52 protein-coding genes, 1 tRNA gene and 1 pseudogene (1 of these 54 only partly in view) are annotated in these 56622 nt (G+C 66.0%); 27 read left to right on the top strand and 27 right to left on the bottom strand.

The genetic code is table 11. The features are described from left to right. From QQL87_RS20560 to QQL87_RS20545, 4 genes are all read left to right on the top strand, one after another. Nucleotides 1-447, top strand: the 3' portion of a protein-coding gene (locus QQL87_RS20560) for a hypothetical protein (RefSeq protein ID WP_284418231.1). Its footprint begins 183 nt before the window's first position; only the last 447 of its 630 coding nucleotides appear in the window; its start codon lies off the left edge, out of view; it ends in the stop codon at nt 445-447. Nucleotides 448-502: 55 nt separating this feature from the next. After that, nucleotides 503-1483, top strand: coding sequence for an NAD(P)H-dependent flavin oxidoreductase (locus tag QQL87_RS20555; protein WP_284418230.1), 981 nt, complete (start codon nt 503-505; stop codon nt 1481-1483). 87 nt (nt 1484-1570) lie between these two features. Further along, nucleotides 1571-1837 (top strand): hypothetical protein, encoded by a 267-nt coding sequence (locus QQL87_RS20550; RefSeq protein WP_284418229.1) that lies wholly within the window; start codon nt 1571-1573, stop codon nt 1835-1837. Nucleotides 1838-2018: 181 nt separating this feature from the next. Continuing rightward, entirely contained in the window at nt 2019-2657 is a 639-nt protein-coding gene (locus QQL87_RS20545) for a hypothetical protein (RefSeq protein ID WP_284418409.1), read from the top strand. A gap of 77 nt (nt 2658-2734) precedes the next feature. Here the strand turns inward: QQL87_RS20545 and QQL87_RS20540 are convergent, their stop codons facing one another. Both QQL87_RS20540 and QQL87_RS20535 read right to left on the bottom strand, forming a co-directional pair. Continuing rightward, complete coding sequence (locus QQL87_RS20540; protein ID WP_284418228.1) at nt 2735-3214, bottom strand: hypothetical protein; 480 nt, start codon at nt 3212-3214, stop codon at nt 2735-2737. Between the two features lie 116 nt (nt 3215-3330). Beyond that, on the bottom strand, nt 3331-4182 hold the full coding sequence (locus QQL87_RS20535; RefSeq protein ID WP_284418227.1) for an SDR family oxidoreductase: 852 nt from the start codon (nt 4180-4182) through the stop codon (nt 3331-3333). A 199-nt stretch (nt 4183-4381) separates the two neighbouring features. On the opposite strand from QQL87_RS20535, the gene QQL87_RS20530 reads away from it, so the two are divergent. The 6 genes from QQL87_RS20530 to QQL87_RS20505 all read left to right on the top strand — a co-directional run bounded on the left by QQL87_RS20530 (nt 4382) and on the right by QQL87_RS20505 (nt 11038). After that, nucleotides 4382-6418, top strand: coding sequence for an NAD(+) synthase (locus QQL87_RS20530; protein WP_284418226.1), 2037 nt, complete (start codon nt 4382-4384; stop codon nt 6416-6418). A gap of 235 nt (nt 6419-6653) precedes the next feature. After that, complete coding sequence (locus tag QQL87_RS20525; protein ID WP_284418225.1) at nt 6654-7343, top strand: substrate-binding domain-containing protein; 690 nt, start codon at nt 6654-6656, stop codon at nt 7341-7343. 567 nt (nt 7344-7910) lie between these two features. After that, a complete protein-coding gene (locus QQL87_RS20520) occupies nt 7911-8093 on the top strand; it encodes a hypothetical protein (RefSeq protein ID WP_284418224.1) in 183 nt (60 codons plus the stop codon). Between the two features lie 39 nt (nt 8094-8132). Further along, a complete protein-coding gene (locus QQL87_RS20515) occupies nt 8133-9896 on the top strand; it encodes a hypothetical protein (RefSeq protein ID WP_284418223.1) in 1764 nt (587 codons plus the stop codon). Between the two features lie 83 nt (nt 9897-9979). Then, nucleotides 9980-10435: an NlpC/P60 family protein gene (locus tag QQL87_RS20510; RefSeq protein ID WP_284418222.1), complete on the top strand. Its 456-nt coding sequence runs from the start codon at nt 9980-9982 to the stop codon at nt 10433-10435. A gap of 51 nt (nt 10436-10486) precedes the next feature. After that, nucleotides 10487-11038: a hypothetical protein gene (locus tag QQL87_RS20505; RefSeq protein ID WP_284418220.1), complete on the top strand. Its 552-nt coding sequence runs from the start codon at nt 10487-10489 to the stop codon at nt 11036-11038. Nucleotides 11039-11144: 106 nt separating this feature from the next. Here QQL87_RS20505 and QQL87_RS20500 read toward each other — a convergent pair whose 3' ends face one another. From QQL87_RS20500 to QQL87_RS20485, 4 genes are all read right to left on the bottom strand, one after another. Continuing rightward, nucleotides 11145-11882, bottom strand: a complete 738-nt coding sequence (locus tag QQL87_RS20500; RefSeq protein ID WP_284418219.1) for a hypothetical protein — start codon at nt 11880-11882, stop codon at nt 11145-11147. Nucleotides 11883-12195: 313 nt separating this feature from the next. Continuing rightward, complete coding sequence (locus QQL87_RS20495) at nt 12196-14475, bottom strand: S8/S53 family peptidase (RefSeq protein WP_284418218.1); 2280 nt, start codon at nt 14473-14475, stop codon at nt 12196-12198. Continuing rightward, the gene (locus QQL87_RS20490; RefSeq protein WP_284418217.1) at nt 14418-15554 is read right to left on the bottom strand and encodes a phosphatase PAP2 family protein; all 1137 of its coding nucleotides are present in this window, start codon (nt 15552-15554) and stop codon (nt 14418-14420) included. Before QQL87_RS20490 ends, QQL87_RS20495 begins: the two co-directional genes overlap by 58 nt. Before the next feature lie 18 nt (nt 15555-15572). Then, a complete protein-coding gene (locus tag QQL87_RS20485) occupies nt 15573-17174 on the bottom strand; it encodes a tetratricopeptide repeat protein (protein WP_284424120.1) in 1602 nt (533 codons plus the stop codon). 214 nt (nt 17175-17388) lie between these two features. Here QQL87_RS20485 and QQL87_RS20480 point away from each other — a divergent pair, with 214 nt between their 5' ends. After that, nucleotides 17389-17568 (top strand): hypothetical protein, encoded by a 180-nt coding sequence (locus QQL87_RS20480; protein WP_284418215.1) that lies wholly within the window; start codon nt 17389-17391, stop codon nt 17566-17568. Nucleotides 17569-17694: 126 nt separating this feature from the next. Here QQL87_RS20480 and QQL87_RS20475 read toward each other — a convergent pair whose 3' ends face one another. Beyond that, the gene (locus QQL87_RS20475; RefSeq protein ID WP_284418213.1) at nt 17695-18078 is read right to left on the bottom strand and encodes a hypothetical protein; all 384 of its coding nucleotides are present in this window, start codon (nt 18076-18078) and stop codon (nt 17695-17697) included. 312 nt (nt 18079-18390) lie between these two features. Here QQL87_RS20475 and QQL87_RS20470 point away from each other — a divergent pair, with 312 nt between their 5' ends. The 4 genes from QQL87_RS20470 (at nt 18391) to QQL87_RS20455 (ending at nt 22097) form a co-directional block, all read left to right on the top strand. Then, entirely contained in the window at nt 18391-19323 is a 933-nt protein-coding gene (locus QQL87_RS20470; RefSeq protein WP_284418212.1) for a hypothetical protein, read from the top strand. Between the two features lie 147 nt (nt 19324-19470). After that, a complete protein-coding gene (locus tag QQL87_RS20465; RefSeq protein ID WP_284418211.1) occupies nt 19471-20406 on the top strand; it encodes a lipase family protein in 936 nt (311 codons plus the stop codon). Nucleotides 20407-20531: 125 nt separating this feature from the next. After that, on the top strand, nt 20532-21758 hold the full coding sequence (locus tag QQL87_RS20460; protein ID WP_284418210.1) for an MFS transporter: 1227 nt from the start codon (nt 20532-20534) through the stop codon (nt 21756-21758). Nucleotides 21759-21875: 117 nt separating this feature from the next. Next, entirely contained in the window at nt 21876-22097 is a 222-nt protein-coding gene (locus QQL87_RS20455; protein WP_284418209.1) for a hypothetical protein, read from the top strand. A 207-nt stretch (nt 22098-22304) separates the two neighbouring features. On the opposite strand, the gene QQL87_RS20450 is transcribed toward QQL87_RS20455, so the two are convergent. Next, the gene (locus QQL87_RS20450; RefSeq protein WP_284418208.1) at nt 22305-22547 is read right to left on the bottom strand and encodes a hypothetical protein; all 243 of its coding nucleotides are present in this window, start codon (nt 22545-22547) and stop codon (nt 22305-22307) included. Between the two features lie 120 nt (nt 22548-22667). On the opposite strand from QQL87_RS20450, the gene QQL87_RS20445 reads away from it, so the two are divergent. Together QQL87_RS20445 and QQL87_RS20440 are read left to right on the top strand one after the other, a co-directional pair. Then, nucleotides 22668-23738 carry a HamA C-terminal domain-containing protein gene (locus tag QQL87_RS20445; protein ID WP_284418207.1) on the top strand — a complete coding sequence of 357 codons (1071 nt, stop codon included), beginning with the start codon at nt 22668-22670 and terminating at the stop codon, nt 23736-23738. A gap of 50 nt (nt 23739-23788) precedes the next feature. Continuing rightward, complete coding sequence (locus QQL87_RS20440) at nt 23789-26269, top strand: DEAD/DEAH box helicase (RefSeq protein WP_284424119.1); 2481 nt, start codon at nt 23789-23791, stop codon at nt 26267-26269. Between the two features lie 900 nt (nt 26270-27169). On the opposite strand, the gene QQL87_RS20435 is transcribed toward QQL87_RS20440, so the two are convergent. Then, nucleotides 27170-27254: transfer RNA gene (locus tag QQL87_RS20435), tRNA-Leu, on the bottom strand. Between the two features lie 177 nt (nt 27255-27431). Between QQL87_RS20435 and QQL87_RS20430 the strand changes: the two genes are divergently transcribed. After that, nucleotides 27432-27971: a disulfide bond formation protein B gene (locus tag QQL87_RS20430; protein WP_284418205.1), complete on the top strand. Its 540-nt coding sequence runs from the start codon at nt 27432-27434 to the stop codon at nt 27969-27971. Here the strand turns inward: QQL87_RS20430 and QQL87_RS20425 are convergent. Beyond that, the gene (locus tag QQL87_RS20425; protein ID WP_284418203.1) at nt 27968-29053 is read right to left on the bottom strand and encodes an AbrB family transcriptional regulator; all 1086 of its coding nucleotides are present in this window, start codon (nt 29051-29053) and stop codon (nt 27968-27970) included. The two genes, QQL87_RS20430 and QQL87_RS20425, sit on opposite strands and share 4 nt — an antisense overlap. 95 nt (nt 29054-29148) lie before the next feature. After that, complete coding sequence (locus QQL87_RS20420) at nt 29149-29445, bottom strand: hypothetical protein (RefSeq protein WP_284418202.1); 297 nt, start codon at nt 29443-29445, stop codon at nt 29149-29151. A 189-nt stretch (nt 29446-29634) separates the two neighbouring features. On the opposite strand from QQL87_RS20420, the gene QQL87_RS20415 reads away from it, so the two are divergent. The 3 genes from QQL87_RS20415 to QQL87_RS20405 all read left to right on the top strand — a co-directional run bounded on the left by QQL87_RS20415 (nt 29635) and on the right by QQL87_RS20405 (nt 31720). Further along, nucleotides 29635-30132, top strand: coding sequence for a hypothetical protein (locus tag QQL87_RS20415; RefSeq protein WP_284418201.1), 498 nt, complete (start codon nt 29635-29637; stop codon nt 30130-30132). A 134-nt stretch (nt 30133-30266) separates the two neighbouring features. Then, complete coding sequence (locus QQL87_RS20410; protein WP_284418200.1) at nt 30267-31052, top strand: sulfite exporter TauE/SafE family protein; 786 nt, start codon at nt 30267-30269, stop codon at nt 31050-31052. Nucleotides 31053-31057: 5 nt separating this feature from the next. After that, entirely contained in the window at nt 31058-31720 is a 663-nt protein-coding gene (locus QQL87_RS20405) for a DsbA family protein (RefSeq protein WP_284418199.1), read from the top strand. 64 nt (nt 31721-31784) lie between these two features. Here the strand turns inward: QQL87_RS20405 and QQL87_RS20400 are convergent, their stop codons facing one another. The 5 genes from QQL87_RS20400 to QQL87_RS20380 form a co-directional block, all read right to left on the bottom strand. Further along, complete coding sequence (locus QQL87_RS20400; protein WP_284418198.1) at nt 31785-31991, bottom strand: hypothetical protein; 207 nt, start codon at nt 31989-31991, stop codon at nt 31785-31787. Between the two features lie 90 nt (nt 31992-32081). Next, nucleotides 32082-32900: a COG3904 family protein gene (locus tag QQL87_RS20395; protein ID WP_284418197.1), complete on the bottom strand. Its 819-nt coding sequence runs from the start codon at nt 32898-32900 to the stop codon at nt 32082-32084. A 4-nt stretch (nt 32901-32904) separates the two neighbouring features. Next, a complete protein-coding gene (locus tag QQL87_RS20390; RefSeq protein WP_284418196.1) occupies nt 32905-34242 on the bottom strand; it encodes a hypothetical protein in 1338 nt (445 codons plus the stop codon). A 147-nt stretch (nt 34243-34389) separates the two neighbouring features. Then, a complete protein-coding gene (locus QQL87_RS20385) occupies nt 34390-35454 on the bottom strand; it encodes an alpha/beta hydrolase (RefSeq protein WP_284418194.1) in 1065 nt (354 codons plus the stop codon). 24 nt (nt 35455-35478) lie between these two features. Further along, nucleotides 35479-35832 (bottom strand): hypothetical protein, encoded by a 354-nt coding sequence (locus tag QQL87_RS20380; protein ID WP_284418193.1) that lies wholly within the window; start codon nt 35830-35832, stop codon nt 35479-35481. Between QQL87_RS20380 and QQL87_RS20375 the strand changes: the two genes are divergently transcribed. Beyond that, nucleotides 35801-37738 (top strand): Tle-like phospholipase domain-containing protein, encoded by a 1938-nt coding sequence (locus tag QQL87_RS20375; protein ID WP_284418192.1) that lies wholly within the window; start codon nt 35801-35803, stop codon nt 37736-37738. The two genes, QQL87_RS20380 and QQL87_RS20375, sit on opposite strands and share 32 nt — an antisense overlap. Before the next feature lie 19 nt (nt 37739-37757). On the opposite strand, the gene QQL87_RS20370 is transcribed toward QQL87_RS20375, so the two are convergent. The 7 genes and pseudogenes from QQL87_RS20370 to QQL87_RS20340 all read right to left on the bottom strand — a co-directional run bounded on the left by QQL87_RS20370 (nt 37758) and on the right by QQL87_RS20340 (nt 44851). After that, nucleotides 37758-38732, bottom strand: coding sequence for a S1C family serine protease (locus QQL87_RS20370; RefSeq protein ID WP_284418191.1), 975 nt, complete (start codon nt 38730-38732; stop codon nt 37758-37760). Nucleotides 38733-38896: 164 nt separating this feature from the next. Next, complete coding sequence (locus tag QQL87_RS20365; RefSeq protein WP_284418190.1) at nt 38897-39106, bottom strand: hypothetical protein; 210 nt, start codon at nt 39104-39106, stop codon at nt 38897-38899. A gap of 79 nt (nt 39107-39185) precedes the next feature. Then, nucleotides 39186-40289, bottom strand: coding sequence for a hypothetical protein (locus tag QQL87_RS20360; protein ID WP_284418189.1), 1104 nt, complete (start codon nt 40287-40289; stop codon nt 39186-39188). Continuing rightward, nucleotides 40286-40726 carry a DUF4383 domain-containing protein gene (locus QQL87_RS20355; protein WP_284418188.1) on the bottom strand — a complete coding sequence of 147 codons (441 nt, stop codon included), beginning with the start codon at nt 40724-40726 and terminating at the stop codon, nt 40286-40288. The genes QQL87_RS20360 and QQL87_RS20355 overlap by 4 nt, the downstream gene beginning before the upstream one ends. Beyond that, on the bottom strand, nt 40723-42168 hold the full coding sequence (locus tag QQL87_RS20350) for an FAD-binding oxidoreductase (protein WP_284418186.1): 1446 nt from the start codon (nt 42166-42168) through the stop codon (nt 40723-40725). Before QQL87_RS20350 ends, QQL87_RS20355 begins: the two co-directional genes overlap by 4 nt. A 70-nt stretch (nt 42169-42238) precedes the next feature. Continuing rightward, a pseudogene (locus tag QQL87_RS20345) lies at nt 42239-43756 on the bottom strand (AMP-binding protein). A 69-nt stretch (nt 43757-43825) separates the two neighbouring features. Next, entirely contained in the window at nt 43826-44851 is a 1026-nt protein-coding gene (locus QQL87_RS20340; protein ID WP_284418184.1) for a helix-turn-helix domain-containing protein, read from the bottom strand. Between the two features lie 188 nt (nt 44852-45039). Here QQL87_RS20340 and QQL87_RS20335 point away from each other — a divergent pair, with 188 nt between their 5' ends. Beyond that, complete coding sequence (locus QQL87_RS20335; protein WP_284418182.1) at nt 45040-47055, top strand: primary-amine oxidase; 2016 nt, start codon at nt 45040-45042, stop codon at nt 47053-47055. Between the two features lie 169 nt (nt 47056-47224). Here the strand turns inward: QQL87_RS20335 and QQL87_RS20330 are convergent, their stop codons facing one another. After that, nucleotides 47225-47395, bottom strand: a complete 171-nt coding sequence (locus QQL87_RS20330) for a Flp family type IVb pilin (protein WP_284418181.1) — start codon at nt 47393-47395, stop codon at nt 47225-47227. 161 nt (nt 47396-47556) lie between these two features. Then, nucleotides 47557-49122, bottom strand: a complete 1566-nt coding sequence (locus QQL87_RS20325; protein WP_284418408.1) for a winged helix-turn-helix domain-containing protein — start codon at nt 49120-49122, stop codon at nt 47557-47559. A gap of 139 nt (nt 49123-49261) precedes the next feature. Here QQL87_RS20325 and QQL87_RS20320 point away from each other — a divergent pair, with 139 nt between their 5' ends. Continuing rightward, nucleotides 49262-50311, top strand: coding sequence for an alpha/beta fold hydrolase (locus tag QQL87_RS20320; RefSeq protein WP_284418180.1), 1050 nt, complete (start codon nt 49262-49264; stop codon nt 50309-50311). A 28-nt stretch (nt 50312-50339) separates the two neighbouring features. Here QQL87_RS20320 and QQL87_RS20315 read toward each other — a convergent pair whose 3' ends face one another. Further along, entirely contained in the window at nt 50340-50897 is a 558-nt protein-coding gene (locus QQL87_RS20315) for a GNAT family N-acetyltransferase (protein WP_284418179.1), read from the bottom strand. A gap of 423 nt (nt 50898-51320) precedes the next feature. On the opposite strand from QQL87_RS20315, the gene QQL87_RS20310 reads away from it, so the two are divergent. Continuing rightward, on the top strand, nt 51321-52712 hold the full coding sequence (locus QQL87_RS20310; protein ID WP_284418178.1) for a hypothetical protein: 1392 nt from the start codon (nt 51321-51323) through the stop codon (nt 52710-52712). A gap of 168 nt (nt 52713-52880) precedes the next feature. Beyond that, complete coding sequence (locus tag QQL87_RS20305) at nt 52881-54428, top strand: hypothetical protein (RefSeq protein WP_284418177.1); 1548 nt, start codon at nt 52881-52883, stop codon at nt 54426-54428. Nucleotides 54429-54437: 9 nt separating this feature from the next. On the opposite strand, the gene QQL87_RS20300 is transcribed toward QQL87_RS20305, so the two are convergent. Further along, nucleotides 54438-55697 carry an Hsp70 family protein gene (locus QQL87_RS20300; protein WP_284418176.1) on the bottom strand — a complete coding sequence of 420 codons (1260 nt, stop codon included), beginning with the start codon at nt 55695-55697 and terminating at the stop codon, nt 54438-54440. 75 nt (nt 55698-55772) lie between these two features. Between QQL87_RS20300 and QQL87_RS20295 the strand changes: the two genes are divergently transcribed. Then, on the top strand, nt 55773-56441 hold the full coding sequence (locus QQL87_RS20295) for a WG repeat-containing protein (protein ID WP_284418175.1): 669 nt from the start codon (nt 55773-55775) through the stop codon (nt 56439-56441). The last annotated feature ends 181 nt before the right edge of the window (nt 56442-56622 follow it).

Raw genomic sequence — 56622 nt, 5'->3', positions numbered from 1 at the left:
CTGGCCGCCACTCAGGCGGCTGCGACGGCGCCGATCAAGGTGACGCCGGCGACGACAGATACGGTGGCGCCACCGCCGTCGGCCGGCAACGCCTCGCCGCAGGCCGCGGCAGCGCCCGCGACGACGGCGCCTCCCGCTTCATCCGACACTCAGGCCGGGGTGCCCGACAATGCGCAGGCAAAGGCGCAGCAGGGCACGACTCAGGAGAAGGCCCAAGAGAAGGCTCAGGAGGTCGATCTCAAGACGCGCGAGACCGAGCGAAAGCGTGTCGTCGAACAGCGCCGCGCCGAGCGGCATCGGCAGGTTGCGGAGCGCCGCCGGCAGCGCCGCGAGCAGGATCTGCGGGCCGTCGAGCAGGCGGTGCGCGAGGATTCGACGCCGCGGGCCTATGCGGCGCAGCCGGTCGACATGGCCACGCCGCGCTTCAGCTTCTTCGGCGACAATTGATCGCCCGCGCCGCTGTCGGTATCCCTGATCCAAACAAGCGATCAGGGAGAGACACGTGGCGCAACTGAACAGCCTCACCGGCCTGCGGGCGCGGCTGCGACTGCCGCTGATCGCGGCGCCGATGTTTCTGGTGTCGGGGATCGAGCTGGTGAGCGCCGCCTGCGCAAGCGGCGTGATCGGAGCCTTTCCCACGGTGAACTGCCGAACGCCCGACGAGCTCGACGCCTGGCTGCGCGAGATCGCCGAACGCCGCGCCCGCGCGTCAGATGCCGGCGGCGTGGCCGCCGCGCCGGTCTGCCCCAACCTGATCGTGCACCGCTCCAACGCCCGCCTCCAGGACGATCTCGCGGTGCTGCTGCGCCACCGGCCGGAGCTCGTCATTACCTCGGTCGGTTCGCCCGAGGCGGTGGTCGCACCGCTGCATGATTCGGGGGCGCTGGTGTTCGCCGACGTCGCCTCGATCCGCCATGCCGAGCGCGCCGCCGAGGCTGGCGCCGATGGTCTCATTCTGCTCACGGCCGGTGCCGGTGGGCAGACCGGCTGGCTCAACCCGTTCGCTTTCGTCCGCGCAGTCAGACGTTTCTTCGCCGGGCCCATCGTGCTCGCCGGCGGCATCAGCGATGGCGTGAGCTTGCGCGCCGCGGAAGTGCTGGGCTGCGATCTCGCCTACATGGGCACCAGGTTCATCGCCACGCAGGAGAGCATGGCCGATCCGCGCTACAAGGCGATGCTGGTGACAAGCTCCGCCGATGACATCCTGCTGACCTCAGCCTTCACCGGCCTGCCGACCAGCATGCTCAGGCCGTCGATCGTGGCGGCGGAGCTCGACCCGGAGGCGCTGACGGCGCGTGGGGCGATCGAGATCGGCAAGGATATCGATGTCGGGGCGCGCGAGGCGCGGCCGACGCGGTGGCGCGACATCTGGAGCGCGGGTCATGCGACGTCGGGGGTGACGGACATTCCGTCGGTGGCAGACCTGATCGCGCGAACGGCAGACGAGTACGACCACGCCAGCGATCCGCGAGGGGCTTCCTGACGATGCGGCAGGCGGTGTGTGTCCTTAAGGCACCATTAACCATCCCGTCCCACAATCCGCCGGGTTTGAACGTGGCGGAATGGCGCGATGAGCATCGAGTTGGGGCAGGGCAAGGAACGGGCGACGCTCGAGGAGATCCGCATCCGGGTCGGGCATGCCCTGCAGCGTCATCCGCTGTGTCGCAACGTCCAGTTCGACATCATGAGCGTGCCGCGCACCGCCCGCGGCGGCAACTGGACCATCAGCCTGCGTTCGGTGGAACCGGCCGCCCTTTGGGAGGCGTCCGACATCATCGCCGACATCCAGGCGGCCTACGACCTGCAGATCCCCGCGGAGCTGTCTTCCGCGGCATGAAAAAATATCCGCCATCTTCACAGGGCAGAATGGTGGCTCACGTGTTTCTGTGGCATCGTAAAGCCTTAATTAACTCCCACTTTTCGGCAAAGTGCGGTGTTTCCGCCGGGATACGGAGATTTGCGTGACGAAGTCGATCGCTTTTGTCGCTTTGCTGGGTGTTCTGGTCGCCGTAAGCGCCGTGACCAGCGTCCTGATGCGGGACAGCGTTCCGTCGGCGGGTGCGATGATGCCGGCAGTGGTGGCGAAGAGCCCGGTGTCGAACCGTGAAGCCAAGGGTGACCGCCTCGCCATGGTCACACTTGCGGCCGCCGAGGTGCAGCAGCCGAGCGGGCCGACCAAGGGGGCTCTGCGCCAGGCCTATGCCTATGCGCCGTCCGAGCCGGAGCTGGCCAAGGAGGCCAGCCGGAATTCGGCCGCGGCGATCGTGGCGTCCGAGCCGATCCTGCCGAAGTCCAAGATCCTGGCCCGGAGCGAGCCGCCGGCGGCACCATTGAAGCCCGAGGTGCAGAAGGCCTATTCGCTGCTGTCGGATACCCAGATCGCGGGCATCAAGGAGCGGCTGCGGCTGTCGGCGAACCAGGAATATTATTGGCCGGCGGTGGAGAGCGCGCTGCGCGCCGTCGCCCGCAAGATCCACACCGCCCGCCAGGCGGCCGCCAAGCCGGGCGCGGTGACGATCGATCCGGAGTCCGACGAGGTGCAGCAGCTCAAATCGGCGGCCATGCCGCTGTTGTGGCAGCTGCGCGACGACCAGAAGGATGAGGTGCGGCGGCTCGCGCGCACCATCGGCCTCGACAAAGTGGCGGCCGCGATCTGATTGCGGCGACCTCAGCTGGTCCTCAAATGAAAAGGCCGCGCGATGCGCGGCCTTCGTGGTTTCTGGGTGGTGCTTTTTTACCGGGCCGGCGGATTGGCCTCCGGATGGCCGCCGCTCTCGGGGCCGGCGCCGGCCGGTGACGACGCAGGCGCGGTGCGGAGGTCGGGACCGGGGCGTGCCGGTTGCGTCATGGTCGGCGCCTCCGGCGGGGTGATCGCCGCTCCGGCGCCGACGGTGGTGCCGCGATCGGTGTTGCTCGGCGCGGTCGTGGCCGGCGTCGGCTTGCTGCCGCCGGCGAAGCGCGTCGCACCGCCGCTCTGATAGCCGGCGACCAGCAGGCCGCCGACGATCAGGCCGAGCACGACCAGGCCGCCGAGCTCGGGCAGCGCGCCGGACGGCGCCATGCCGCGGCCGCGGCCGTCGCCTTGGAGCGCGACCGCCGCGATCTCGCGGTTGTGCCGCGAGCGCAGGAAGGCCAGGAAGGCGCCGGACGCGATCACGATCGCGGCGGCAAGCGTGAAGAACATGAGCCAGCTGATGGGTTGATCACCTTGCATGTCGAACATCCTTGTGTGAGCGGTGCGCGACGTCGGCTCACGTCAGGCCCGCATGACAGTTTCTGTTCGTGGCAATCGCCGGTAGCAGGAAAGGTTTCTGTCGCGTGCTGAAAATCTCAGCGCCCTTCGCCCGCCGCCCACAGCGCGTCCAGCCCGGCGCGATAGGTGGGGTAGGCGAAGACGAGGCCGAGCTCCTGCTTGGCGCGGATGTTCCGGATGCGCCGGTTGCTGGCGTAGAAGCTCTTGGCCATCGGCGACAGCTCCGCGCTGTCGAACGGCAGCTCTGGCGGCGGCGGGACGCCCATCAGGCTGGCGGCGTAGGCGATGACGTCCTGTGGCGGCGCGGGCTCGTCGTCGACGATGTTCCAGGCGCCGCCTCGGTCGCGCCGGATCGCGCCCAGGATGGCGGCGGCGGCGTCGTCGACATGGATGCGGTTGAACACCTGGCCCGGCTTGACGATGCGGCGCGCCCGCCCCGCCCGCAGCTCGACCAGGGCATTGCGGCCGGGACCGTAGATGCCGCCGAGCCGGAGCACCGTCAGCCGGTCGCCGATCCGTCCGCGCCAGTCGTCCTCGACGCGGACCCGCGCCTGGACGCGGTCGTGCTCCGGCGCCAGCGGCGTGTCCTCGTCGATCCAGGCGCCCTGATGGTCGCCATAGACGCCGACCGTCGAGAGATAGACCACGCGCCGCGCACGGCCCATCGTGATCGCCTCACCGAAGGCCGTCAGCGACGGATCCTCGCCGCTCCCGGGCGGGACCGAGATCAGCACGACATCCGCCGCGGCGGCCTTGGCCAGCGTATCGGCCGCGGCGGACGTGCCGTCGAACACGGCGACGTCGGCCGGCGCCAGCCGCGCGCGCTTGTCGGCGCTGCGCACCGTGCCGGTGATGCGCGCGAAGGCGCGACCATGCAGGTCGACGAAGCGCTGGGCGGTGTAGCCGAGGCCGATGACGAAGAGGTTCATGCGTGTAATGGACGGGTCGTGCGCGGGGTTAGGAATCCGAGTTACCCGGCCTTGCCTCGCCGATGCAAATCAAATGATCCCCGGCCGGCAATCTGCCGGCCGAGCGCTGCTGAATTGGTGATCCTGACCCGCCGCCCTTGGTCTGGCTCCCGTCATCCTCCATATCGTATGATCGAGCGACAGGAGATGGACTGCCACGATGACCTTCCATTCGATCTACCGGCACGGTTTTGCCCGCGTCGCAGCCTGCGTCACGGCCTCCAGCGTCGCCAATCCCACCGTCAACGCGGCGGCGATCCTGGCGGCGGCGCGCGCCTGCCACGACCAGGGCGCGGCGGTCGCGGTGTTTCCGGAGCTGTGCCTGTCCGGCTATGCCATCGAGGACCTCGTCAAGCAGGATCCGCTGCTCGATGCCGTCCAGCGCGGGCTGCTGACCTTGGTCGAAGCATCGCACGATCTGATGCCGGTGCTGGTCGTCGGCGCGCCGCTGCGCTTCTCCCATCGCATCTACAATTGCGCCGTCGTGATCCATCGCGGCGAGGTGCTCGGCGTGGTGCCGAAGATCTATCTTCCGACCTATCGCGAGTTTTACGAAGGCCGCCACTTCGCCTCCGGCGCCGGCATTCGCGGCGAGATGATCGAGGTCGCGGAGACCATGGCGCCGTTCGGCACGGACCTGTTGTTCGCCGCCGCCGACGTCGCCGGCCTCGTCATTGGCGTCGAGGTCTGCGAGGACATGTGGGTCCCGGTCACGCCGGCCTCCCAGCTCGCGCTGGCCGGCGCCACCGTGCTCGCCAATCTCTCGGGAAGTCCGATCACGGTCGGCCGCGCGGAGTCTCGCTCGCTGCTCTGTCGTTCGACCTCGGCGCGCTGCCTTGCCGCCTATATCTACGCGGCCGCCGGTGTCGGCGAATCCACCACCGATCTCGCCTGGGACGGCCAGACCTCGATCTTCGAGAACGGCGTGCTGCTCGCCGAGAGCGAGCGCTTCCGCCAGACCGGCCAGACGATCTTCGCCGACATCGATCTGGATCTGTTGCGCCAGGAGCGGGCGCTGATGGGCACGTTCGACGACAATGCGCGCGCGCAGGCCTCCGGCGTGCACTGGCGCCGCATCGGCTTCGAGCTGCAGCCGACCGCCGACGACATCGGCTTCATGCGCAATGTCGAGCGTTTTCCGTTCGTGCCGAGCGATGCCACGCGGCTCGATCATGACTGCTACGAGGCCTACAATATCCAGGTCGCCGGCCTGACGCAGCGGCTGCGCGCCACCGGGACCAAGCGCATCGTGATCGGCGTTTCCGGCGGCCTTGATTCCACGCATGCGCTGATCGTCGCGGCCAAGGCCATGGACCTGCTCGGCCTGCCCAGAACCAACATCCTGGCCTATACGATGCCGGGCTTCGCGACGGGTGCACAGAGCAAGTCCTATGCGCATGCGCTGATGAAGGCGCTCGAGGTCAGCGCCGCCGAGCTCGACATCCGCCCTGCCGCCACGCAGATGCTGAAGGACATCGGCCATCCGTTCGGGCGCGGCGAAGCGATTTACGACATCACCTTCGAGAACGTGCAGGCGGGGCTGCGCACCGACTATCTGTTCCGGCTCGCCAACGACCGCGGCGGGATCGTGCTCGGCACCGGTGATCTCTCCGAGCTCGCGCTGGGCTGGTGCACCTATGGCGTCGGCGATCAGATGTCGCACTACAACGTCAATTCAGGCGTGCCGAAGACGCTGATCCAGCATCTCATCCGCTGGGTCATCGCCTCGCATCAGTTCTCGGCCGACGTCGACCGCACGCTTGAGGCGGTGCTGTCAGCCGAGATCTCGCCGGAGCTGGTGCCGGTGAAGGAGGGCGAGACGCCGCAGAGCACGGAAGCCGCAATCGGCCCTTACGAGCTGCAGGACTTCAATCTGTTCTACACGCTGCGCTACGGCATGCGTCCGTCGAAGATCGCCTTCATGGCGCATCACGCCTGGAAGGATGCGGGCGAGGGCGCCTGGCCGCCGCACTTCCCGGCCGACAAGCGGCATGCCTACGCGCTCGCCGACATACGCAAGTGGCTGGAGGTGTTCCTCAAGCGCTTCTTCGCCTTCAGCCAGTTCAAGCGCTCGGCGATGCCGAACGGGCCGAAGGTCGTGGCCGGCGGCGCATTGTCGCCGCGCGGCGACTGGCGCGCGCCCTCGGACGGCAACGCCGCGGCATGGCTGGAGGACCTGGAAAGCGTGCCGAAGTGAGAGCTGCTCGCGGGACTGAGTTGTTGCGGCATGTTCACGGTGGACCGCGTTGCAACACGGGCAGTGCGCTCCCTCTCCCCGTGAAGAACAGGGAAAGGGAGAGGCAGCGCAGCGGCGCTCGCCGCGAGGCCGTCGCATCCCGCCATCTTGCTCCGCCGTCCCGCTTGCAATATCCGGAGAGGCGCCGCGGCTTGTCTCGCGCGGAGCTGCAATCGTCCTTCAAACGGAGCCCATCATGAGCGTGACCGCCGCAGGCATTTCCTCGATGGCGACGAGGCAGATCCTCGCCCAGCTGGCTGCCGCCTATGAGGAGGCGACCGGAGAGGTGATCACGATCGAATCCGTCGGCGGCGTCGATGCGGCCAAGCGCATCCGTGCCGGCGAGGCGTTCGACTTCGCCGTGCTCGCCTCCGACGCGCTGCAGAAGCTCGAGGCCGACGGCCATCTCGTGCCCGGCAGCATCATCGAGATCGCGGAATCGCCGATGGCGATGGCGGTGCGCACCGGCAGCGCAAAGCCTGATCCGCTCGACGAGGCCGCCGTGCGCAAGACGATGGAGAGCGCCAAGGCAATCGGCATCTCCACGGGCCCGAGCGGCACGCATGTGCAGACGCTGGCGCGCGACTGGGGTCTGGAGAGCGAGGGCGCCTCGCGCCTGGTCCAGGCCCGGCCCGGCATTCCCGTCGCAAAACTGCTCGCCGACGGCGAGGTCGAGGTCGGATTTCAGCAGCTCAGCGAGATGCTGGGCGCGCCCGGCATCGATATCGTGGGTCTGCTGCCGCCGTCGCTGCAGCCCGGCACGGTGTTCGCCGCCGCCCTGTGCAAGGCCGCCGCGCATCCCGACGCGGCGCAGGCCTTCATCGCCTACCTCGTCTCCGAGGAGACCGCCGACACCAAGCGCCAGCACGGCATGACGCCGGTGTGAGGCCGCGCCACCGCAGATGATTTGATGCGTTATCCGCACCCACGGCTCCAAATCCGCCGCGCGAGGGCGGATCTCGTGGCGAGGTAGAGACAGGTTCATCGATGCGTCGCTGGCCGTCTCCTCGGTCATCGCCTTGTTGATGGCGGCTGGATCGCACAAGGTCAGCAACGCGACAGCGTTGCGGAACCGGTCGGCCTTCACGGCGCATCTGCCGGAGAACTCTCGCCAGCGGCTCGAACACGTGGCCGGATAATGCCGCCACGTCCCCATGACATAGCCGGACAGCTATCGAGGGTTTCGGCGAACCAGGCCGGCCCTGCGGCTCATCTCCTGGTTTGTTGACCGAGTTCCGCAAGCCCGGACCGGATGGGAGCGCGTCACGAGAGGCGCCCCGCTGGCGAGCCTCGGCGAAAAATGCGCCGGCATCACCGACGGCTGTTTCCGGCCTCACACTTATCTCACGCGACAACGCCAGGACGGCGAACGAAGATCGTCGCAGGCTAACCCTGCCAAGTAGCCTGACAAGGACGGAAGGAACATCGACAACCAAAAGACACGGAGCTTTTCATGAACACGATCATCATCCCCGCGGTGGCTCTGACGGCATTGGCCGTGGTCACGACCAACAATGTGGCCGCGCCTGTGGCGCATCACAACGAGGCTCTCGCCGCGCACGGCACGGCATCTTCCGGCCCAAAACCGATCGTCCTCGCGCAAACTGGTTGCAGCAGCCGGAGCGGCTGCAGGTGAACCCGCGATAATCCAACGTCTATCAGGAAGGAGAAAGCCATGACCGATCTGTTGGAATGGCTCGCTGCCTTGATGAAGGTCGGCGGAGCCTATGATGCCAGCTTCATGCAGTTCATGATCGCGCTGGTCGTGGGAGGGCTGGTCGTGTTTCTGTTCGCGATGAATGAGTTCGGCGCCACGCCGATCGAAGGCCTGAACATTCCGATCGCGAAGTTTCCGACCAGAATTCTCGCGACGCGCGATGAGTATGCGCGAGCGATGATCGTCTACATCACGGCGATGATGGTGACGCTGGTGGCGCTCTCGGTTCTCGGCCCGGCCGCGCTCAAGATCGGCGGGGTGTCGCTGCCGCCTGCGCTGACCCCTGCGGCGCCGCTCGTCATCGCGCTCATTCTGGTGGGCGCGATCCGGCGGGTGAGCTATCTGCAGCAGATCGAGCGCAATCTCCGGCAGTTCGCGCGCGAGCGTGCCTACATCCCGGCCGCGACGCTCGCAATCGCCGACAAGATGGCTGCCGCGGAGTTCGACTTCACCGCCTACCGGAGCGACGAAATGTTGTCGCTTCCTGCGATGACGGGTGTGAGCCGCGAGGATTTCGTCCGGCCGCGTGGATCGATGGAATATAGCTGGGCGCGGTTGTGTGTCCTCAGCTACGAGCTCGACGCAGGTCCGGCGGCCGCAATCGTCGGCGGGCTTGGCGGACCTGTGCTCCAGCTGCTGGAGAACAAGCGGCAGATCCTTGCCGACGATGTCGTCGAATACCGCGCGCGGCGCCGCGGGCGCAGCGAAGCCGGCACCGGCAAGCAGCTGCATGCCCGTATCCGCGAGATGCTGCGCGCGTATCACATCCTGCTCGCAGGCGCCTTGCGCCGCGAGCTCGCGCCGGGCGCCGATGTGACGGCTGAACTCGTTCGCCTCGGCTTTCTGTGCGCAGGCTCGCGAGAGACGGTGTCCGAACGCGGCAACCTCATCATTGGCGGCCTTGGCGTGATGGCCGCGTGCCTGCTCCTGCTGGTGATGGCGGCAGCCGCATTGAGCGGGCTGTGGAATGCATCGCGCTACTTTCCGGCGTCGGTGCTCGATGCGTTCCTCTGGTGCATCTCGGCCGTGTCCGGCCACGGCATCGCGATTCTCCTGGCCGACCGGATGCGGGCACGGATGATTGCAAGAGGCCGCTGGTACCGGTCGTTCGCGGGCGCCGTGATTTCGCCGCTGGCAAATCTCATCCGGGTCGGGGTCGTCTGCGGGATCGGCGGCTATGTAGTGTTCGTGTTGTGGGGCGCAGTGTATCAGGAGGTCGTGACCCCGGCGTTGTTCAAAGGCATGGCCGCGTACGCGATGATGCCGGCGACCACCGGCGCGTTCTACGCGTTCTCACTCGACAACATCGAGCTTCGCTGCCGGCCGCCGCGCTGGCTCGAAATCACCCTGCAGGCCCTCGTCACCGCGTTCTTCGGAATCGTCGCCTGCAGCGCCTGGTTCACGGTCACCGGGGACAATCCTCGCAACGGCTACGATCTCGTCATCCTGGTCATGCTGTTCGGGGCGGCGATCGGCGGCTCGCTCGGCTGGTACATCCCGGCCAGCGTGCCGGAGGAGGCGTATGATCCGGTGGGCGAAGTGCGTGCGGCGCGCGTCCGCAAGCTCGAGGACATCGCCGGTGCCAAATTCGGCGATCCCAATACGGCGCGGCAATGGCTCGACAAGACATCTGCGCAACTCGGTGATCGCACGCCGCGGGCGGCCGCCCGGGATGGCGTTGACGGCTACGAGGACGCCGTCGGCCTGCTGGCCGGGTCGTAGCTTCCGGCTTCGTACCGGATGGGTCGAGACACTGAAAGCACCGATCATAGTTCCACAAGCACATTGTCGGAAAGGAGCTGCAGATGACGACCGCAGATGACATGGTGAAGCTCGCGATGCGGCACGTGGGAGAGCGCTACATCCTCGGCGCGGACGTCCCGCTCGACAGGGCCGGCTACACGGGGCCATGGGACTGTGCCGAGTTTGCGTCCTGGCTCGCCTATCAAATGACGGGCAAGCTGATCGGCTGCGTCAAGAACGACGTCGCCGTCGCGAGAGCCGATCCGTATTCGGACGCCTGGGCGCGCGACGGCGAGAGATCCGGCCAGATCGTCCTGCAAAACGATGCCGGGCATAGCCGCGGTGCCGTGCTGGTGCGCCGTCCTCGGAACGACAGACCGGGGCACGTCGCGATCTCGCGCGGTGACGGTACGACCATCGAGGCGATGGATCACGTCCACGGCGTGGCGGTCGGAAACGTGGCTGGGCGCAGATGGGACATCTGCTTCAGGATCCCCGGGATTACCTACGCCGGCTGAAACTCCAGGTGCCGCGAGATCAGATCAACGCATTGCTTGGAAGGGACGGACATGCTCACGTCACAGCAACAGGTGCACAATGCGTACCCCGAATTGCCGGAGCTGCCGTTCGCGCGCACGACGGTCGCGATGGACGAGGTGGTTCGTTACATCGGCCGTGCGGCTGTCGATCTGCAGGTCAAGCGCGCGGCCTGGGTCATCTTCAACAACGAGAGTGGCTCGGGCCGCAAGGGCATCAACAACAACTATACGGGGCTTCAGGCGGACGGCGGCCGGCAGCTGCCGGAGTGGACACAATTCTTCGCGGGCACCTGTGTTCATGCGGAGAACATGACCGGAAAGCTGCGCCGGTTCATCTGTTTCAAGAGCTGGACGTCCTGCGTCGACCTCGTCTGCGAAAAGGTACGCGCGCGCGGACTCCATGTCGGCGGCTATGCGCATCCCTATGCGAAGATGCTGGTGAGCACGGCGGACGAATGGCCTCTGGCCTATCGTCGGGAATGGGTGACGGGCGACAGCCATGCCTCGATCTCGGCAGCCGAAAAGGCGAGCCTGTTGTCGCAATACGCGACGGCCGTTCACCACTTTCCCGGCAATAGCTGACCGGTGCAGGATACGTCGTGCGGGGCGTGCCGGATGAGGCAGCCGCATGAACGAGCTTGAGCCGCTTGGACGCGGCGGAGGCCCGCCATCCATGTCATCCTGCGTGTCAACGTGCTCCGGCAGGAAGTCTCCAGATCCGCAAAGGACCCGTGATCTCGAACCCCGCCGATATCGCGGCCGTCAGATCGTCACCGTGCTCGTAGCCGACCAGAGGCAAGCCAGGAAAAAGTTCCCCGGCCATCGCGATCAGCGTTTGCCAGACCCGATCCATTTGCGAACCAAACAGATTTGAAAGGCCGACGACACCGGCACCTCGATTGAGGATACCGCCACCGGCACTGCCATCCTCATCCCTGATGAGAACAAACACGATGCCGTCGTCCGCAAGCAGGCGAGGCATGAACACGCGCGGCAGCGGTTTCGCGGGCGCCTTGCCGTCCTCGCCTGTCCAGCAACGTTCCCAGGCGCTCAATCCAGCGTCGTCGCTCACAACCGTGCCCGGTCTATGATGCGTGGCGTCCGGCCGGGGGCCACTCATCGCGATCCATTTGGCATCGAACAATGGCTCGAAGCCAATCAGGTCCAGACGCAGGCAATGGAAGCTGTCTTTGACAAACCACTCTCGCTGCCGATCAGAATTGATCAGATCAGCGATCGCCTTGAGCTGCGCCGGCGCGGCTTCGGCGCCCACCGTCGTCACTACGTCCGGATAGAAGCGTGGCGTTCCCAGCCGGGTCAACCAGAGCCCGTCGTCAAATCCGCCAGGACGGCCATGCGCCCTGCACACGGCATCGCACCACATGGCATTGTTGGACGCTGCCAGCGTCGTGATGCCGTTCTTCATTCGCGCCCCGGTCTGAATTGCTGACGGCCCAGGCGAGCTGGTGTCAGCCGCATTCCTGTCTGGCGACGATTGCTGTGTCAGCCCCGCGATCGGCGAGACGATGGCTGACCCCAGCCCACCGACAAACGTCCGTCGAAGCATCGTTTCACGCCCTCGACTGCCTGCCGGGAGCATATTGCGCTCGAGCTCGCAGGGAAATAGTTGGCGCGCCCGGCGGCCAAACGACGACGTGGATGGCCGGAACAATCCTGGCCATGACGGTGTGAGCAAACATCGAGCCAGAACTCGGATCCGCCTCGGGTCGGCTACCGCGTCAGGGAATGGCTTGCGGCTCAGGCTGCCAATGCGGCCGAACGAGCAGGTCTCCGAGCCGCTCGCGGAGGTTCGGGTCGGGGGACGGAGATGTGCTCCAGAGCAGCGGGAGGTAGTTTCGGGGCTCGGCACCCTGGACGTCCGTGTCGCTGGCCGTCACGAAGGTTGTTGCCAGCTGCCGCGCGACGAACGGGGCGGCCACGCTGGTGCCTTGGAGGACTGAGCGTGAACCGCTGCGGACCCCGGCGGCCACAGTGCCGGGGAGCGGCAGCGCGCGATCGGACAGCGACGCGCAATCGATCCGGGCCTCGGGCAGTTCGCCGTTGTTCAGGCCGGCGCAGCTATAGCGGGCGGGACGAATCTCCTGGAGCGTTGAGCCGAGCCCGGCGCCAAGCCTGAAGCCCGCAACCGTGATCGAGACGCCGATGGTCGCCAATCCGTTCAGGCTGCCGAAACGCTGGACGAAGGCCTCCGGCGTGTCCTCTTCGCGCCATGAGCCGTCATCGTTGAAGCGCACGTCGCTCGGGTCGTCGAAATAGCTCTGCCGTGCGCCGGACCGGAGGTTGTCTGGGTCCGTGTCGCGCTGGATCCAGCAATGGATCGCCTGCGGCAGCGGCTTTGCGGTCGCGTCGCGCATGATCACGATCGTCCACACACCAGGTGTGATGCCAAGATGGTCATCGTCCCAAGGCTCCGACGGCGCTGTCGCGATCAGCACGCGCCATCGGTTCTGGCCATGGCAGTCGACGCTGATCTGCCCGACCGGACGATTGTCGTCGAAGACGATCGCGGCACGATCCCTCGCGTTGGGCCGCTTGGCTCGTTTGGACGCGCGTTCGACGACCGCGAGGTGGCCCCGGGGCTTGCCGAGCGGATCGCGCATCTCGACCGTATAGCCGGCCGGATCGAAGCCTTCGGGAAACCACAGCTCCACGAAATTGGGCGTGCGGTCGGCCGGTTGCAGTCGCCAGGGGAGCTGCGTCTCGTTGCCGGTCAGCTTCTGTTCGGGAATACGCGCGTGCATGCGGTCGAGAAAGGAATTGCCGGCAGGGATCACCAGGGCGGTCGGGCCCCTCAGTGCGCGGCGCTGCTCGACGAGCTGCCGGATCGCCGCTTCCACGTCGACCTGTCCATCATGGGCTCCGCCGAAATAGCCATAGCTGAAGTTCACCACGAGGCGCGGCGGATCGATCTCATAACCCTGGGCGATGCGATCGGCCCGGTCGAAGATGTAGTGGAACGCGGACAACAGATACATGTCCTTGCCGACTCCCGACGTATCCATCGTGAGCAGGTTCGGAAGCTGCACCGCGATGATGCGGATCTCCTCCGCAGGAGTCTCGTCGCGCTCTCTGGCATATCCCGACGCGAGATCCATCACGTGAGCACCATGCGTCGAGTGGCGCGCAAGCATGCTGGCCAGACCCTCGGTGTCTTCGATCGCCCCGGCCGCGTGATACAGGGCGTCCTCGTCGTCGCCGTGGCTCGCGATCAGATCCTCGATGTCGCCCCGGGTGTATTCCCGCCCGAACAGAACACTGTGACGCCGGTCGGCCTTCGCAGATTGCAGCCAGCAGAACTCGACCCGCGTGCTCCTTCCGTCGCTGCTGCGGAAATTCCGGTGCGCGAATGGCAGTCCGTCGTCGATGACGGCCAGAATCGTAATCCGCCGTTTCCTCGCAACGCCGGTGAGGCGCTCTTCCGCTGTCTCGCGTTGCCGGATGCGGCCAAGCAGCTGCGGATCATGGTGCCAACGTGGCTCCGTCGGCTCGATCTCCCGCATCGCGGCTTGCTGCACCGGCAGCCCGACGCGAAATCGCGATGCCCGCTTGTCGATCGCCTCGATGCCGCAGCGGTGCCCGATCTGGGTGAGGCCACGGAGCAGGCGGTTGTGCAGCTTGGACGGACTGTCCTGCACGTTCAGGTCTCGCTCCGGCTTTCCGATGACGAACGGAATGAAGCGCGGCACGAAGCTTGCTGTCGTTGACGATCTTGGTTGCCACAGCGTCGGCAGCCAGATTTTCCTGGTGGTTTTGCCCGCGACCTGCTGCCGCGTCGGTTTGTCGGATCTCCTCAGCTCGGCGAGCGCGGTCAGGTATTTGGCTGGGCATCTTTGCTCGGGAAGCGCGTAGCGCCGGCCCGTTCCGAAATTCCAGAACTCATAGACTCCGAGTCCCGGCTGAACCGGGTTGACGATGTTGCGGTGACGGCGGGCCGGCTGATTCATGACGATGACCCGTTGTGCAGGTCGAACTCGTCGTCGGCCTTCCGCCACAGCCAAGTGAAGACCTCGCTCGGACCCGGTGCAAACTGGCCGGACTTGGTCACGCCGAAATCCTTGTTGGCCTCCTTTTCGAACTCCTTGTGGTAGAAGTCGCGCTGGCCCTGGGCCGAGTACTCGTACCTGTCGACGTTCTTCGCGACGTTGCACTTGGCCAGAATGATCTGTCCGACCGCGCGGCCGAGGATCGCTCCGGCCCAGGTGTCGATCGGATAATGCACGCCGGCGACCGTGCGGTTGACGGCGATGCGCTCGGCGAGCTTGCCGAGCAGAGCTTTGCGCTGCTCGAAATCGGCGTAGTGCTTGTGGTGCCTGTCCACCAGGCTGCGCAGGACCTGCGCCACCGCATAGGCTTCCGTCGCATGAGCGCTCGGAAAGCTGCCATGCGCCGGCGTCGGGATCATCGGCATGACCTGGGCGCCGATGCGTCCCGGACGGCGGCAGGCCATGTGATGCTTGACGACCATGGCGACATGCGAGGCGAGCACCTGCGTGATTCCGATGAGCTCGAACGTGTAGCGATTGACCGTCTGCAGGCCGAGGACCATGGCGAAATAGGGGGTCGGAAAGCCGAGCTGGGTCATGATCTCGGGCGCCCTGTCCGTGCGCTGATCGAGATAGGCACGCATGAACGGCAGTTGCTCGGCGAACGTCTTCATCGTCGGACGGTGCAAGGTGACGAACTCCCGGCCCTTGCCCGCGCCATACCTCACCACCACCTGCTGAGGTTTCCCGCTGACCTCCCAATCCAGTTCCTTGAGAAATTCTGTAAGGTACACCGACGACCGGACCCAGTCGGCCCACAGCGCCATGTTGTCCGGCTTGGAGAAGCCGAGGGGATGGATCGTGGCCGGCGGCGCGATGGGGGTGGCGACATGCGTGATCGACTGCTCGGCGATCTGCAGGCCCTGCACCAGGACCGGGTCGTAGACCGGATCGGCGCCTGCGCCGAGGAAAGCGCCGAGGCCGGTGAAATTCAGGCCGCCGGTGCCGCCCGTCCCGCCGGTCCCGCCGGTCCCTCCGGTCCCACCCGTGCCGCCGGTCCCGCCAGTGCCGCCGTTGCCGCTCAAGATCGACATCCTGCTCCCCCCGACATCTCAAGGAATTCCAGCTGCGCTCAGGGCGTCGGCCGCCTGCTTGCCGAAATTGAAGTCGGCGGCTGGATGATTTCGGCGATAGTCCGAGACCGTGAAGCCCGGCTGGCGCACCAGCAGCTCGGCGGCAGCACGTCTGGACTCCTCAAGGCGCCCCAGATTGTGCAACGCGACGATCTTGGTGCGCAGCGTCGAGATGTGCCGGTCGTTGCGGGCCAGCGACCGCTCGGCCAGCTCCAATGCACGCGCGTAGTCGCCGAGCGCGAGATGGGCGGTCGCATTCAGCGTATCGAAGAAATAGGCGAACGGATCGAGCGGCGACAGCCTGCAGGCTCTCCGGGTCGCCTCGACAGCGGACACGCCCTCATCGCGGAAGGCGTGCAGTGTCCCTCTCAGCAGCCATGACAGCGCGGAATTGGGATTGTTCCTGAGCGCCAGGCTGTAGCGTTCGTCAGCGATGTCGAGCCGGCGGAGCAGGTTGTTGTGAGCAAAGCCGTCGATCGTGAGGCAGAACGCGTTATCCGGGCTAATGTCGAGGGCGCGGGCCGTGCAGTCGACGGCGGTCTGCGTATCCTTCGCGGCATCGGTGCTCCAGCCGTTGAAGACGCTCAGAATGTGCCATTTTCCGCGCCAGGCATGCGCTTCGGCGGCATGCGGCGCGCGGCGGAGCGCCTCCTCGATCAGCTCGCGGGACTTGGCGAATTCGCGCAGCGACGCCCGATGCATGAGGCCGACGCCGGCGAGCAGCAGCCGATGATCCTCGAGGTCGGCAAGCCGCCGCTCCGAGACGTGCGCGATCGAGTCATCGGCGACGGAGCGGCCGATGGCGCTGACGATCGCGGCAATGCCCTCGGAGGATTGGCTGAGAAAGGCGTCGATCGCGCCGACGAACTGCCGCGTCCACAAGATCCGGCCTGAGGCGGTCTCCAGGAAATCCGCGTCGAGCACCATCTCTCGCGCGCCGACGCGCAGCGTCCCGACGACGCAGTAGTCGACCGCCAGCCGCGCGCGCACCGTCGGGATGTCGATCGCGTCGTTGTTCAACGCCCGGCTCGAGAAATGAGAGATGACCGCGAGCAGATTCGAGCGCGACAGCGAGCGGCAGATCTCCTCGGCGAGCCAGTCACCGAGAATGTCGTGTGCGGGACGTTCAGCCATCGTGCGGAACGGAAGCACGGCGATGGCCGGGAGCATCGACCGCGGCGGCGGCTGGCTCGACAGGCTGTAGAGCGAATAGATCTGCTCCGGGTTTTGACGCGTGGCCTCGAGCCAGCGCACGAACCCTTCGTCGCGAATGTTGATGCCTTCGAGGAATTGGCCGGCGCCCGGCCGCCCGATGAAGGACACCCGCGTCAGGTCGAGTGTGAGGTCCGAGTTGGTGCTGCTCAGAACGTCGCCGAAACAGTCGCCCATCATCTGCTTGATGTCGGATAGGGCGCGTCGCAGGCTTTGCCTGCCGGTATCATAACACGCGGTGCCCCAGAGCGTATCCTGCAGGAAGGGGCGCGTCCGACGCCCGAAAGGTGCTGTTGCCAGGAGCGCAAACAGGGCCTTGTGCTTGGCGCCCGTGATCTCGAATCCGCCCGGCTGCGTAGATCGCACCACGCAGGCTCCAAAAAGGCTTATCTCAATGCGTTTGGTCTCCACCACAATAATCCTACCGGCGAGACGTCATACAACCTGAAATATATGCAAGCTAACACCGTATCAGCAACATCTCAAATCGCCCTCACGTATTTTTCACGTCTGGCCAAGCACGGTCCTGAACTAACCTTCCGCCATGAGCAAAGCAGACGAACCTGGCAAACAGGACGAAGGCATGATCGGCGCGCCACAGGCGCCGCGCGATCTGATCGATTTCTATCATCGCTGGCGCGACTTCCGGCCGACGGCCGTCGACCTCGCGCAGCGCTCCGAACTCTCGGCTTTGGAGCGGCAGACCATCCACTGGCTGATCCTGCTGGTCGACCGCATCAGCGAGCACGATCTGCGCCCGTGAGGGAGGCGGTGCGTGCGCAGCGGCAGCGCGGCAGGCCACGTGGGACAGCGCCGAGGCCCGGCGCTGTCCTCGCGACAGGCCGGGCGTCGACGCGATATCCTCGCAGGTGATGATGTCCGGGCGAGATCACCTGGCGCCGATGGCTGCCGTATTCTGCTGCGGCTGGTTCGCTGCACCGGCGGCGTTCGGGACGTGCTGCAGCTTCTTGGTCATGAACGCCTCGACGAAGTCCGAACCGGCGTAGCCGGCGGCCAGCATGCCGAGCCAGGGCGGAGACGTATCGTCACTTTGCAGCGTCAGCCCGGCGATCACGCCGGCCGCGAAGCCGGTCCCGAGCGACGTCAGGAATGCCGGCCATTCGAACACGTCGCTCAGGCTCGCATTGTTGGCCGATGCTGCGTCACGTGCCTTCTTGACGCCGCCGATCGCGCGAATGAATTGACCCGTCATTCCCATCAAGCCACAGGTCAGCAGATAGAAAGCCCAGTCCGAACTCGTCGTGAGTGTCATGGTCGATCTCCGTCGGGATGTTGTCGGGCGGCGCGCAGCGACCGCGCGGGATATCCCGCATCCGCGGTCCGAGCGGATCATCCGCGCGCACTCCGGTGATGATAGGTCGTGATCAGCCGATTCCCTTGTGAGTTCCGCGTGAGTTCCTGCTTCGGCCAGCCGCGGCACTGTCAGCGCGTGGAGCTCTGCGGCGCGCAATCGCGCCAAGAACTTCTTTTCACGCTTATCTCACGGGCTGCCCGTTCACTGTTTGATAATCTCCCGATCGGCGGCGCCTCGCCATGGGCCAACATCGAAACAGAGCTCCTCGTCATGAAGCACCTTTCATCGATCGTTCTGGTCGGTTCTCTCGCCCTTGGCGGATGTGCCGATCTCAGCAAGATATTGCCGACGGCGTCGGCCGTGTTCGCCACCGACCTCCAGAGCGAGCGCGCGCTGGCGGCACAGCTTGCCGCGGATTTCAGGACAGAGGACAAGACGCTCCGATTCCTCTCCGCCGAAGGATATTACGGAGAGGTCGGATACAGCTGCGGCGACCCGAAGGATGTTCGGCAGCAGCGGCTCGCCGCGAAGACCAAGAAGGCCGTCAAGCAGGAGAACGCCAACTACTCCAGAGCGCTCGCGAATGCGCTCGACACCATCGATCATTACAACGACGCCCTCAAGAAGATCGACAAGCAGTCGGCGGACGCCAAGGCCGCGCTCAAATTCCTCAGCTCGCTGATCTCTCAGTCGGCGAGCATTCCCGGCTTTCCCAACTACGGCTCGGTTGCCGCGGCCGGACTGCCGATCGCCAACACCGCCGTCGATCTCATCACCATCGAGGATCTGCGCCAGCTGGCTGCGGAGATGGACGCTCCGCTGCAAGCCGCCGTCTCGGTCATCCGCAACAATCTGACGGAGCTGACCGGCGAGACCCTCACCGCGTTTCAGCTGTGGGATGAATGCGCGCGCGAGACATTGACCTATCTCCGGGAGGTTCCGCGCGGCGGCGTGCCGGGATATCCGACGTCGCATATCGGCGCATCGTCCGGAGTGGAGTTGCAGATGGCCTATCAGGCCTATCTGACCAGGCGGGCCTCGTATCAAAGTCCGGATCTCAAGGCCGACCTCCAAGCCATCCTCGATCAGAACGCCGCGCTGATGAAGGGCGGCACCGTCTCACCGGAGGCGCTCATTGCGGCACTCGAGAAGGCGACGGCTCTGGCGAACAAGCTTCAGGCGACGGTCAGGGTCGGTACCTGATCCGCGCTGCGACGACATGGCCGGCCGGGCATCGCTTCTGATCGGCGAAGCCGCCTCGTGACGGCGCGCGCGACGGGATCTGCGGTTCTCATCGATGTTGTTTGGCGTATGATGAGGTGGTGATCATCATCATTCCAGGAGATGGCCATGAGCATTCTTGTCGAGCGCCCCGAGGCGGACTATGCGGCGATGTCCTTCGAACAATTGCCGCTCGCGCCGGGCTTCGCCATGCCCACCGCCCACGCGATGGCGTGGATGTCTCAGCTCGCCTACGAGACCCGCGACGAGGCCAAGGTCAGGCGCATCGCGCAGCTGTGGACCCTGGACCAGGTCGAGGTGTTGCATGAGCCGGCGTTGAGCACGCTGCCGCTGGCCAACACGCATGGCGTGATCGCCAGGAAGGACGGGCATTGCATCATTGCATTCGCCGGGACCGATCCCGCCGACATCATGAACTGGATCACCGACTTCTATCTCGGGCATTTGCGCTCCGACATTCACCAGGGATTTTGCGACGCCGCCGCCGCGGTATGGCCGCAGGTCGGCGGCGAGATCAGGCGCTCCATGGATGCCGGCGAGACCCTGGTCGTGACCGGTCACAGCCTTGGCGCGGCCATCGCGCTGGCGACGCTCGACCGGGCGCATCAGGAGCTGTCGCTCGACAAGGCCGAGGTCTATGTGTTCGGCTGCCCGCGGGTCGGTCGCGCGCCGTTTCGCGCGCGCTACAACGCTGCCTTCGGCGGCCAGACCTACCGGCTGGTTTACGGCGACGACATCGGGCCGACGGTGCCGCCGTCGGAGTTCGGCTTCCATCACGTGGGGCGTCTGCTGACCTGCCAGCGTGGCGGGCGGTTTCAGGCGGCCGAGCTGAGCCCGGGCGTCGAGTCCGACGATCCGCTGGCGGATGTGGGCGTGTTCGGCGGCATCCGCCTTCGCCTGCTTGGGCTGCTCGATACGGCGCGCTCGCCGTCGTCCCGCCAGGATCTGCTCGGACGGCTCTCCGAATTGTTGTCGCCGTCGCTCGGCGATCATCTTCCCGACCGCTATATCGCAGCGTCGGCGCCTCCGGATGCCGCCGACTGAGCCTCCCGCCGCAGCCCGGCGCGTTCCGGTCGCTGCTGCAGCGGCCGGCGAAAAACGTTCGGCGCATGTCGGCCGCGCCTCGCCCCGTTCGTCTTGCAGCCAGATGCGACGTGAGGGAGACGAGGATGAGCCAATCGCGCTATCGCTGGGTGATCGTGGCGGCAGGCGGCCTGCTGGGCTGTGTCGCGGTCGGCGGCCTGTTCTCGCTGCCGGTGTTCCTCAAGCCGATGGCCGCCGAGACCGGCTGGTCGGTCGCCGGCATCTCCAGCGCGCTGACGATCGGCTTCCTGGCGATGGCGGTCACCAGCATGGGCTGGGGCACGCTGTCCGACCGCATCGGTCCACGTCCCGTGCTGCTGATCGGCTCGATCCTGCTCGCGCTCAGCCTGGGGCTTGCCAGCCTGACGTCCTCGCTGCTGGCGTTCCAGCTGCTGTTCGGCCTGATCGCGGGCATCGCGACGGCGGCGATCCTCCCGCCGGTCATGGCAACGGTCACCGGCTGGTTCGACACTCATCGCAGCCTCGCGGTCTCCTTGGTGTCGGCCGGCATGGGCGTGGCGCCGGTGACGATGTCGCCGCTCGCGGCCTGGCTCGTCTCGACCTATGACTGGCGCACCGCGATGCAATGCATCGCCGCGATCGTCGCAGCCATCATGATTCCCACGTCGCTGCTGGTGGGCCGTCCGCCAGCGTCCGCGCCCGGCGACACCCTCGCAGCGGGGCCCGACGCAGCGCGCCCCGAGATGTCGCGGTCCGCGGCGCTGCGCTCGCCGCAATTTGCGATCCTGCTCGCCACCAATTTCTTCTGCTGCGCCACCCATTCCGGGCCGATCATCCACACCGTGAGCTACGCGGTCACCTGCGGCATCCCGCTGATGGCCGCGGTGACGATCTACAGCGTCGAGGGGATCGCCGGGCTCGGCGGCCGCATCGCCTTCGGCCTGCTCGGCGACCGCTTCGGCGCCAAGCGCGTGCTCGTGCTGGGGCTGCTGGCTCAGGCGTTCGGCGCGCTGGCCTATGTGGTCGTGCGCGACCTCGCCGCGTTCTACGCGGTCGCAGCCTTGTTCGGCTTCCTCTATGCCGGCACCATGCCGCTCTACGCGGCGATCGCACGCGACAACTTCCCGCAAGGGATCATGGGCACGGTGATCGGCGGCACGGCGATGGCGGGCAGCCTCGGCATGGCGACGGGGCCTTTGGCCGGCGGCCTGATCTACGACAGCTTCGCCAGCTACAGCTGGCTCTATGTCGGCTCCTGGCTGATGGGCCTCGGCGCCGTGCTGGTGATGCTGCTGTTCAGGCCGTTTCCCCGCGCGCAGCCGGGCGCGACGCCCGCCCAGGCCGCGGCCTGACGCTGCTGCAGCGCACAGCGTTTCGGCCTCACAACAAGGCTTGATCACCGGTTCGGAACCCGGATGTGGTCGGCGGGTTGGGCGTGCGTGTCGTTTCAACCGATGGAGAACGGACCCATGAAGAAGACCCAATTCGCCATTGCCGCCTTCGTCGCCGCCAGCCTCGCCGCGGTCCCGCTCGCCGCGCAGGCGAAGCACCACAAGAAGCATCACGCATCGACGTCGGCGACCTCGTCGCAGACCACCGGCAGCAGCACGACGTCGGGCAAGGATTCCACGTCATCGAGCCAGGGCAATGTCGGCCCGGGCACCAACCAGGCCGGCAGCCTGCCGAAGTAGGGCGGATCAGCCCCTCCGGTCCAGCGTCGGAATGCTGGGCTCACGGGCCTGCCGACGCTGGAGGGCGCTCCGCGCATCGGTGCGCGGCGTTGCAACACACCTCGCTCCACCCGGCGTGATGCCGAGAGCCAACTGGAACGAGCAGGCCTTTCGAACGCCGCTCGGCCATGCCAGCGGTGCGCTCAGCCATCGCTCAGGACGACCCGATTACTTCGAGGCCTCCTTGAGCTTGTGGTCCAGATGCCCGGTGCCGTGGTCCCGGCGCAGCTGGCTAAGCGAGGTTTCGTTCAGCTGGAGCAGCACGTCGCTGAGCTTGGTGGAGTCCGGATAGCCGGCCGCGAACGGCTTGCCGTAGATCTTGCGCAGGGTGCCGACCAGCGTATTGCCGTGCTTCCTGCTGATCTCGCCATCCTTGTCCCGGTGGCGACCGTCGAGGCCCGCTTCCTTCATGCGTCTCTCCCCTTGATGCAGCTTGTTGATGCGACTTGCCGCTTGGAGAGGAGCCTGCGCTCAATTCGTCCAATTGGCAACGCTGCGGCGCGAAACGGCCAAGCCGGCGGATCTCGGTGGATGAACCGAACGGCCGCCGCCATTCGCAACGTCCTCTCTTCACGGCCGAGCGTTGCCTCCTGTATACTGCAACCAATGGGCGAAGAAGCAATACTTGATATCGAAAAATCCGTCGATCTGAAGTCGGCGCTCGCAGCGCTTTCGAAAGATCATGCCAGTTTGGCCGCGCGCATCCGGGTTCTAACCCATACGATCGCCTGTCCGTCCACAGGCGTGACGCTGCGACTTCACTTTCCCTCGTTTCGCCAGGGCAAGCCGACTGTCGCGGAGCTTGTTGACGCGATTTCTACTTATCTCGTCCATTTTGCGCTGCCCAGATCGGAAATTGAAAAGCTCAAATCGGTCTACCATTCGATTGAAGCCGTCGAGTTTATGAAGCGCTACTCGATTCTCGAATCCCGCGCTCGCGCCCTTTTCATCAAGGCAAACCAGACGACCAACCGGAACGGAGAGGCCGGCGAACTTCTGCTCTACCTGTTGACCGAATGGATGCTTGGTGCACCTCAACTCATCGCAAAGATGGCTCTGAAGACCAATCCCAATATGCCAGTACACGGTTCCGATGGCGTACACGTTCGCTACCGCGAAGCTGATAAGAAACTGCTTCTCTATTGGGGCGAGTCAAAGCTTTATGCCGACGTCGGTGAAGCGATTACTTCTGCCGCAAAGTCGATCGGCGAGGCGCTCAAGCCAGAAAAGCTCCAGCACGAGATCAATCTCGTGCAACAGAACATCGATTTTTCAGGCCTAAAGCCGGAGGAAAAGGAGGCGCTGCTCCGGTATCTAAATCCGTTTGAGGAAGACTACAACGAACGACATGATGTGGCGACGTGCCTGGTTGGATTCGATTTTGATGGTTTTTCCAAGGTAGCAAAGGCCAATTCCGACAAGGCGGAAGTGCAATTCAGGAGCTTGGCCGAAGCCGAGCTAGCTAAGGTCGCGCCTGCACTGGAAAAAGCGCTGACGGAGGCGGGTCTTGAAACCCAGCCGGTGGAGATTTTCTTCTTTCCAGTCCCATCAGTCGGCGGCTTTCGCGACCTTTTTCAGAAAAAAATTGGCTGGAAGTCATGATAGCAGAGCTTTCGACCCGCGTTTGGGAGAGCCCTCAGTTTCACGAGGCAGTGCAACTCGTCGAGGTAGCTTGGTTAAAGCGAGAGCTTGGTGTCACGTCGGGTGAAGGCGTTCCGCTGGAAAGAGCCCAAAAGCTCATTCGCGCGGCGGCTATTCTTGCAGGTTCGAATCAGCAGGTTCACCGCGAGACCGCTTTCCGTGTAGCAACCTGCGTTTATGAGCTTATTGGCTGCGACGAGCTACCGATGGACCAGGCTCTGCGTGTTGTCTTGTCACGTCTTGGAAATTTTCCTTCGTTCGCAACAAGATCGGATGTCGATGCCGCATTGCCGCACTTGCCGTTCAGCCTGGTAACGGAAGAGCTCCAAACAGCTGAAGCGCATTCAGTAACGGTCAACGAAGTGCGACTGGTGTTCACCGGCTTCCAGCATGGCCTGTGGAGCAAGCTCGCGGCCAAGGAACGGATCGCCTTGTCAGCCCCTACTTCAGCCGGAAAGTCGTTTGTTCTACAGAATTATCTCGTGTCGGTTTACTCCGATAAGAGACCGCTCGCGATTGTCTACATCGTGCCGACTCGGGCGCTGATCGCTCAAGTGGCCATCGATCTGGGCATATTCTTCCAGGATGTCGGAGCAAAGGCGAAGCCTGATGTTGTTGTAATCCCTCCAGACAGCGATACGCCCCTTCCGGAATCAGCGATCTATGTGATGACGCAAGAGCGGGTCCAACTGTTGTTGGCAAGCCATCCGAAATTTGCCGCGGGCATTGTTGTCGTAGACGAAGCGCAGTCGATCTCGGACGGTGCACGCGGCGTTCTTCTGCAGTGGGTTCTCGACGATCTTCTCTCCCGCAACTCAAAAGCGCAGATACTTTTTGCAAGTCCGAATGTCCGCAATCTGAATGTTTTTGCGGATATCTTTGGCCTTGAAGACGTAAAGGAGGTCTCGTCGAGCGAACCTGCGGTCGCTCAAAACTTCCTAACTGTGAAGATCTTGTCCAAGACTAAGGGAAGCGTATCCATTATCCGGACCTCTCCTGGCACGGAGGCGGAAGTTGCTCAGATTGAGATCGGCCACCCGTTAGCCAGCAGGGTCGAGATGCTTGTCCATGTGGCGGCCAAGCTTGGACAGCGCCATGCGAATATTATCTATGCCAACGGGGCCGCGGATGCCGAAAAGATCGCAATGCAGCTCTCAGATTTATTTTCCGACCGGGAGCCGACGGCTGAACTAACCGCTCTGTCGGATCTGGCGCATGAAGTCGTACATCCGAATTATGTTCTCGGCGAATGTATCAAGCGGAGCGTCGCCTTTCACTATTCCAACATGCCCACTCAGCTGCGTCGCGCCGTGGAGGACGCCGTTGCCAAGGGCCATGTGAACTACCTAGTTTGCACCAGCACCTTGCTTCAAGGTGTCAACCTTCCAGTCCGGAACATCTTCATGTGTAAGCCGGAGCGCGGAAAGTCTCACCCGCTGGACTCGACGGACTTTTGGAATTTGTCGGGCCGGGCGGGAAGGCTCCGGCGAGAGTTTCAGGGCAATATCTTCCTCGTTGATTACGCTCGCTGGAAAACCCAACCGCTTCAAGGACCGAAGGAGGCGATTGTCACGCCGGCCATTGAGGCGACATTGCGGGACAGCCAGGCGCAATTGATTTCGGTGATGCGAAATCAGGCGCAACCGGGACGTGGGGACGATCCCGCCCTCGAAACGGCGTTTGGCCGCCTGTACTCCGACTTCAAGCAGGGGCACCTGACCGCCACGCTTGCAAGGGCAGGCTTCGGGGAGAGCGCCGCCGCGACAGAATTTGTTGATGCGCTCGTGGCCGCCGATAGCCAAATCACTTTGGCACCGGAAGTCATCCGGTTGAGCCCCAATATCTCTGCGCATAAGCAAGAACGGCTTTTCGGCACACTTCGGACGGAAATCGCCAAGGGGCGGGCCCAGGCGGCTCAACTCGTGCCGGATCATCCCCGGGACGCCGATGCATTCGAGTCGTACGCGCTTATCCTCAAGCGCTGTTACGAATTGATACTGGGCCTGGATACCGCCCGCGGCTTGCACCGGTTCCATGCGCTGATGGCTTTGAAGTGGATGCGCGGGAATCCTCTTCCTCAAATAATCGATGAGCAAATCCGCCGGGATACCCTCGCCAAGGATCGGCGAACGATCATTCGAGATACGCTCGAATTGGTCGAGAACCAGATCCGTTTTCAGGCGGTGCGGCTGTTTGGCTGCTACAACACACTGCTCAGGCATGCGCTGACGCTCGATCACTTTGAGGATTTGGCGGCGAATATTCCGTCCTTGCCGCTTTACCTAGAAGTTGGAGCGTCGGACAAAACGATGATCAGTTTCATCGCACTGGGCCTTTCCCGCGTAACAGCGATGCGGCTGAACGATGTTTCGGCGCGTAAAGATCTTGATATGGCGACTGCCCTTCAATGGTTGCGCTCCCGCCAACTTGAACAACTCGGGCTGTCACCGCTTTTACTCGACGAACTTCGATCGCTTCTCGCGATAAAATAGCCGTTCATCCACGAGGCGGACTCGAGTAGAAAAGTCTCAAATCCGAAAGCGACTATATGGCAGCGCTGGAACGCGAAAGACGGCGTCACGAGAGCTTTCTGCGCTTTGTTTCGGCGGATATTTGTTGTCGCGGCGCTAGCCGCGAAGAAGATTCTTGTTGCGGTTTTCCAGAAATCATGCTCTACTCCCTCCATCCCGCCTCGATGCAGAGGGCGTACGCGTCGTCACGATACGTGGAGGTGGGCTGCGATGGACGTGGATGCGGCGCCAGACGAGCGCTTGCGTCGCGGACGGCGAAGTCGTGTGGTCCCGGCCTCCCGATGCTGAGGTCAAGTCCGTGCTGGTCTGTGTGACGCAGCGGCGCGGGCGATGGGGGCAAGAAAGCCCGGTCCCCAAGGAGAGCACGAAGGACACCGTTAAAACCGATCGCGCAGGGAGGGCCGGGTCGTCCGGCTGGACCTGTGGTACCTGCCGCCTGCATTTTTTTCCGCAGGCGGGCCACGGGCCTCAGTCGAGGTCCGGCTCTCCCTGCGCCTCTCGTCTTGCGAGGGGCGCGCGACCACCGCATCCCTCGGGCCCACCCGGCCGCGAGACCGCGCGCGCATGCCCGGCAGTTTCCGACGTGGCTGTTTGACAATCTGAATGACGAGACAAAGTGATCGCCCCGCGTTCGCGACGGCGAGGTTGTGCCGCACGATCAGGCTCTCCCGCATCACAACGCTTCGGGGGGCCATCGTTCGTGCCGCTCTGATCGCAGGGCGAAGAGGCGGCATCGAATCTGGAAGCCCGAGAAGCCGGGCTAAGCCCGTCGGCCCGCCCCGAAATGACGGCAGCCCCGACGCGACAAAACTGAGAATGGAAACCCACGGCCGCGCCACGCGTAGCCCGCAGGGCGAAGCGTGGTGCCCCTGGCCGGAATCGAACCAGCACTCCTTGCGGAACTCGATTTTGAGTCGAGCGCGTCTACCAGTTCCGCCACAGGGGCATTCGCGCGGAGCACCTTCAGCAGGAACCCGGGCGAAGCGGGCGGACTATAGCGGGCGGCCGGGCCGGGTCAACCCGCACGGAGTTGATGGGCTGTCATCTCGACAGCTTTCGCTGGCGGGAGTAGGAGCCGGAACGGTCCGGCGCGACGCCGGATGCAGCCCGTGCGGGAGGACCGATGAGCAATACCTCTGTGATGACGCGCCCGGCGGCCGCCGCCCTGAATCCGGCGGTGGCTGCCGCGCTGCTCGCGGCCGGCATCGCGGCGGCCACCTTGGCCGGGGCCTGGTACATGCAGCTGGTGTGGGGCCTGCAGCCCTGCGAGCTGTGCCTGAAGCAGCGCTGGGCCTATTACGCGATCGTGCCGCTCGGCCTGGTGATCGCGCTCATCGCCGCCCGCGGCGCGCCGCGCGGGCTGGTCTGGGCCGGGCTCGGCCTGGTCGCGCTGGCGGCGCTCGGCAATGCCGGGCTCGGCGTCTATCATTCCGGCGTCGAATGGGGCTTCTGGCAGGGGCCGACCGAATGCACCGGGCCGATCGGCAATCTCGGCAGCGCCGGCAGCCTGCTGGAGCGGCTGGACAGTGTCCATGTCGTGCGCTGCGACGAGGTGCAGTTCCGCTTCCTCGGCCTGTCGCTCGCCGGCTACAGCGTGCTGATTTCGCTATTCATCGCCGCCGTCGCCGGCTGGGGGCTCACGGGCAAGCGCAACGCGGCCTAATCGTCGACATCCTCCTGCGGCCGTCCGAACAGATGGACGATGCCGGGGGTGGCGATGGTGACGAAGACGAAGCGCGAAAGGTGATGCGCGCCGACGAAGATCGGGTCGATGTGCAGGGTCAGCGCCAGCGCCATCATCGCGTCCATCGCGCCGGGCGCGAAGGCGACGATGGTGTCGGAGAAGCGCACATGCGTCGCCAGCACGATGACGGTGACGAAGGCGGCCGAGATCACCACTGCGATCGCGAACGAGCCCAGCGCCGCCCTGAGGTGGCTGACCAGGGTCGTCACCCGCATCCGCGCGAACCGGCTGCCGATCAGGGCGCCGATGCCGATCAGCGCGACGCCGCGCATCCACTCCGGCAGCCCGCCCTCGACGAGGCCGGTACCGTGCAGGACGCCGCTCGCGACCATCGCGCCGAACAGCCAGCTGGCCGGAAACTTGATCAGCTGCATCAGCATCGCCGCGGCCAGCGAGGCGACGAGCAGCGCGAGCAGGCCGAGCGGCGAGGCCTCCGCCTGGCCGAGCGAGACCGGCGCGGCGGGTGCGACGCCCGCCACCGCCAGCACCAGCGGCAGCGCGGCGGTCAGGATGATCACGCGCAAGGTCTGCACCACCGCGATCGCCGGCAGGTCGGCGCCGCGCTCGACCGCGAGCATCGTGATCTGCGACAGCGCGCCGGGGCTGCCGGCGAGCAGCGCCGAGGTGCGGTCCCAGCCATGAACGCGCTGCAGGTAGAAACTGGAGCCGAAGGTCGAGCAGAAGGTCGCCAGCGCCAGCAGCGCGATGGTCACCGGATAGGCGCTGAGATGGGTGATCAGCTCGCGCGAGACGATGGCGCCGATCGAGATGCCGAGCAGCAGCAGCACGGTCTGGGTCAGGATCGGCGGCATCGCCAATGGCCGCCCGGCGATGGCGGCGATCGCGGTCGCGATCATCGCGCCCGAGATCAGCCCGCCGGGCAGATGGGCCAGCAGGAACAGCAGGCCGCCGGCGGTGCCGAGGCCGAGCGTCTCGAGCACGCTCAGGGTCTTGGCGCGGCTCGGAGCAGCGAAGGGGAGGGAGGAGATGATCTGGCGCACGGCGCCTTATGCCAAAAGCTGGTTCCGCGAACAATTCCCGCCGCTGCGCAGGCGCCATGCGCGCCTGCACCGGTCCGGCGAAAGCCGGCCGACGCTCATTTCGGCTTGTCGGGCGAGGTCGCCGCCGCCGCCGCTGCCGCCGCCTTGTCACGCTTGCAGGCGGAGCGGAATTTGCCCCGCGCCTTGCCGCGGAAGAGGCCCTGGTCGTCGGCTTCCTTCGAGCAGGCCATCGAGATCGCCCGGCGCGCCGGCTTGTCCATGGTGGCGAAGATGTCGGTGGCGGCATCGGGCCTGGCCGGCAGCGCCAGTCCGTGCTGGGAGGAGGCAGGACCCGCCGCCAACAGGGTGGCGATGGCGGTGGCTGCAGCCGCCGCGCGGGCAGTGAATGTCATGCGGAAGTCCTTGAATGAAGAGCGTGGCGCGATGTCCGGCGATGCTGAACCCGGTGTGAATGGAATGAGCCGGAACGCGGCGCGAGGCAAATTATATTTTCGCGTGGCGACGGTCCCGCCTGCTTTGTCGGCCGCCGGCCGCTCGCTAGAATTATGGCCCCATTCATCTGCTCCACAGGGAGATCGAGAATGAGTTTTCCAGCAAAATCATTGGTTGCCCCGTCGCTCGCCATCGTCGCCGTGCTCGGCCTTGCGGCCTTCGCCACCGCTCCGGCCCAGGCGCTGACGGCGCAGGAATGCAGCGCCAAGTACAAGCAGGCCAAGGACGCCGGCACGCTAAACGGCCAGAAGTGGAACGACTTCCGCAAGGCCCAGTGCGGCAGCGACGCCACCGCGGCGGCCCCGGCCGCTCCGGCTCCAGCCCCCGCCGCCGAGGCCAAGCCGGCCAAGGAAGCCAAGTCCGCGGCCAAGGAGGCAGCGCCTGCGGCGCCGAGCGGCCCCGCGGTGTTTCCGAGCGCGGTGGATGCGAAATACGCCAAGGAGAAGCCCGGCGAGGCGCGCATGCATACCTGCGTCGACCAGTACAATGCCAACAAGGCGACCAACGCCAATGGCGGGCTGAAGTGGATCCAGAAGGGTGGCGGCTACTACAGCGAGTGTACCAAGAAGCTGAAGGGCGCCGCCTGAGCCGGCGCATCACGATGGCGGCCGGGGATTGCATCTCCGGCCGCTGCCGTGCCCGGGGAAGGCCGCTGACCGCCGCGGCCGTCCATGGAATTTCAGACTTGCCTTGATGGCGCCGAGGTGAACCTGCTGTCGCCATGATCTCTGCGACTCAAGGCATTCTCGGTGTGCTCTGCGGCGGCATGGTCGGGTTCTCGCTCGGCCTCGTCGGCGGCGGTGGATCCGTGCTGGCGGTGCCGCTGATGGTCTATGTCGTCGGCGTCCCGGAACCTCACATCGCGATCGGCTCGAGCGCGATCGCGGTGGCGACCAATGCGGCGATCAACCTTGCCAACCATGCTCGCGGCGGCACCGTGATCTGGCCGATCGCGGCGTTGTTTGCGGCGGCGGGCATCGCCGGCGCCTTCACGGGCTCGCTGCTCGGCAAGATGGTCGATGGCCAGAAGCTGCTGGCGCTGTTCGCGCTGGTGATGATGGTCATCGCCATGCTGATGCTGAAGACCCGCGCGCGCATCGGCATCCCCGACGTCAAGATGAGCATGGCCAACCTCCCGGCCATCATCGGTTTCGGCCTTGCCACCGGGACATTGTCCGGCTTCTTCGGCATCGGCGGCGGCTTCCTGATCGTGCCGGCGCTGATGGCCGCCACGGGCATGCCGATCATGAATGCGGTGAGCTCGTCGCTGGTCGCGGTCACCACGTTCGGGCTGACCACCGCAACGAGCTATGCGTGGTCCGGGCTCGTCGCCTGGGACCTCGCCGGACTTTTCATCGCCGGCGGGATCGCCGGAGGTCTTGCCGGCACCCGCCTCGCGCGCCATCTGTCGGAGCGGCGTGGCGCGTTGAATGTGGTGTTTTCGATCGTGATCGCGGCGGTGGCGCTGTACATGCTGACACGCAGCCTGCTGCACATCTGGAGCTGACCATCATGATACGCAGCACATCGGGCGCGATCATTCCGGCGCGCAGCCGGCGCGAGGTTCTTGCGCTTTTTGGCAGCGCCGCCGCGCTCTCTTTTTGGCCGCGCACCAGCCGCGCCGAGGAGGCCGATGAGCCGGACGAGGCCGCGGTGCTGCGCGACCCCGAGGCGCCGGTGCTCGGCAACGCATCGGGCGACATCGCGATCGTCGAGTGGTTCGACTACAATTGTCCTTACTGCCGCAAGCTCGATCCCGAGCTGCAGCAGGTCGTACATGACGACGGCAAGGTGCGCTGGGTGCTGAAGGAGTGGCCGATTCTCGGGCCGGTCTCCGTCGTCGCATCGCGAATGGCGCTGGCCTGCAGATATCAGGACAAATATGCGAGGGCCCATGAGGTGCTGATCGGCACCAGCTCGAAGCTCACCGAGCCGCGCATTGACGAGTTGCTCGCCGAAGGCGGCATCGACGTCGATCGTGCCAGGCGCGATCTCGCGGCCAACGCCAAGGCGATCGACGCGATGCTGGCGCGCAACGACAGCCAGGCCCGCGGCCTGCGCTTCCGCGGCACGCCGTCCTTCATCGTCGGCAAGTTCAGGGTGCCGGGCGTCCTGACAATGGCCCAGTTCGAGCAGGTCATTGCCGATGCGCGCAAGGCCAAGGCGGCCAATTAGCGCGCGCAAAGCAAAGGCGCCCCGACACGAGGTCGAGGCGCCCGGAAAGGCAGGTGCTGCGCGGCTACTTCGACGAGATGCGAACCCAGTCGTCGTGCGCGCGGGTCTTCAGCGAATTCCAGCTGTCCGCCGCGACGTCCCAGTTGACGATGGTCCGGCGCGTCTGTGCGGTCGGTCCGTTGGCGACCTCCGAGGTCTGCATCGAATCATGGATGTAGACGCCGAACCCCAGAATGAGCGCACCCAGGATCATTCCCACCAATGTCCGCATGATCATATTCTCCAGTGTGACGGCCGACAACGCCGCCGTCGAAGCTTGGTTCCGCTGTCGCAGCGGAAGGTTCAAACGAGACCAGACAAGCTAAGTGCGTGGTTTTTCAGGACGCGATTCAGGCGCGGACGTGACCAGATTCAGCGCTTTCAGTTCATCGGGCTTGAACGTGAACAGCTGGTCATGCGGCGTTTCCATCGCGTGCACCCAGACCTTCAGGTCGATGCCCATGTCGGCGAGATGGCGCTGGCAGCGCGCCGAGATGTTCTGCGCGAGACTCATGTCGTCGCCGGGACGCGTGGCGTTGGCGGATCGTATCGCGGCAATCTGGTGCACGCCGATCACCGCCCGCTCGCCGGCGCGGCGCTCGATGCCGCCGGCAAACACCAGCGGGCACGACGACGCGCAGGTCTTGCCGGCCTCGACTTCGGTCGCGAATTTGCGCGCCCGAATCAGACGGCCCATGGCGAGCGCGTCGGCGACCGAGCCGCCGGGCGAGTTCAGCACGATCGTCCTGATGTACTCGCCGTGCCGTTCGACCTCGTCGGCCAAGGTGCGCGCGCTGCCGGGCGTGATCGTGCCGTTGGCATAGAGCCGGCCGCCGCCGCGCAGCTCGAGGCTGATCGGCTGCTCCAGCGCGGGATCGCCCTTCGGCAGTGGCATCAGCCGCTTCAGGAGCGGTGCGAGCACGGTCGGAGGATCGGCGGCAACGTCGGGCTGATCGCGCTGACTATCGAGCTGCGGCGGCGCGGCGTCGGACGCGACGCGCGGGCCGTTCTGATCGATGAGATCCGCCGCCAGGATCGCGACCGTGATCACCAGGATCGTGCGGAAGACCCAGCGCAGGATGCTCTCGTCCGGATTGCCGGCGAGCCAGGCATGGAGGCGCTGGTTCAGAGCCGAGGCCACGAGACTACTTGCCGATGCGCGCTGACGATAGCGAGGTGACGTTCTCGTCGGCTGTGGTGGCGGTGGCAGCCGGCTGCGGCTCGGCGGCAGGCATGGCTGGCGCAACCGCAGGCCGCGCCTCGGCGGCGCGCCTGGCGTCCTCGACCTCGCGGGCGACCTGCAGCGCCGCGACGAGGTCGGCTGCTGTCAGGCTCGAGGCGCTCACGGCCGGCAGGCCTTCGCGGCGGATCGCGGCGTGCACCACGCAGAGGATCAGGACCAGCACCGCCGGCATCAGGTCGATCGAGATCGCGCCGGCCCAGCTCGGAATGAAGTCGCCGGCATAGCGCAGCACCGCCTCGGCTGGCGACAGCGTCTGGAACCGCGTCGGCTCGATGCGCGGCAGTGCCAGGATCTTGTCGGCGGCGCCCGCCAGCGAAGCCGCCTGTGTAGCGATCGCGCCCTCGACCTTGCTGACCACGGCGGTCTGCCGCTCGGCCAGATCTGCGCTGCGGCCGCCCGCGGCGGGGGCGATGAAGCCTGATGACAGCGAGGTCGCGGCGCGCTTCACGGCAGGGGCCACCGAGGTCTGCTGCAGATTGGCGATCACGCCCATCAGGTTGAGCGATTCCGTGGCGAAGGCATCGCTGCGCGTGGCGATCGGGCCGCGGTCTGAAATCAGCTCGCGCATCTTGGCGAGGCTTTTGCTGCCCTGCTCGTAGAGCCCCGAGACGCGCTTGCCGGAGTCCTGAACCTGCTGTCCGAGGCCATCGAGCTGCGTCGACATCTGCGCCAGCAGCTGCACGACGGTGCCGGATCCCGAGGTGCCGGTGAGAGAGCCGGCGCGTTCGGCGTCCGCCAGCTTGGCGAAGCGCGCGGACGCAAGCTGGATGTCGGGCAGCAGGCTCTGCGCGGCGATCGCCTGGCTGTTGGCGCGGTCGAGGTCGCGCGTGTAGTTCTGCACCGTGATCGCCAGATGCTGCTGGATGGCCGCGGCGCCGGCCAGCGCCGAGGCGTTCAGCCAGGACGACATCGCGACGATCATCAGCGAGCCCAGCAGCATGCAGCCGCCCATCAGCAGCCGCCCCATCACGCTGGTGACGTGGGGCATGAACTGCATCATGAACACCCAGAAGGCGTAGATGCCGACCGAGACCGCGACGGAATAGATGACGGCCGCAAAGAACACCGTGGTCGGGCTGCCGTTGAGCAGCTCGCGGACGCCGAGATAAGTGTAGACGCCGGCGGCCAGCGCCAGGATCGCGGTCGTGAGCTTGAGCGTGACCTCGAGACGGCTCACGCCATTGGCGAGCACAACGGCATTGGGGCGGGCAGACGAAGCTTGCGCGGCGGGCGAGGGCATGCACGGTCCTTCGGCGGCGTCACATCCGCCCTGAGCAGCGCCCCCGCTGTTTGGCCAAGTGTCAACCAATGCGGAGAAAATCCGCCGAGATTATGTCGCCGATCTTACCGATCGGACATGTCGCTGCACGTCTGCAGAGCAGGCCGTTCAGCTCGTCAGCCAGCGCAACAGCTCCACGTTCACCTCTCGCGGATAGCAATGGCTGAGATCATCGATCTCGCGATAGACGACATGGGCGCCAGACTTGGCCAGCGCGGCCTGTGTGTGCCGCGCGATCTCGACCGGGAACATCCAATCGAGCTGGCCGTGCACGATCTGGATCGGCAGCCCGCGCAGGCGATCGCGGTCGGCGATCTGCGCCATCAGGGGATGGAAGGTGGCGGCCACGGGGGCGAGATGCGTGAATGGCGAGCCGTGCTCCAGCCCGCTGACGTAGCAGAAGGTGCCGCCATCGCTCATGCCCGTCAGCAGCATTCGTGCGGGGTCGATGGCGACGCGGCTGCGCACGAGATCGAGGATGCGCCCGAGGTTCGGCGTATCGGCGTCCTCGCCCATCAGCGCCCAGGTCGGACCGGTCGCGGTCGGCGCCACCAGGATCGCGCCGACACTGCGCGCCGCACGCAGCCAGCTCCACAGGAAGTCGCGCCCGTTGCCGCTGCCGCCATGCAGCGCCATCACCAGCGGCCAGCCGCGGTCCGCCGTGTAGTATTCGGGAACATAGAGCGAGAAGCCGCCGCGGTTGCCGATCTCATTGTGGTCGTGAAACACCGCCTCCTTGGCCGCGGACGCCGCCAGCAGCTGACGCAGCACCACGTCGTTCTCGACGGCCGGATCCAGGAAGAACTCGCTGAGCGGAGGCAGCGTTGCCGCGAGCGGAAACAGCGCTTCCAGCGCGCGCGGCAGCTGACGCAGCGCGCGGAACACGTCGACCAGATCGCCTTCGCCGTGTTGAACGGCGCGCAGCCCGGCGAACGACATCAGCGCGGCGTCAGCCGCGGTGTCGAAGGCGACGCGGATATGGGAGAAATCCGCCGGCCATTGGCCGAGATGGGCGCGCGCCGCGATCAGGTCCCGCTCGGGATCGCCGACGCCGGCCATCACACGATCGAAATCCGGCGGGTTCAGATAGCGCGCGACGTGGGACAGGGCTTCGAGCGTCTGCAGCAGCGGCGGCAAAACGATGAGGATGTCGTCCACCACGGCGTCAGTCATGCGGATCTCCCTGGTCGAGCGGGGTCAAATCACGTCACCCGCGGGCCGGCGAGCGCTCTCATGCAACGCAAAATCGGCGGCGCGGGCAATGATCATTTTCCGAACGCGCGTTCGATCCGCGCAGTGTCGCTCACATTGAGATCGACGCGGCAGGACTGCGTTCATCATGGTCTGATCGCGCGCGAAAGTCGCATCGTGGGCGAATGCGCGTGTGGACGAATCGCGATTGACAAAAATCCGGCGCGATGTCGCACTTGATGAAAGCCGACGGCGCAGCGTCGAGTTCCCGGAAGCGGAGCTGGCGCGGCGGTCAAAATTGCCGGCTGCCAAAGGGGGATTCGCAATCATGACCAGTTCGCCGTCGGCTGCGTTGATCAACGCCGTGCTCGCCATGGACGTCTACAACAGGGGCGTCAATCCGGCGCTTGTCGTCAACTTCAATCGCATCGGCAGCTATGAGCTGGTGGCGGGCAGCGTCGCCGCGGCGCCGGACAATTTCGAGGCCGCGACCTATCAGCTCGTCGGCGATCCGTCGACGCGGATCATCTCCTATCGCGGCACGGACAGCATCGCCGATGTGCCGGCCTGGCTCGGCGGCGCCGGTCTCACCGGCTGGCCGACGCAGTTTCCGGATGCCGAGGCCTACTACAAGACATGGGCGACGACGGCGCACGTCTCGCTCACCGGTCACTCGCTGGGCGGCGGGCTTGCCGGCTATATCGCCGCGCTGAACGACAAGGTGGCCTACGCCTTTGATGCCATGCCGTTCGAGTTCGCAGCCGAGGTCCGCTACGACCAGCTGCACGGCTTCTGGGGCGCACTCGGGTCGCATCCGGTCGACCGCTACAACGACATTCACATGGTCTCGGTCTCCGGCGAGGTGCTGCAATATGTGCGGGCCGCAGCGCCCGTGCTGGAAGCGCCGCTGGCGCTGCTGCAACTCGGACCGGTCGCGGGCGCGCTCGCGATCGTCGACGCGGCGATCGGCATTTCGTCCGAGCAGAAGACCGTGCTCGGATCCGGCACCAACCTGGGGCTGGATCCGGTCAGCCTGCATTCGATCGCGCTGCTGACGATGATGCAATGGGCGAGCGACAACAACGCGCAGGACTGGAAGAAGGCGGCGGCCGTGCTGTTGGCGCCGCTCGAGGACGACGCGATTGCCTCGGCCGTCGGCATCCCCGCGGCGGGTGTCGGCGGCGAGGGCGCGCCGGCCGACAAGATGAAGGACATGATCGCCTATTCGACGGTCACCGACGCGAGCGGCTATGGCAACAGCGCCGTCCAGGCGTTGTTCAATGGCGGCGGCGTGCTCGGCAACAGCGTCAGCGCGGGCACGGCTGCCGCCTACCTGAAAGATGGCGGTGTCGAGAAGGCGCTGGCCGAGATCGTGGTCGAGTATTCGGCGCTGCTGGCGCAGAACCATGACGAGGTCACCTCGGCGACCCCGGGCGTGATCGGTCACGAGCACGGCATCCTCTATCAGGACACTGCCAAGAACCTGCTCGTCGCTGATCTGTCGTCCGACCTGTGGTCGTCAGCCGCCACCGGATCGGCGGTCGACATCCTCGGCAAGGTCGCGCTGATCGACGCGGCCGCGAGCTTCGACGGCGAGGATGCAGCCCTCATCGACACCGCGATCAGCGTGCTCTGGGGCGGCAAGACCGACAATCTCGATTGGCTCAGCGCAGCTTTGAGCGACGCCTCGACGACGGTGACGATCGACCCGGTGTCGGGCGCGACGATTGCCGTGACCGACGGCGCGCTGCTGATCGCCGGTGGCGGCAATGACATGTTGTACGGCACCGCCAATGACGACCTGCTGATCGGCGGCACCGGCAGTGACGTGCTGAAGGGCGGAGCCGGCGACAACATCCTGGTCGGCGGCGTCGGCGCGACCTATGTCTATGCGCCCGGCGACGGCCGGGACGTCATCATCAACGGCGTCGAATCGCTTTCCAAGCCGACCGGAACGCTCGATTTCGGCACGGCCTACAGCGCCGACAATTTCTGGTTCGTCAAATCGGGCAACGATCTCGAGATCGACATTCTCGGCACACACCAGGAGGTCATCGTTGCCGACTGGTTCCTTGGCGGCTCCTATCAGCTGCAGGAAATCAAGGCGGGGGGCCTGGAGCTCGATACGCAGGTCTCGCAGCTGGTGCAGGCGATGGCGAGCTACGCCCAGGCGCATCCGGGCTTCGACCCGACCGTGGCCTCGCAACTGCCGACCGATGCGCACCTGCACGATCAGGTCGCTGCTGCGTGGCACGTCATGACATGAGACGACGTCCGCGGCTGCGTCAATGCAGCCGCGGCGCCTTGAGCAGCTTGGCGCGATCGGTGGAGGCGACCGTGACGTCGAAGGTGACGCCGCTCTCGTGGTGCACGGTGAGCGGCACGTCGACGCCGGCGTCGCCGAGCGCCCAGAGCTTGCGATAGAACTCGCTCTGGCTCGTGACCTTGTCGCCGTTGATGCCGAGAATGACGTCGCCGGCCTTCAGCTCGGCGCGGGCGGCGGGGCCGTTGTTGGACACCCCGAGCACCACCACGCGATCGTCGACCTCGGTGGCGTACATGCCGAGCCACGGCCGGGCCGGCTTGTTGACGCGGCCGAAGCGCCTGAGATCGTCGATGATCGGCTTCAGAAGATCGATCGGCACGATCATGTTGACGTGCTCGGCTTTGCTGTCGCGCTCGCGTTCCAGCTGCAGCGAGCCGATGCCGATCAGCTCGCCTTTGGACGAGAGCAGGCCGGTGCCGCCCCAGTTCGGATGCGCGGGATGGGTGAAGATCGCCTCTTCCAGCAGATACTCCCAGTAGCCGGCGAATTCCTGCTTGGCGATGATGCGGCTGGCCACCGACCGCGTCCGGCCGCCGGCGCCGCCGAGCACGACCTGGTCGCCGATCTTCGTCGCCGCCGACGACCCGAGCGGCAGAGCGGGGAGGTCGAGCTGGCCGAGCGCCTGCACGAGGCCGAAGCCGGTGGCGAAATCGAATCCCAGCACATGGCCCTGGACGACCCGGCCATCGTTGAGATGCAGCCAGACGGACTCCGCCTCGGTAATCAGATAGCCGATGGTCAGCACCAGGCCGTCGTCGATCACGACCGCATTGCCGGCGCGCTCGGTTCCCAGCGTCTCCGCGCTGAACGCATCCGGCGGAATGATGGAATGCAGGCCCACGATCGAGGACAAGGCTTGGTCGAGATCATATTGATAGTCTTCGGCGCGAGGCTGGAAGGCGAACGGCACTTTCCATTCGGTCAAAGAAGGCATTTCTTTCTCCTGCTCTGTCGATAGCCCAGGGGGCATCGACCAAGCTTCTGCTTCGTGTCGCGTGATTTTCGCGTCTTGGCCACAGCGTTAACGCGAGCTTAACATTTTTGGGCGCGGGCGCCAGTTCCGAGAGCTTCGCCGCCGTTGGGCGTGCTTTCGCTCGACTACCAGCGGCCGCACCCCCTGGCCATGATCGGCCAGACGAGCCATGCCCCGGCCGCGTACAGTCTGCCGGCCGTTGCCGCGCCCATTCGTGCCGAGACTTGAAAGCGTCCGGCATCGAGCAAGGCTCCGTCGGCGGCGGCGATCGCCGGAATGATACGATCGGTTGGCCCGAACACGACGACCGCGTCGGGCTTGATCAGAAGCGTCATGGCTGCCATGCCCGCGAACCATGACACGACCACCACCAGCAGCCCGCGCAGGGGCAGGGTGCGGGACGGGGGGAGCTGCTCAGTAGTCGTAGGCATGCTCGAAATTATAGCCGGCAGCTTCAAAACGGGCGATGTCCTGGACCAGCGACCGGACCGGAACGTCGACGCCGATGCGCCGTGCGCCGGGCCTGGCCTGGATCGGAATGCTGAATATAGGCAGTCCATCGAAGGCTGCCAGCCGGCCGTCACCCGGAGGAACCACGATCGTGACCAGGATGCGGTGATTGCCGGCCACTTCGGCGAGCGCCGCGCCGGAACGGCGCGCGAGCGCCTTTGCGAAACCATCGAATTTGGCGTAGCGCTCGGTCTGGACCAGCACGCCCGTCGCGCCCTTGGCGTCGGTCACCTCGCGGATCACCTTGACGCCGGGGATGGCGGCGAGCTCAGCAGCGGGCAGGCCGGTCACCACGCTCTGGATGGTCAGCACCGCGGGATCATAGCCGGCGGCATAGCCGATGACCGCCGCATAGGCGGCGCGGCCGGCATATTGCAGGCTGAGCGAGACGCGCCGTTCGACCGCCCGCACCGACGGTACGAACGGCGTCTCGCGCCAGAACTGGTCGAGCTTGGCGGCGAACGGATAGCGGTACCAGGGCGTCTGGTAGAGGAAGGCCGCGTAGTCCTTCAGCAGGGCCAGGTTGAAGGCGTCCTCGGCAGTCTTGACGCCGTCGGTCGTCTCCGCGGTGAGGGCGCCGATGGTCGTCTCATAGGCGCCCTGCAGCGCCATCTCGGCGGTGAAGCTGAAGCCGATGATGTAGTTGGTCAGCTTCTGGTCGGAGGTGGCGGGCCCGGACCCGTCGGCCTGCCGGGTCGCGCGGCACAGGCTGCGCCAAAACCCGGCGATGCTCGACAGATAGTGGAAATCGGACTCGGATGTCTGCCCCGTGACGCCGGCGAGATCGCTGTAGGCGTGGACGATGTACCACTCCGGAAAGGTCAGGAAGCTGTCGCCCTGCGACCTCGCATAGCCCGGATCGGTGATGCCGAATTGCGAGGTCACGACGGGCGTGGGCACGTCGGCGACGCACACCGTCTCGACGCTGATCACGGTGGTGGCGATGCCGATCGCCGCGGCTCCCACGATGGCGCCGATCAGATACAGCGCTTTGCGACGCAGGCTCATGCAGCGGCAGCCTGGCTGCGCCAAGGCGACCAGCCGACGGCGATGCCGATCGCGCCTAGCGCGAGATGCGGCAGGCTGGAGAGCAGCTTCACGAGCGGCGAGGTGTTGCGGATGCCGTCGATGAGGATCGAGAGATCGAGATAGCCGGAGCCGGTGAACACGCCCATCACGCCGTCGAGGAAATACAGCGTGCCGAACACGCGCAGGAAGAACACCGCGCTGCGGCGCGACAGCATCGCGGCCAGGGCCCACAGGCCCGAGGCGACATGCAGCGCGTCCTTGTAGATGTCGAGCTGGAACAGCCCGAACACGCGGCCCTGCGCGTCGATGAAGGCCGGGATGTAGTCGGTCGCGGCGGCGAACAGCAGCGCGACGGCGAGTACGAGCGCCGCGATGCGATAGCGGTCCGGTGAGAATTTGTCAGTCGTCGCGGTCATGCGAAATAGGCGTCCCACATCGCGTTGCGGAACAGGAGGTTCGGATCATACTGCCGCTTGGCGGCGACGAAACGCGTGGCCGCCGGATAGGCCTTCTCGACCTGGTCGCGGCGGGCGTGCAGACGATAGGGCAGATAGAACGCGCCGCCAATGGCGGTGATGCGGTCGATCAGCGCCTCGGTCGTTCTGAGCATGTCGATCTCGCCTTCCGGCGTGGTCATCTGCGAGAACGACATCACGGCGGCGATGCGGCGCACCGGGGCGATGGTGAGGGCGGGCGTCTTGTCCTCGGCGACGTAGCGCAGGGTCACGTTGAGGAACTCGGCGCGCGCCTTCGGAATGATCTCGCGGCAGGCGGTGAGGAACTCGCCGAAGCGCTCGGGCGCGACGAAATATTCGTGCAGGATGTCGGTGCGGTGCATGTCCTTTTGCGCGAGGTTGGCGACCGGCTCGGCCATCAGCGAGTTGCGGGTATAGTGGTTGTCGGAGATGGCGGGGCCGAGCCGGGTCTCCATGAACCAGCGCAGGCCCTTGGCGACCTCCCAGCCGGTCTGCGCGCGATAGATCGTATTGGCGACGCCGGTGAGCTTGCCCGAGCTCGCCACCGGCGGCAGGGCCGCGGGGGCATTGGGAGCGGGGCGGAAGGTGACCAGCAGCGCATCGTCGAAGAACGCCTTCCGCGACACCGACATCCGGCCATAGGCCATCTTCACATTGGCATCGCCATCGATGCTGCGCGTAAACGCCTCGGCGAACTTCTCCGGCGCCATGCGCTCGAACCGGGGTTCCAGCAGCAGGTTGGGCATCATCTCGACCTCGAGGTCGACGATGATCCCGAACAGGCCGTAGCCGCCCATCGCCAGCCCGAACAGCTCGGCATTCTCGCTGCGCGAGCACTGCACCAGCGTGCCATCGGCGAGCAGCATGCGGATTGATTTCACCGTCGAGCCGAACGGCCCATAAGGCACCGGCCAGCCATGGGCATTGACGCTGAACGTGCTGCCGACGCCGAAGTCGCTGTTGGACTGCATCACCGCCGGCGAGAAGCCCTTCGCGTCGAGCGTGGCGATGACGTCCCACCAGCGGTTGCCGGCCGCGGTGCGATAGGTCCGCGCCGCGGTGTCGAGCTCGATCGCGCCGCCGTCGAGCGTGATGGCGGTGCCGTCGCGCGGCAGGCTCTGGCCGCCCATCGAATGCCGGGCCACCGCCGCGGTCACCGGGCGCTTGGCGCCGGCTGCCTCCTTCAGCTCGGCGCGCAGGCGCGCGATCAGGTCGTCGGTCGCGGGCTTGGAGATCACCACATGCTTGGCGACCGGCGTCGGGTTGAGCCGGCTGGCATCGTTGAGGATAGTGCGCAATTCGGCGCGCGCCCGCGGCATGCGCACAAAAGGAAGCGCCGCAGCCGCACCTGCGGTGCGCAGAAACCGTCGTCTCGAGATCATGCGCGGACTCTCCTTGCCCTCACGGAGTCTACGCCAGCATCGTAAACGTTCGAAAAATTTTCGCAGGCCCTCAATCCGAGGCCGCTCGCGCCCGCGCCGGCAGCAGACGGAATTCGCGGCCGTCCCTAATCCACGCCGCGCGCTCGTCGCGCAGCAGAGTGCGGCGAACCTTGCCGGAATCGTCACGCAGCATCATGTCGACCAGCTCATAGCTCTCCGGATGCTTGTAGCGGCTGAGCCGGTCGGCGAGGAACGCGCTCATGCCGTCGACGATCGCCTGTGCGTCCTTGGCCCGGTCGATCTCGACGATCGCATGCACGCGCTGGCCCAACTCCGGATCGGGCAGGCCCACCACGACGCAGGAGCGGATGTCGGGATGCGCCATCAAGGCAGCCTCGACCTCGGCCGGATAGATGTTGGCGCCGCCGCGCAGGATCATGTCGGCGAGGCGGTCGCCGAGATAGAGATAGCCGTCGGCATCGAGCCGGCCGATGTCGCCGAGCGACTCCCAGCCGTCGGCGCGCCGCTTCGGCTCGGCGCCGAGATAATGATAGGTGCTGCCGGGACCATCCGCCGGCAGGAAGTAGATCTCGCCACTCTCGCCCGGCGCGACGTCATTGCCATCAGGACCTAAGATGCGAAGCTTGCAGGACTCGTCGATCTTGCCGACCGAGCCCTTGTGCTGCAGCCATTCGGTGCCGGAGATGATGGTGCGGCCCTGGCGCTCGGTGCCGCCATAGAGCTCAAAGACACGCTCGGGTCCGAGCCACTCGATCCATTTTTCCTTGAGCCATGGCGGCATTGGAGCGGCCATATGAAAGATCATCTTCAGGCTCGACACATCGTAGCTGTTGCGCACCGCCTCCGGCAGCGTCCAGATCCGGTGCATCATGGTCGGCACGAAGTTGATCCACTGGATGCCCTGCGCCTGGATCAGCCGCAGCGTCTCCTCGGCGTCGAACTTGACCATGCCCGTCAGGCTGCCGCCAGCGAACAGCGCGTAGTGCGACACGATGAACGGCGCATTGTGATAGAGCGGGCCGGGATTGAGCAGCGACGCGCCCTTCGGAATTCCGAGCGGCGGCTCGGCCGCCGTGTCGGTCACCGCAGGCTGATGATCGAGGATCACCTTCGGCCGACCGGTCGAGCCGCCCGAGGTCATCGCCTTCCAGTAGCGCGAGACCGGCGCCGAGAGTGGCGCGTCGGAAAATCCTTCAGGCGTGAAAGCAGCCGGCAGCGCATTCGGCGCGTTCCAGTCGGCTTCGCCACCGACGACGAGCGATGGCTGGAGAATCTCCAGCACCGCAGCAGCCTCACCGCGCGGCAGCCGCCACGACAGCGAGGTCGGCGTCGCGCCGCATTTCCACACCGCGAAGCTGGTCTCGAACAGCGCATTGCCGTTGGGCAGGCCGATCGCGACGAAATCGCCGGGCTTGACGCCCTAGGCGGCGAAGGCGCGGGCGCGCGCATTGGCGCGGCGTTCGAGCTGTTCCCAGGTCAGCGTGTCGGTTCCGTGCCGGACCGCGATGCTGTCTTTCGGTTTGCGCTCGGCATACCAGCGCGGCACATCCGCCATCGGGATCAGCATCTCGTCCTCCGCATCATCGGCCGCGTTGCTTGCGCGCCGTTCTTGGCTCGGCAGCTCACGCTGCGAGCATCAGTGATGAGAGGCGTTGTGCCTCAACTCGCTCGACGCGTCCATACGCGTGCGCCGCAGGGTTTCGGATGGCAGCTCCGCGAAATGACGCTTGTAGTCGAGCGAAAACTGGCTGAAGTGCCAGAAGCCGTGGCGCACAGCGATGTCATAAATTCCGTCACGCGGATCGTGCAACGATTTGAGATCGCGCCGCACGCGATTGAGGCGCACGGCGCGCCAGTAGTTGAGTGGGCTGGTGCCGAGCACGTCCTGGAAACAATAGCTGAGCTTGCGGCGGCTGGCGCCGACGGCCTTGCAGAGATCGAGCAGTGACACCGGTGTATCGGTCGTCGCCAGCATCAACTCGCAGGCCCGGTCGACGATGCGCTTGCGCGCCGCGCCGCTGCGGGTGTCGTCGCACGGCCGCGCGTCGGGCAGCAGGTCGGTGATGGCGAGCAGCAGGCTGTCCTGCAGCATGTCGCCGGTCCGGCCGTTCTGCGGGAGCGTCGATGTCGGTGCGCTGAGCAGCACGTCGATCGCCGTCAATGCGGTGCGGAAGCGCGCACGCGCAGCCGCCGGTGCCGCCACGGCGCGCATGCGATGTCGGAGGTCGCGCGGCAGCTCGATGGCGAGCCGGGTCGCCATCTCCTCGACCTGGCGGGCCGAGAGAGTGACGCCGCGGAGCTCGAAGCTGCGCGGTGTGGAGATGTCGATATCGGCGTCGAAGGAGACGATCAGCGCATCCTCACCGATGCCGATTCCGTTGACATTGACCGGCCCTTCGCCGCGCCAGGGCACGGCGATGCCGAAGCTGTCGCGTCCGAGCTGGCCGCACTGCCGCACCTGCTGGCTGGTGACCTCGCGGAACAGTTCGAGCCGCGACAGCGTGAGCTGGGTGAAGCTGCCGCGGAAGGCGCCGGCGCTGATCTGGTCATAGGTCAGGCACCAGCCGCCGAGCTGAGCACAATGCTCGTCGACGTCGGCGCTGGTCGTCTGCACGAGTTCGGGGCGGCTGGCCCAGAGTTGCGGCGTCTCGGTCAAGCTCATGACATCACGACGGAATTCGATGCGGAGATGCTGCAAGAAGTACGCCAGCGGGCTTCCGGCGAGGGGCGACGGCGTGCAATCTTGCCCGATTTCGATAACGCTGTCCTGCGCAGGCTTGGCAAGCTCGTACTCTGCGAGGCGATGCAGGCGCATCCGTCCCCGCCGTTCGAGACGTACCAACCCTAGCAATGGAGACATCCGTGCAGGACATCGCCGCGGCCACCCCGACGATCCCGGCCACTCATCCGCTCGATCCCCTGACATCGGCGGAGATCGCGGCCGCCTGCAATCTGGTCCGCGCCAGTGCAGCGGCACCGGAATCCTGCCGCTTCCCGATCGTGCGGCTGGAGGAGCCGACCAAGGCCGAGCTCGCGGCCCATGACAGCGGGCAGGCGCCGCCGCGCCGCGCGTTCGTGGTGTCGCTCGACATCGCCAGCGGCGAGTCGGTCGAGCATGTGGTGGATCTCGGCAAAGCAGAGATCGTCATCCGCAAGGTGGTCCCCAACCGCGAGGCGCCCTATGGCCAGCCGCCCGTGATGCTCGAGGAGTTCTTCCGCTGCGAGGCGGCGGTGAAGGCCGATGCCGGCTGGCGCAAGGCGATGCACCGGCGCGGCCTCACCGACCAGGACATCGAGCTGGTGCAGGTCGATCCGTTCTCGTCCGGCTTCTTCGATCTGCCGTTCGAGCGCGGCGCGCGTATCGTGCGCGCCGTCAGCTTCTTCCGCGAGCATCCGCAGGACAATGGCTATGCGCATCCGATCGAGGGCGTCGTCGCCGTCGTCGATCTGATCGCCGGCAAGGTGATCGACCTGACCGACGAGGATCCGGTCATTCCGATCCCGCGCAGGAAGCGCAACTACGGCGCCCATGAGATGACGGCGCCGCGCACCGACATCAAGCCACTGAACATCGAGCAGCCGCAGGGGCCGAGCTTCACGGTCGACGGCTGGAACGTCGATTGGCAGAAATGGAGCTTTCGCATCGGCTTCACCCCGCGCGAAGGTCTCGTGCTGCACCGGCTCGCCTATCAGGATGGCGAGCGCAAGCGCGCGATCATCCATCGCGCCAGCGTCACCGAGATGGTGGTGCCCTATGCCGATCCGACCGCCAACCATTTCTGGAAGTCGGCGTTCGATGCCGGCGAATACGGCCTCGGCATGCTCGCCAATGCGCTGGAGCTCGGCTGCGACTGTCTCGGCAACATCCACTATTTCGACGTGCCGGCGGCGGACAGCAAGGGCGAGCCGTTCGTGATGAAGAACGCGATCTGCATGCACGAGGAGGATTACGGCATCCTCTGGAAGCACTACGAGTTCCGCAACGGCCTGTTCGAGGTGCGGCGCTCGCGCCGGCTCGTCATCAGCTTCTTCGCCACCGTCGGCAACTATGATTACGGCTTCTACTGGTACCTCTATCAGGACGGCACCATCCAGCTCGAATGCAAGCTGACCGGCATCATCCAGACGGCCGCGATCGCGCCCGGCGCCATTTATCCCTGGGGCGGCATGGTCGACGACAATCTCGGCGGCCCGACGCATCAGCATTTCTTCAACGTGCGCCTGCACATGGACATCGACGGCGGCGGCAACACCGTCAGCGAGCATGAGTTCGTGCCGCGGCCATGGGGGCGCGACAACCCGCATGGCAACGCCTTCGATACGACGAGCCGCGTGCTGTCGCGCGAGCGCGACGCCGCGCGCATCGCCAATGGCGAGACCGGCCGCTACTGGAAGATCTCCAACCCCAACGTCAAGAATTCCGTCGGCGGGTCACCCGGCTACAAGCTCGTGGTCAATCCGAGCCCGCTGATGCTGGCGCAGGAGGGCAGCTATGTGCGCAGCCGCGGCGGCTTTGCCACCAGGCATGTCTGGGTCACCGCCTATGACCCCGCCGAGAAATACGCCAGCGGCGACTATCCGAACGTGCATGCCGGCGGCGACGGCCTGCCGCGCTACGTCGCGCAGAACCGCCCGATCGAGAACACCGACATCGTGGTCTGGCATTCGTTCGGCCACACCCATGTCTGCAAGCCGGAGGATTTCCCGGTCATGCCGGTCGAATATGCCGGCTTCATGCTGAAGCCGGTCGGCTTCTTCGCCGCCAATGCCGGCTTCGACATTCCGCCGGACCGTAACGCCAGAAGCGTGCTGAGCGCCGAAACGCCGTCAGGCGAGAGCGGCGGCAGCTGCTGTCACGGCGGCTGAGCCGCGCCCGCAAGAGATCCCCCATGGGCCGCGCCGATGCGTTTGCTCCCGGCCGACCCGGTAGACCGTCTCGAGAAAAGCAAAGGCCGGACCCGAAGGCCCGGCCTGTCCGACCATGGCGACCGGATTGCTCCGGCCCTGAGAACGCCATTTCAGACCATTCGACTGGTCAGCCACCATTCAGTTTCGTTGTCAGCGTCGTGAAGATCCCCTCCAGGGTCAATCCGAGCTTGTTGAGGATGGTGATGATCGCAAGCGCAATCCCGGCGGCGATCAGGCCATATTCGATGGCCGTCGCGCCCGATTCATCCTCGTAAAATTTGAGAAGCAATTTCTTCACTGATCCCCTCCGCACATGCGTCAAATTGATCCCCCGAATGACGTCCGCGAAAATACGGAGTGGAACCTAAGGTAGTGTGAACGGTGTTTCGCCAAGTTTCCCGATCTTGCGGATTGTCGCATGAATTGCAGTTGTAGCCGTTTTTTCTGCACGTCGCCGGGCTAGTCCGGCACGCCCGCCGCGCGAAGCGCTTCCGCATAGGTTGTGGCCATGGTGCGAACGGGGAACGGGATCCGCCTGAGGAAGCCGGACACGGTGAGGTCAGGCTCGACGGCGAGGAGCTGGCGCGCGATCTCGGCGGCACGGGCCAGGTTCCCGGTTCCGACCAGGGCCACGATCAGCACGCGCAGCGCGACCGCAAAGCGGCGGTTCTGGCTGAGCGCCGTCTCGGCCCAGCGGATCGCGCCGACCGGATCGTCGCCGGCAACCGCGCAGACCGCCATCGCACCGGCTGCAAACCAGCTGCGCGGATCGCGCGGATTCAGCCGCAAGGCACGTTCGATCATCGCACGGCCTTCGACCGGATGCCCTGCCATCGCAGCGATCCAGCCGCTCATCGTGAGCGCCATCGCCGAATTCGGGTTGATGGCGAGCGAGCGCTTGAACAGCTCGCGCGCAGGCGCAATGTCGTCGGCCATGTTCCAGATCGCGAACGCCGCCATCCACAGCACCTGCGCATCGGTCGGCGCGCGCTCGGTCGCCCGCCAGGCGAGCGCGACCGCCTCGCTGCGATAGTCTGCGCCGGGCTCGCTCCATCCCTGGAAATGCCGCAGCGCCTGGCAATAGGCGCGCGCAGCCATCGCCGGCGCATAGCCGGCATCGATCGACAGCGCCTGATCGAGGCAGGCGATTGCTCCCTTGAGGCTCTCGGGGGTGAAGGCATCGCGCAGGCTGGCGGCGCGCAGCAGCAGGTCATAGGCGTCGGGATGCGGCGGCGGCGCCATCCGACGGCGTTCGCCTTCGGCGAACTCGAGCGTGGGCTCGATCGCTGCCACCACGCTTGCGGTGATGCGGTCCTGCAGCGCGAACATGTCGCTCACGTCGCCGTCGAAACGATCGGCCCAGAGATGCGTGCCGGTGCCGGCGTCGATCAGCTGTCCGCTGATTCGCAGGAGGCCGCCGGCGCGCCGCACGCTGCCTTCGAGCACATAGCCGACGCCGAGCTCGCGCCCGACCGTGCGGATGTCGACCACCTTGCCCTTGTAGGTGAAGGACGAGTTGCGGGCGATCACGGCAAGACCGCTGCAGCGGGACAGCGCCGTGATGATGTCCTCGACCATGCCGTCGGCGAAATAGTCCTGCGCGGGATCATCGCTCATGTTGGCGAAGGGCAGCACGGCGATGGCGGGGCCGTCGAACCTTGCGACTGGCGGCACCACCACCGCAGGTGAAGATGGCGTGTCGGCCTGCTCGCGGACCTCGCCCGTGAAGCGGATGCCCTTGCGCGGGATGGTGCGGATCAGCCGCTGCGCCTCGCCGCTGTCGCCGATGGCGCTGCGGGCTGCGCTGATGCGGCTCGCAAGCGTTGCGTCGGAGACGATGCGGCCGCCCCACACCTCGGCCAGGATCTCGTCGCGGCTGATGACGCGGTCGCGCGTCCTGATCAGGAACGCCAGCAGGTCGAACACCTGCGGTTCCAGCGCAATGAGGCCGTCGCCGCGGCGCAGCTCGCGGCGGCCGGGGTCCAGCACGAAATCGTCGAAGCAATACAACACATGCGCCGCCATCGCTGCCGCAGGACCGGTCCACCTTCGCGTCACGCGTCCCGCAAAATCAAGCCGGCCTCAAGGAAAAATCAAAGTCCTCTCCAAGCACATCCCGGCCGCATGGCGCACAACGACGGCAGATCGTAACCAGGAGCTCGCCATGCCAGCCGTCGTTCACCAGAGCCGCCGCCGTTTCCTCAGTCTGGCCGGAACCGCCATCGCGGCGGCCCAGCTCGGTTCCAACGCCGCGCACGCGCAGGGCATCAAGGCGGCGTCGCAGCTGCCTGCGATCAGGCCGGGAATGGTCGCGACGTTGGGGCCGATCAAGCAGGTCACCGCCGGCGAGATCAGCATCGGCTATGCCGAAGCCGGCCCCGCGGATGGTCCCGTCGTGATCCTGCTGCATGGCTGGCCCTATGACATCCACAGCTTCGCCGACGTTGCGCCGGCCCTGGCAGCGTCCGGCCATCGCGTCATCATTCCGCATCTGCGCGGCTATGGCACGACGCGGCTGCTGTCGCCGACCGCCCTACGCAGCGGCCAGCCGGTCGCAGTCGCCGCCGACATCGTCGCGCTGATGGATACGCTTGGCATTCCGACCGCGACGCTGGCCGGCTATGATTGGGGCGCGCGCACGGCGAACATCATTGCCGCGCTGTGGCCCGAGCGGTGCAAGGCGATGGTCTCGGTCAGCGGCTATCTGATCGGCAGCCAGCAGGCCGGCCGCAAGCCGCTGCCGCCGGCGGCCGAGCTGCAATGGTGGTATCAGTTCTACTTCGCGACCGAGCGCGGCCGCGAGGGCTACGACAAGAACCGGCGCGACTTCGCGCGGCTGATCTGGCAGACGGCCTCGCCGAAATGGGCGTTCGACGATGCGACCTTCGCGCGCAGCGCGGCCGCCTTCGACAATCCCGATCACGTCGACGTCGTCGTGCACAATTATCGCTGGCGGCTCGGCCTTGCGCAGGGCGAGGCGAAGTTCGATGCGCTCGAGGCGAAGCTTGCGACCTTCCCGGCGATCACGGTGCCCACGATCACGATGGAAGGCGATGCCAACGGCGCGCCGCATCCGGCGCCCGAAGCCTATGCCAAGAAGTTCACCGGCCGCTATGAGCACCGGCTGGTCACCGGCGGCATCGGCCACAACCTGCCGCAGGAGGCACCGCAGGCGTTTGCGCAGGCCGTGATCGACGTGCTCGCAGGCGCGTAGAGCAGCGAGGGTCAGTCGACATGCCGGGTCATGGCTGCCGGCGCTGCAGCCATGTCTCCCGCCGCACGACCCATCGCTCGGATCGGGTCTCGCCAGTGTGGTGCGGAAGTTCGATGAAGCCGATGAATTCCGCGCCGGTCTTCTGCTTGACCCGGCGCGATCCGACATTCGTTGCGAGGTTGCAGACGAAGAACTCATCGAGGCCGAGCGGGCCGAAGGCGAAGTCGTTGACGGCCGCGATCGCCTCGCTCATGAGCCCGCGATTCCAATAGGGCTCGGCGAGCCAGAAGCCGCGATTGCCCTTCACCGACGCCACCCGCGGCCGGAAGTGGATGTTGCCGATCGCCTCGCCGTCACCGTCGCGCAGCACCAGGACCCACTGATAGATCTCCTCGCCGGCGACGATCCTGTCGAGCTGCAGCCTGACGAAGGTCTCGGCGCCATCGGCGGGATAGGGCCACGGCACGACGGACGCGAGGTTGCGGATGATGTTCCAATTGTCGAAGTGACGCTGGATCGCCGGCGCGTCGGTCAAGGCCAGCGGCCGCAAAATCAACCTTGCTGTATGCAACGTGGGCGTGAGCATGCGCGCATCCTGGCATTAAGCATGTCGGCGTCAAGCCGGGATGTGCGGAGCGTCACCGGATCAGCATCGCATTGATATATCGAGGGTCGTGTTGCTGTTAAGGTTGCCAGGAAGTTTCGACCGGCGTCCGGAACCTGATACTTCCGCAACGCAAGAGTGCAGGGCAATAGTCGAACACACGCAGATGCAAAGATGCAGCTTGTGTACAACCGCCGCAAGCGACTGCGACGGATCGGGCTCAGGGTTGCGCCCGAAACGTCTGTCAACGCCAGCAGCGGAATGACAACGCTCGATCTTGGGTGGATTCGGTTACGGGATGTCGTCGACATGAAGCGCGCAGCGGCAGATCCTCGGTTACGTCGTCGGCAGGCGGATCAGACCTTTGATCCACGCACTTGGCGCGAACGGCACCACGCACGGGCCGTGCCGTTCTATGGATCGGAGCTGTTCCAGCTCGGCTGCCCGCCGCTCGCCTCCTTCATCGCGGCCTTCCTCGGCTGCCTGATGACGCTGCATCTGAGCGCGGCGGGACTGTCGCCGCTGATCGCCTCTGCGGCCGCCGCCCTGTTGTTGTGCTCCTCGCTGATCCTGACACGCACGGCGGATCTGGTGCCCAGCACCTTCTTCTCGTCCGCCTATGGCGGCAGCTTCGTCGGCATGACCCCGGTGGTGCTGCTGAATGCGAGCGTGATCCGGGCCGGCCTGCCGCTCGACGCCGCCTTTACCCTGCTGTCGTTGTTCTGCGGCCTCGTGTTCTGCCTCGGCTGCGCGCTCGACATGTGGCTGCGGGGCGGGCTCGCCCGCGGCTATGGCGGACGGCTGGGCGCACTCGCGGCGGTCACATCCTTCCTGTTCGTGGGTCTCGCGCCGATGCTCGGCACCGACGGCGAGCTGTTTCCGATCGCGCGCCGTGGCGTGCATGACTTCGGGCTCGGCGCGGCCGCCATCACCTTCGTGCTGTGCATGGCCGGCATGTCGGCAACCATGGCCGCCTTGCGCTGGGCGCCGGTCGCCGGCTCCCGGCGCGCGGTGCGCATCCTCGTCGCTGCCACGGTGGCCTTTGCCGGCCTCGTGTTGCTGCAGCAATTCGTCCCCAGCAACGCCTCCGAGCTCGATGCCTATTATGCCGGCTGCTTTCTCGGCATGTCGTCGCCGCGGCGGCTGCGCAGCCTGCTGCAGGCGCTCGCCGCGGTGGTGCTGCTGACGGCCTTGCTGATCCTGACCTGTCCGATCCTTCCCGCGGTCGGCGGCAGCCTCGGCTATGTCGCCTTCGTCTCGGTGATGTTCGTCGATGCCGCAGTCCGGCTGTTCATCGAGGCTGGAGAATCGCCACAGCAGACCATGATGGCGTGGACGCGAGGGCTTCTCGCGGCGCTGGCCATTCTCGCCGTGCTGCTCTCGAGCGAGCTTCTGTTCGAGCGGCCGCGAGTGGAGCCGGCTACGTCTTTGCCGTCGGTCGCCACGCCGGCGCCGGCCGAGGAGGTCAAAGGGGAGGGGGGTGTGCCCAGCGCGCCGCAGGCAATCGCGACGGTGCCGGAGCTCCCCATGCAGATCCTGCGGCCGAATGGCGGAGAGTCGCTCACGGCGCGTCGCTTGGGCGAGCAGAGCCCAACCGTGCCTCCGCCGACCTCCGCGGAGCCGCAGCGGCGCGTCGTGCGCTATGGGCAGACCGCTGCGGCGCCAACGATGCCGCCCAGGCGCAACCAGGCGCACTTGATCCCGCACTCAGCCCCGCGGCCGCGCATCATGGCCCGCCAGGATGTGCAGCCGGCGCCCGAGTGGCGGCCTGATCCGTCCACATCGGCGGGGCCGTGACGGCGGACCGCAAGCCTTTTTGCGGCGATAACCCGTTCCGGCCACACGTTCGCGCGTGTTTCGCCATGTTCCGACGTCATCGTGCATCACGCGGTGCTTAGCGGGTCTCGTCCGGCGGTCGTGGCCGGATGAGGGGCCCGGCCGATCCACACGGGGGGTGGTTCGTTGATGCAGCAGGCCACTGATGACGCGGCATGGCGAACGGGCTTGCCGGTCGTGTACGAGCCGCGTTCTCAGCGGCGCCGTTTCGATCTCCCCGTCGCGCTTCTCGTGTCGTTCGCGGGCGCGTTTTTCGGCTGTCTCGCGACCCTGCATCTGAGCGCGTTGGGCCTGTCGCCCGCGCTCGCCTCGGCGGCAGTGACGGTCGTGCTGTGCGCCGGTCTGGTCGTTGCGTCGCCCGACAATCTCGCCGCGACCGCATTCTCCTCCTCGGTCTATGGCGGCAGCTTCAGCGGCATGACGCCGATCGGACAGGTGAGCGAAAGCGTCGCTCGCACGGGGCTGCCCCCGGAGGCCTCGCTCTATCTGCTGTCGATCTTCTGTGGCCTGCTCTTCTGCATGCTCACGGCTGTCGAAATCCAGCGGCGCGTCGTGCTGTTGCAGGGCTATGGCGGTCGACTGGGCGTGCTGGCTGCGATCGGATCGTTGCTGTTCGTCACGCTCGGGCCGTGGCTCGCAGGACAAGGCGAATCCCTCCATCTGGCGCATCTGAATCAGTTCGACCAGGAGCTCGGCGGCTCGCTCGCGATCCTCGCGGCCTGTCTCGCCGGGACCTTCCTGACGATCATCATCCAACGGCTTCCGCACGTCGCAGAAGCGGGGCGGGCAGCCCGCACCGTCGCCTCCGCCACCCTGGCATTTGCCGGAATGGCGGTCATGCAGGCGCTTTGGTCCGACCAACGCTGTCTCGTCGATGCCTATTATGCAGGATGTTTTCTCGGCATGTCCTCGCCGCAGCGGCTGTCCGGACCGCTGCAGCCGATCGTGGCCGCGTTGACCCTCACGGCGGTTCTGATCCAGGCATCGACGGTTCTGCCGATGGTCGGCGGCAGCCTCGGTCTTGCAGCGTTCATTGCGGCCGCCGCTGTCGATATCGCCTGGCGAGCCGCTTGCGCGCTGCCGGTCCCGGCCGAGTCCATGACGGTCGGCCTTGGCCGGAGCGTGGCCGTCGTCTTGACGGTGGCAGGGTGTCTGCTGCCGAGCCACGTGTTTCACCGGCTGCCCGACGATACGACCGGCGCCCTGCGCGAGGCCGCTCCGGTCGTTGCTCCGGCCCTTGCGGCGTTGCCCGAAGAGCCAGTTATGGACGCAGTTCCGCCGGACGCCGCATCGCCCGCGCCGGTCGCTGCTGCCGCCGAACCCGTGTCCGCGCTCGCCACCGGTGCGGCGGTCTGGCCCGACGTCCCGCCCCGGGCGGAGGCGCCTCCTGAGGTCGCCTACGCTCCGGCTGCAGCGCTGGCGCCGCGGGCCGAGCTGCCGCGGACACCGCGTGCGAGCCGCACCGGAGCGCGATCGCCGCCGTCCGCTGCCGCCAATCCGGGGCCCTGGGGCATCATCCGGACCGGAGCGGCCGGTGCGCGATCTGCTCGCGCCAAGCCGGCGGTCGTCCGTGACGTCGACCCGGCGTCGGCCGCGCCACCTCCAGCGACGCGATCCCGGACGCAGGTCGCGCCGAAGCGGCCGGCGCGGTCGGCTTCGACGGTTACGCCCGAATGAGCCGCCGGCTCAGCTGAACTTGCGCCTTGCGTCGAGCGCAAGCCCCAGGCCGACGCTGCCGAGCAGGTCGGTCGCGGCGACGCGCGCCGCGGGAAACAGCGCAAGGACCGCCTCGCGCAAGGCCGGCACCATGCTCGAGCCGCCGGTGAGGAAGATCGTGTTGACGGCGGCGGGCGCGACGCCGGCATCGTCGAGCAGCGTCGTGACGGTGCGCACGACGCGCTCGACGGAATCGGAGATGGCGCCGTCGAAGGCCTTGCGCGTGAAGCGGATGCGCGCCCATTCGTCCTTCTCGGACAGCACCGAGGTGATCGACTTCGCCTCCGTCAGCGCGATCTTGGCCTGCTCGACGCCGATCGCCAGCGTGTGACCGCGATGATCCTCCACCACCTTGATGAAGCGGTCGACGAGGTCGCGCCGCTCCGCCTCGTAGCGGATCTGGCGCAGCTCGTTCAGCACGTTCTTCTTGTAGAGCTGGTTGATGCGATGCCAGGTGGCGAGCTCGTGATAGTACAGCGTCGGCAAATTGCGCTTGCCGTCGGCGGTCAGGCTGCCATAGCCGAGATGCGGCATCACGCTTTTCAGGCTCAGGAGCCGGTCGAAATCGGTGCCGCCGATATGGATGCCGCCATTGGCGAGGATGTCGTCCTCGCGATCCGCCTTGCTGCGCCGCTCGGGCGAGACGCGCACGATCGAGAAGTCCGAGGTGCCGCCGCCGATGTCGACGATCAGCACCAGCTCCTCGCCGGTCACCTGCTGCTCGTAGTCGAGCGCGGCGGCGATCGGCTCGTACTGGAAGGCGATGTGCGCAAAACCCTGGTCGCGCGCGATGCCCTCGAGCGCGGCCTGTGCTTCGGCGTCCGCCTTGTCGTCCTTGTCGACGAAGCGCACGGGGCGGCCGAGCACCACCTGCGTCACCTCGTGCCCGAGCCGGGTCTCGATCTGCGACTTCAGATGCGCGAAGAAGAAGCCGAGAATGCCGGCGAACGGCACCGCCTTCCGCTGGATGTAGGTCTTCTCATGGATCAGCGCGGTGCCCAGAATGCTCTTCAGCGCGCGCATGAAGCGGCCGTCATGGCCGGTCAGATAGCGCTCGATCGCCGCGCGCCCGAACTGCACGCCGTGATCCTCGAAATCGAAGAACATCGCGCTCGGCAAGGTCCGCTGCTCGCCCTCCAGGGGGATGAGCGCGGCGGACGTGGAATTGCTGAGGCCGACCGTGGTGTTCGAAGTGCCGAAGTCGATGCCGCAATGGGCCGCTGCCGCCATGCTCGTCTCGTTTTCCGTCCGGGGGGCGGTCCGCTTAGCCGTTTCGCAGTGCAATGTCATGTGCGAATGTGAGGCATGATGGGCATGGGAATTTGTCACATGTTGCATGGCTCCTTCGTCGCGCAGCGCTGCTGGCCATCGGCGACCAGGGCAGCGGCTGCCCTGCTGACATTCGCAGCCTCGCTCGTGGCCAGCACGTTTCCGACCGTCGCAGCGGATCACGCTGAACATGGCCCGGCGGTGCCCTATGACTGTTGGGAGCCTGGGGCGACCGTCAAGGGTTGTGCGGTGCTGGCCGAGGACGGGCAGATCCATCTCAGCCCTTCATTCAGAAAGAGCCTGCGCTTTGGCCCGGATGGACTGACTCCTGTCCTTCTGCTCGGACGAACGAAGGGCGAAGCCGTCCGGTGGCTCTACGTCCATCGCGATGGTGCGATGGCAGCGGTGATGGCCTACGACAACGGCGCCGAGGAGTTCACGAATGGCCGTGCCCGTTCGCCGGTGGGAGCGAAGATCGGATATATCGATCCATCGTTGAAGCTCGTGATTCCGGCGATCTATGACGGCGCCTATCCGTTCGAAAAGGGTGTCGCAGTGGTTTGCCTCGGGTGCTCGCTTGTATCGGAGGGTGAGCACAGCTGGTTCGAAGGCGGGACCTGGGGATGCATCGATCCGGATGGGAGAACGGTTGCTCCGTTCAGGGTCCGTGAGCGGCCGGCTTTTTCCGATATCTGCCGGCCTTGATAGCTCTGCAGGCCTCTGCGCAGAGTAAGAGGAACAGTCGCTTCCCCAGGGCTATCGCATGTGAAGATGCGGTCTGTCGCCACGAACGATCCCGCCAGTTAGCTACTCCGTCATGCCCGGGCCCGTCCCACGGCTGTCCGGTTGAGGCTTTTAACATATACTGAGGCTCAACTGGCGGTCA

This window comes from Bradyrhizobium sp. SSBR45G, assembly GCF_030159255.1.
In the GTDB taxonomy this organism is placed as follows: Bacteria; Pseudomonadota; Alphaproteobacteria; order Rhizobiales; family Xanthobacteraceae; genus Bradyrhizobium.
This window is presented reverse-complemented; position numbering and strand designations above follow the sequence as displayed.

Bases quoted from the DNA above. Each gene is read 5' to 3' on its own strand.
- QQL87_RS20450 (WP_284418208.1), bottom strand. From the start codon at position 22,547: ATGAAGGAAGCGGGCCTCGACGGTCGCCACCGGGACAAGGATGGCGAG.
- QQL87_RS20340 (WP_284418184.1), bottom strand. From the start codon at position 44,851: ATGAGCTTGACCGAGACGCCGCAACTCTGGGCCAGCCGCCCCGAACTC.
- QQL87_RS20375 (WP_284418192.1), top strand. From the start codon at position 35,801: ATGACCAGTTCGCCGTCGGCTGCGTTGATCAACGCCGTGCTCGCCATG.
- QQL87_RS20475 (WP_284418213.1), bottom strand. From the start codon at position 18,078: ATGACACTCACGACGAGTTCGGACTGGGCTTTCTATCTGCTGACCTGT.
- QQL87_RS20445 (WP_284418207.1), top strand. From the start codon at position 22,668: ATGAACCGAACGGCCGCCGCCATTCGCAACGTCCTCTCTTCACGGCCG.
- QQL87_RS20365 (WP_284418190.1), bottom strand. From the start codon at position 39,106: ATGACGCTTCTGATCAAGCCCGACGCGGTCGTCGTGTTCGGGCCAACC.
- QQL87_RS20535 (WP_284418227.1), bottom strand. From the start codon at position 4,182: ATGAACCTCTTCGTCATCGGCCTCGGCTACACCGCCCAGCGCTTCGTC.
- QQL87_RS20490 (WP_284418217.1), bottom strand. From the start codon at position 15,554: ATGTCGATCTTGAGCGGCAACGGCGGCACTGGCGGGACCGGCGGCACG.
- QQL87_RS20460 (WP_284418210.1), top strand. From the start codon at position 20,532: ATGAGCCAATCGCGCTATCGCTGGGTGATCGTGGCGGCAGGCGGCCTG.
- QQL87_RS20335 (WP_284418182.1), top strand. From the start codon at position 45,040: ATGGAGACATCCGTGCAGGACATCGCCGCGGCCACCCCGACGATCCCG.
- QQL87_RS20515 (WP_284418223.1), top strand. From the start codon at position 8,133: ATGACCGATCTGTTGGAATGGCTCGCTGCCTTGATGAAGGTCGGCGGA.
- QQL87_RS20510 (WP_284418222.1), top strand. From the start codon at position 9,980: ATGACGACCGCAGATGACATGGTGAAGCTCGCGATGCGGCACGTGGGA.
- QQL87_RS20325 (WP_284418408.1), bottom strand. From the start codon at position 49,122: ATGGCGGCGCATGTGTTGTATTGCTTCGACGATTTCGTGCTGGACCCC.
- QQL87_RS20320 (WP_284418180.1), top strand. From the start codon at position 49,262: ATGCCAGCCGTCGTTCACCAGAGCCGCCGCCGTTTCCTCAGTCTGGCC.
- QQL87_RS20385 (WP_284418194.1), bottom strand. From the start codon at position 35,454: ATGACTGACGCCGTGGTGGACGACATCCTCATCGTTTTGCCGCCGCTG.
- QQL87_RS20370 (WP_284418191.1), bottom strand. From the start codon at position 38,732: ATGCCTTCTTTGACCGAATGGAAAGTGCCGTTCGCCTTCCAGCCTCGC.
- QQL87_RS20550 (WP_284418229.1), top strand. From the start codon at position 1,571: ATGAGCATCGAGTTGGGGCAGGGCAAGGAACGGGCGACGCTCGAGGAG.
- QQL87_RS20530 (WP_284418226.1), top strand. From the start codon at position 4,382: ATGACCTTCCATTCGATCTACCGGCACGGTTTTGCCCGCGTCGCAGCC.
- QQL87_RS20465 (WP_284418211.1), top strand. From the start codon at position 19,471: ATGAGCATTCTTGTCGAGCGCCCCGAGGCGGACTATGCGGCGATGTCC.
- QQL87_RS20505 (WP_284418220.1), top strand. From the start codon at position 10,487: ATGCTCACGTCACAGCAACAGGTGCACAATGCGTACCCCGAATTGCCG.
- QQL87_RS20540 (WP_284418228.1), bottom strand. From the start codon at position 3,214: ATGCAAGGTGATCAACCCATCAGCTGGCTCATGTTCTTCACGCTTGCC.
- QQL87_RS20420 (WP_284418202.1), bottom strand. From the start codon at position 29,445: ATGACATTCACTGCCCGCGCGGCGGCTGCAGCCACCGCCATCGCCACC.
- QQL87_RS20415 (WP_284418201.1), top strand. From the start codon at position 29,635: ATGAGTTTTCCAGCAAAATCATTGGTTGCCCCGTCGCTCGCCATCGTC.
- QQL87_RS20500 (WP_284418219.1), bottom strand. From the start codon at position 11,882: ATGAAGAACGGCATCACGACGCTGGCAGCGTCCAACAATGCCATGTGG.
- QQL87_RS20520 (WP_284418224.1), top strand. From the start codon at position 7,911: ATGAACACGATCATCATCCCCGCGGTGGCTCTGACGGCATTGGCCGTG.
- QQL87_RS20480 (WP_284418215.1), top strand. From the start codon at position 17,389: ATGATCGGCGCGCCACAGGCGCCGCGCGATCTGATCGATTTCTATCAT.
- QQL87_RS20315 (WP_284418179.1), bottom strand. From the start codon at position 50,897: ATGCTCACGCCCACGTTGCATACAGCAAGGTTGATTTTGCGGCCGCTG.
- QQL87_RS20405 (WP_284418199.1), top strand. From the start codon at position 31,058: ATGATACGCAGCACATCGGGCGCGATCATTCCGGCGCGCAGCCGGCGC.
- QQL87_RS20470 (WP_284418212.1), top strand. From the start codon at position 18,391: ATGAAGCACCTTTCATCGATCGTTCTGGTCGGTTCTCTCGCCCTTGGC.
- QQL87_RS20410 (WP_284418200.1), top strand. From the start codon at position 30,267: ATGATCTCTGCGACTCAAGGCATTCTCGGTGTGCTCTGCGGCGGCATG.
- QQL87_RS20360 (WP_284418189.1), bottom strand. From the start codon at position 40,289: ATGAGCCTGCGTCGCAAAGCGCTGTATCTGATCGGCGCCATCGTGGGA.
- QQL87_RS20400 (WP_284418198.1), bottom strand. From the start codon at position 31,991: ATGCGGACATTGGTGGGAATGATCCTGGGTGCGCTCATTCTGGGGTTC.
- QQL87_RS20300 (WP_284418176.1), bottom strand. From the start codon at position 55,697: ATGGCGGCAGCGGCCCATTGCGGCATCGACTTCGGCACTTCGAACACC.
- QQL87_RS20305 (WP_284418177.1), top strand. From the start codon at position 52,881: ATGCAGCAGGCCACTGATGACGCGGCATGGCGAACGGGCTTGCCGGTC.
- QQL87_RS20455 (WP_284418209.1), top strand. From the start codon at position 21,876: ATGAAGAAGACCCAATTCGCCATTGCCGCCTTCGTCGCCGCCAGCCTC.
- QQL87_RS20390 (WP_284418196.1), bottom strand. From the start codon at position 34,242: ATGCCCTCGCCCGCCGCGCAAGCTTCGTCTGCCCGCCCCAATGCCGTT.
- QQL87_RS20355 (WP_284418188.1), bottom strand. From the start codon at position 40,726: ATGACCGCGACGACTGACAAATTCTCACCGGACCGCTATCGCATCGCG.
- QQL87_RS20295 (WP_284418175.1), top strand. From the start codon at position 55,773: ATGATGGGCATGGGAATTTGTCACATGTTGCATGGCTCCTTCGTCGCG.
- QQL87_RS20525 (WP_284418225.1), top strand. From the start codon at position 6,654: ATGAGCGTGACCGCCGCAGGCATTTCCTCGATGGCGACGAGGCAGATC.
- QQL87_RS20350 (WP_284418186.1), bottom strand. From the start codon at position 42,168: ATGATCTCGAGACGACGGTTTCTGCGCACCGCAGGTGCGGCTGCGGCG.
- QQL87_RS20430 (WP_284418205.1), top strand. From the start codon at position 27,432: ATGAGCAATACCTCTGTGATGACGCGCCCGGCGGCCGCCGCCCTGAAT.